This is a genomic window from Paenibacillus sp. FW104-T2, assembly GCF_058789975.1.
In genome coordinates, this window is sequence record NZ_JBYTCE010000014.1 from 57,672 (window position 1) to 115,342 (window position 57,671).

General features: G+C 47.7%; 49 protein-coding genes (2 of these 49 cut by a window edge). 10 read left to right on the plus strand and 39 right to left on the minus strand.

The window, feature by feature from the left end:
- A protein-coding gene (locus AC3WQ3_RS18140; RefSeq protein ID WP_492473030.1) for a GTP-binding protein crosses the window boundary here: on the minus strand, positions 1-3 show its beginning. The gene continues 1,197 nt to the left of window position 1, outside the view; only the first 3 of its 1,200 coding nucleotides appear in the window; the start codon lies at positions 1-3; its stop codon lies off the left edge, out of view.
- A gap of 247 nt (positions 4-250) precedes the next feature.
- Between AC3WQ3_RS18140 and AC3WQ3_RS18145 the strand changes: the two genes are divergently transcribed.
- Both AC3WQ3_RS18145 and AC3WQ3_RS18150 read left to right on the plus strand, forming a co-directional pair.
- Positions 251-1,282, plus strand: a complete 1,032-nt coding sequence (locus AC3WQ3_RS18145; RefSeq protein ID WP_492473031.1) for a permease — start codon at positions 251-253, stop codon at positions 1,280-1,282.
- Positions 1,283-1,324: 42 nt separating this feature from the next.
- The gene (locus tag AC3WQ3_RS18150) at positions 1,325-2,308 is read left to right on the plus strand and encodes a TIGR03943 family putative permease subunit (protein ID WP_492473032.1); all 984 of its coding nucleotides are present in this window, start codon (positions 1,325-1,327) and stop codon (positions 2,306-2,308) included.
- Between the two features lie 140 nt (positions 2,309-2,448).
- On the opposite strand, the gene AC3WQ3_RS18155 is transcribed toward AC3WQ3_RS18150, so the two are convergent.
- The 6 genes from AC3WQ3_RS18155 to deoR all read right to left on the minus strand — a co-directional run bounded on the left by AC3WQ3_RS18155 (position 2,449) and on the right by deoR (position 9,284).
- Positions 2,449-3,750, minus strand: a complete 1,302-nt coding sequence (locus tag AC3WQ3_RS18155; protein WP_492473033.1) for a pyrimidine-nucleoside phosphorylase — start codon at positions 3,748-3,750, stop codon at positions 2,449-2,451.
- A 309-nt stretch (positions 3,751-4,059) separates the two neighbouring features.
- Positions 4,060-4,767, minus strand: a complete 708-nt coding sequence (gene deoD / locus AC3WQ3_RS18160; RefSeq protein WP_153978548.1) for a purine-nucleoside phosphorylase — start codon at positions 4,765-4,767, stop codon at positions 4,060-4,062.
- Positions 4,768-4,898: 131 nt separating this feature from the next.
- Positions 4,899-6,077, minus strand: coding sequence for a phosphopentomutase (deoB, locus tag AC3WQ3_RS18165; RefSeq protein WP_336780168.1), 1,179 nt, complete (start codon positions 6,075-6,077; stop codon positions 4,899-4,901).
- Positions 6,078-6,106: 29 nt separating this feature from the next.
- Entirely contained in the window at positions 6,107-7,297 is a 1,191-nt protein-coding gene (locus tag AC3WQ3_RS18170; RefSeq protein WP_336780166.1) for a NupC/NupG family nucleoside CNT transporter, read from the minus strand.
- 184 nt (positions 7,298-7,481) lie between these two features.
- Positions 7,482-8,132 carry a deoxyribose-phosphate aldolase gene (gene deoC / locus AC3WQ3_RS18175; RefSeq protein WP_492473103.1) on the minus strand — a complete coding sequence of 217 codons (651 nt, stop codon included), beginning with the start codon at positions 8,130-8,132 and terminating at the stop codon, positions 7,482-7,484.
- Between the two features lie 213 nt (positions 8,133-8,345).
- Positions 8,346-9,284, minus strand: coding sequence for a DNA-binding transcriptional repressor DeoR (gene deoR, locus AC3WQ3_RS18180; protein WP_127540230.1), 939 nt, complete (start codon positions 9,282-9,284; stop codon positions 8,346-8,348).
- A 260-nt stretch (positions 9,285-9,544) separates the two neighbouring features.
- Between deoR and AC3WQ3_RS18185 the strand changes: the two genes are divergently transcribed.
- Positions 9,545-10,171 carry an FMN-dependent NADH-azoreductase gene (locus AC3WQ3_RS18185; protein ID WP_492473034.1) on the plus strand — a complete coding sequence of 209 codons (627 nt, stop codon included), beginning with the start codon at positions 9,545-9,547 and terminating at the stop codon, positions 10,169-10,171.
- Between the two features lie 91 nt (positions 10,172-10,262).
- Here AC3WQ3_RS18185 and AC3WQ3_RS18190 read toward each other — a convergent pair whose 3' ends face one another.
- The 4 genes from AC3WQ3_RS18190 to AC3WQ3_RS18205 all read right to left on the minus strand — a co-directional run bounded on the left by AC3WQ3_RS18190 (position 10,263) and on the right by AC3WQ3_RS18205 (position 14,816).
- Positions 10,263-10,613: a hypothetical protein gene (locus tag AC3WQ3_RS18190; RefSeq protein WP_492473035.1), complete on the minus strand. Its 351-nt coding sequence runs from the start codon at positions 10,611-10,613 to the stop codon at positions 10,263-10,265.
- A gap of 152 nt (positions 10,614-10,765) precedes the next feature.
- Positions 10,766-11,428: a class II aldolase/adducin family protein gene (locus AC3WQ3_RS18195; RefSeq protein ID WP_336780162.1), complete on the minus strand. Its 663-nt coding sequence runs from the start codon at positions 11,426-11,428 to the stop codon at positions 10,766-10,768.
- Positions 11,429-11,455: 27 nt separating this feature from the next.
- Positions 11,456-12,955, minus strand: coding sequence for a rhamnulokinase (locus AC3WQ3_RS18200; protein ID WP_492473036.1), 1,500 nt, complete (start codon positions 12,953-12,955; stop codon positions 11,456-11,458).
- Positions 12,956-13,025: 70 nt separating this feature from the next.
- The gene (locus AC3WQ3_RS18205; protein ID WP_492473037.1) at positions 13,026-14,816 is read right to left on the minus strand and encodes an L-fucose isomerase; all 1,791 of its coding nucleotides are present in this window, start codon (positions 14,814-14,816) and stop codon (positions 13,026-13,028) included.
- Positions 14,817-15,225: 409 nt separating this feature from the next.
- Here AC3WQ3_RS18205 and AC3WQ3_RS18210 point away from each other — a divergent pair, with 409 nt between their 5' ends.
- A complete protein-coding gene (locus tag AC3WQ3_RS18210) occupies positions 15,226-16,257 on the plus strand; it encodes a LacI family DNA-binding transcriptional regulator (RefSeq protein WP_492473038.1) in 1,032 nt (343 codons plus the stop codon).
- 107 nt (positions 16,258-16,364) lie between these two features.
- On the opposite strand, the gene AC3WQ3_RS18215 is transcribed toward AC3WQ3_RS18210, so the two are convergent.
- The 3 genes from AC3WQ3_RS18215 to AC3WQ3_RS18225 form a co-directional block, all read right to left on the minus strand.
- Complete coding sequence (locus tag AC3WQ3_RS18215; protein ID WP_286457400.1) at positions 16,365-17,258, minus strand: NAD-dependent epimerase/dehydratase family protein; 894 nt, start codon at positions 17,256-17,258, stop codon at positions 16,365-16,367.
- 130 nt (positions 17,259-17,388) lie between these two features.
- Positions 17,389-18,111 carry an SAM-dependent methyltransferase gene (locus AC3WQ3_RS18220; protein WP_492473039.1) on the minus strand — a complete coding sequence of 241 codons (723 nt, stop codon included), beginning with the start codon at positions 18,109-18,111 and terminating at the stop codon, positions 17,389-17,391.
- 30 nt (positions 18,112-18,141) lie between these two features.
- A complete protein-coding gene (locus tag AC3WQ3_RS18225; protein ID WP_492473041.1) occupies positions 18,142-19,122 on the minus strand; it encodes a Gfo/Idh/MocA family protein in 981 nt (326 codons plus the stop codon).
- Between the two features lie 180 nt (positions 19,123-19,302).
- Between AC3WQ3_RS18225 and AC3WQ3_RS18230 the strand changes: the two genes are divergently transcribed.
- Together AC3WQ3_RS18230 and AC3WQ3_RS18235 are read left to right on the plus strand one after the other, a co-directional pair.
- A complete protein-coding gene (locus AC3WQ3_RS18230; protein ID WP_492473042.1) occupies positions 19,303-19,887 on the plus strand; it encodes a bifunctional transcriptional activator/DNA repair enzyme AdaA in 585 nt (194 codons plus the stop codon).
- On the plus strand, positions 19,884-20,705 hold the full coding sequence (locus tag AC3WQ3_RS18235) for an SPL family radical SAM protein (protein WP_492473043.1): 822 nt from the start codon (positions 19,884-19,886) through the stop codon (positions 20,703-20,705). The genes AC3WQ3_RS18230 and AC3WQ3_RS18235 overlap by 4 nt, the downstream gene beginning before the upstream one ends.
- Positions 20,706-20,813: 108 nt before the next feature.
- Here AC3WQ3_RS18235 and AC3WQ3_RS18240 read toward each other — a convergent pair whose 3' ends face one another.
- The 23 genes from AC3WQ3_RS18240 to AC3WQ3_RS18350 form a co-directional block, all read right to left on the minus strand.
- Positions 20,814-21,920 carry a Gfo/Idh/MocA family protein gene (locus AC3WQ3_RS18240; RefSeq protein WP_492473044.1) on the minus strand — a complete coding sequence of 369 codons (1,107 nt, stop codon included), beginning with the start codon at positions 21,918-21,920 and terminating at the stop codon, positions 20,814-20,816.
- A gap of 99 nt (positions 21,921-22,019) precedes the next feature.
- Positions 22,020-22,745, minus strand: a complete 726-nt coding sequence (locus AC3WQ3_RS18245) for a ThuA domain-containing protein (protein WP_492473045.1) — start codon at positions 22,743-22,745, stop codon at positions 22,020-22,022.
- 119 nt (positions 22,746-22,864) lie between these two features.
- The gene (locus AC3WQ3_RS18250) at positions 22,865-24,037 is read right to left on the minus strand and encodes a Gfo/Idh/MocA family protein (protein ID WP_492473046.1); all 1,173 of its coding nucleotides are present in this window, start codon (positions 24,035-24,037) and stop codon (positions 22,865-22,867) included.
- 39 nt (positions 24,038-24,076) lie between these two features.
- Positions 24,077-25,123, minus strand: coding sequence for a LacI family DNA-binding transcriptional regulator (locus tag AC3WQ3_RS18255; RefSeq protein ID WP_492473047.1), 1,047 nt, complete (start codon positions 25,121-25,123; stop codon positions 24,077-24,079).
- 256 nt (positions 25,124-25,379) lie between these two features.
- Positions 25,380-26,456 (minus strand): class II fructose-bisphosphatase, encoded by a 1,077-nt coding sequence (glpX, locus tag AC3WQ3_RS18260; RefSeq protein ID WP_095287732.1) that lies wholly within the window; start codon positions 26,454-26,456, stop codon positions 25,380-25,382.
- A 671-nt stretch (positions 26,457-27,127) separates the two neighbouring features.
- Positions 27,128-27,628 (minus strand): (2Fe-2S)-binding protein, encoded by a 501-nt coding sequence (locus AC3WQ3_RS18265; protein WP_492473048.1) that lies wholly within the window; start codon positions 27,626-27,628, stop codon positions 27,128-27,130.
- Entirely contained in the window at positions 27,625-29,949 is a 2,325-nt protein-coding gene (gene pucD, locus AC3WQ3_RS18270; protein ID WP_492473104.1) for a xanthine dehydrogenase subunit D, read from the minus strand. Before pucD ends, AC3WQ3_RS18265 begins: the two co-directional genes overlap by 4 nt.
- Before the next feature lie 34 nt (positions 29,950-29,983).
- Complete coding sequence (locus AC3WQ3_RS18275; protein WP_492473049.1) at positions 29,984-30,895, minus strand: FAD binding domain-containing protein; 912 nt, start codon at positions 30,893-30,895, stop codon at positions 29,984-29,986.
- Positions 30,896-31,277: 382 nt separating this feature from the next.
- Positions 31,278-31,916, minus strand: a complete 639-nt coding sequence (locus tag AC3WQ3_RS18280) for a nucleotidyltransferase family protein (protein ID WP_492473050.1) — start codon at positions 31,914-31,916, stop codon at positions 31,278-31,280.
- Positions 31,882-32,964 (minus strand): XdhC family protein, encoded by a 1,083-nt coding sequence (locus tag AC3WQ3_RS18285; RefSeq protein WP_492473051.1) that lies wholly within the window; start codon positions 32,962-32,964, stop codon positions 31,882-31,884. The genes AC3WQ3_RS18280 and AC3WQ3_RS18285 overlap by 35 nt, the downstream gene beginning before the upstream one ends.
- A 74-nt stretch (positions 32,965-33,038) precedes the next feature.
- Positions 33,039-34,361, minus strand: coding sequence for a 5'-deoxyadenosine deaminase (locus AC3WQ3_RS18290; RefSeq protein ID WP_127540161.1), 1,323 nt, complete (start codon positions 34,359-34,361; stop codon positions 33,039-33,041).
- A gap of 85 nt (positions 34,362-34,446) precedes the next feature.
- Positions 34,447-36,042, minus strand: a complete 1,596-nt coding sequence (gene ggt, locus AC3WQ3_RS18295; RefSeq protein ID WP_492473052.1) for a gamma-glutamyltransferase — start codon at positions 36,040-36,042, stop codon at positions 34,447-34,449.
- Positions 36,036-37,277: a pyridoxal-phosphate-dependent aminotransferase family protein gene (locus tag AC3WQ3_RS18300; protein ID WP_492473053.1), complete on the minus strand. Its 1,242-nt coding sequence runs from the start codon at positions 37,275-37,277 to the stop codon at positions 36,036-36,038. Before AC3WQ3_RS18300 ends, ggt begins: the two co-directional genes overlap by 7 nt.
- A 6-nt stretch (positions 37,278-37,283) precedes the next feature.
- The gene (locus tag AC3WQ3_RS18305; protein WP_354484479.1) at positions 37,284-38,585 is read right to left on the minus strand and encodes a Zn-dependent hydrolase; all 1,302 of its coding nucleotides are present in this window, start codon (positions 38,583-38,585) and stop codon (positions 37,284-37,286) included.
- A complete protein-coding gene (gene allB / locus AC3WQ3_RS18310; RefSeq protein WP_492473054.1) occupies positions 38,572-39,987 on the minus strand; it encodes an allantoinase AllB in 1,416 nt (471 codons plus the stop codon). The genes AC3WQ3_RS18305 and allB overlap by 14 nt, the downstream gene beginning before the upstream one ends.
- 41 nt (positions 39,988-40,028) lie before the next feature.
- Positions 40,029-40,406: a hydroxyisourate hydrolase gene (gene uraH, locus AC3WQ3_RS18315; RefSeq protein ID WP_492473055.1), complete on the minus strand. Its 378-nt coding sequence runs from the start codon at positions 40,404-40,406 to the stop codon at positions 40,029-40,031.
- Positions 40,406-41,911 (minus strand): factor-independent urate hydroxylase, encoded by a 1,506-nt coding sequence (gene pucL, locus AC3WQ3_RS18320; RefSeq protein ID WP_336780141.1) that lies wholly within the window; start codon positions 41,909-41,911, stop codon positions 40,406-40,408. Before pucL ends, uraH begins: the two co-directional genes overlap by 1 nt.
- A gap of 302 nt (positions 41,912-42,213) precedes the next feature.
- Positions 42,214-43,824 (minus strand): PucR family transcriptional regulator, encoded by a 1,611-nt coding sequence (locus AC3WQ3_RS18325; RefSeq protein WP_336780140.1) that lies wholly within the window; start codon positions 43,822-43,824, stop codon positions 42,214-42,216.
- A 256-nt stretch (positions 43,825-44,080) separates the two neighbouring features.
- A complete protein-coding gene (locus tag AC3WQ3_RS18330; RefSeq protein WP_492473056.1) occupies positions 44,081-46,819 on the minus strand; it encodes a CHASE3 domain-containing protein in 2,739 nt (912 codons plus the stop codon).
- A 280-nt stretch (positions 46,820-47,099) separates the two neighbouring features.
- Complete coding sequence (fumC, locus tag AC3WQ3_RS18335; protein WP_095358020.1) at positions 47,100-48,488, minus strand: class II fumarate hydratase; 1,389 nt, start codon at positions 48,486-48,488, stop codon at positions 47,100-47,102.
- Between the two features lie 149 nt (positions 48,489-48,637).
- A complete protein-coding gene (locus tag AC3WQ3_RS18340; protein ID WP_492473057.1) occupies positions 48,638-49,639 on the minus strand; it encodes an aldose 1-epimerase in 1,002 nt (333 codons plus the stop codon).
- 164 nt (positions 49,640-49,803) lie between these two features.
- Entirely contained in the window at positions 49,804-50,613 is an 810-nt protein-coding gene (locus AC3WQ3_RS18345) for an MBL fold metallo-hydrolase (protein WP_492473058.1), read from the minus strand.
- 177 nt (positions 50,614-50,790) lie between these two features.
- The gene (locus tag AC3WQ3_RS18350) at positions 50,791-51,063 is read right to left on the minus strand and encodes a hypothetical protein (RefSeq protein ID WP_336780136.1); all 273 of its coding nucleotides are present in this window, start codon (positions 51,061-51,063) and stop codon (positions 50,791-50,793) included.
- A gap of 215 nt (positions 51,064-51,278) precedes the next feature.
- On the opposite strand from AC3WQ3_RS18350, the gene AC3WQ3_RS18355 reads away from it, so the two are divergent.
- The 4 genes from AC3WQ3_RS18355 to AC3WQ3_RS18370 all read left to right on the plus strand — a co-directional run bounded on the left by AC3WQ3_RS18355 (position 51,279) and on the right by AC3WQ3_RS18370 (position 55,568).
- Positions 51,279-52,514 carry an aminopeptidase gene (locus AC3WQ3_RS18355; protein ID WP_336780135.1) on the plus strand — a complete coding sequence of 412 codons (1,236 nt, stop codon included), beginning with the start codon at positions 51,279-51,281 and terminating at the stop codon, positions 52,512-52,514.
- An 83-nt stretch (positions 52,515-52,597) separates the two neighbouring features.
- Positions 52,598-53,830, plus strand: coding sequence for an aminopeptidase (locus AC3WQ3_RS18360; RefSeq protein WP_492473060.1), 1,233 nt, complete (start codon positions 52,598-52,600; stop codon positions 53,828-53,830).
- Positions 53,831-54,040: 210 nt separating this feature from the next.
- A complete protein-coding gene (locus AC3WQ3_RS18365) occupies positions 54,041-54,631 on the plus strand; it encodes an RNA polymerase sigma factor (protein ID WP_095287110.1) in 591 nt (196 codons plus the stop codon).
- A complete protein-coding gene (locus tag AC3WQ3_RS18370) occupies positions 54,609-55,568 on the plus strand; it encodes a hypothetical protein (protein WP_492473061.1) in 960 nt (319 codons plus the stop codon). The genes AC3WQ3_RS18365 and AC3WQ3_RS18370 overlap by 23 nt, the downstream gene beginning before the upstream one ends.
- 1 nt (position 55,569) lies before the next feature.
- On the opposite strand, the gene AC3WQ3_RS18375 is transcribed toward AC3WQ3_RS18370, so the two are convergent.
- Both AC3WQ3_RS18375 and AC3WQ3_RS18380 read right to left on the minus strand, forming a co-directional pair.
- Positions 55,570-56,061, minus strand: a complete 492-nt coding sequence (locus AC3WQ3_RS18375) for a hypothetical protein (RefSeq protein ID WP_492473062.1) — start codon at positions 56,059-56,061, stop codon at positions 55,570-55,572.
- 198 nt (positions 56,062-56,259) lie between these two features.
- Positions 56,260-57,671 carry the 3' portion of an Lsa family ABC-F type ribosomal protection protein gene (locus tag AC3WQ3_RS18380; RefSeq protein WP_336780131.1) on the minus strand. Its footprint extends 67 nt past the window's final position, so only the last 1,412 of its 1,479 coding nucleotides appear in the window; the start codon falls outside the window, past its right edge; the stop codon is at positions 56,260-56,262.

Consider the following 57,671-nt stretch of genomic DNA (forward strand, 5'->3'; position numbering starts at 1 on the left):
CATGTCTATTCCTCCACTCCAAGGTTCTTTAATAAAAAGGAAGAACCAATATGTTTTTTGGATTGATTGTTAATCGTAAATGTTACGATTAACAATCAACACTATACTTAACTTAACTTTCGCTTGTCAACTTCTCGATTCAATACCAATGAATAAATCGTAAAATTTATGATTAAAAGACCAAACTGCGTATGTTGCTTAAGGTACAAGCATATAGATTACTAAAAGTCCGGTTGTGGAGGTCTGTTGTATGAAGCTTGCAGCCAATATGAAGCTCCTGTCCATCCTGGTTCCCTGCGCCTTTCTTGTTCCCGTGCTCATCACGATGTCCTCTGATCTGAAACAGGCGTGGAACAGCGAAACTTTGCAAAATATAAAAACCGTATTCATCGGTATCTTCCTCGAAGCTGCCCCTTTTCTACTTATCGGTGTACTGCTCTCTTCACTCATGCAATGGTTCGTGTCGGAAGAAATGGTACGCAAGCTTACACCAAAGAACCCTGTTGGTGGAGTATTAGTGGCTGGTTTACTCGGCATCATATTTCCCATCTGTGAATGTGGCATGATACCGGTTGTTCGCCGTTTGATGCATAAAGGCATGCCAGCATACATTGCAGTTACATTTATTCTTAGCGGCCCAGTAGTCAATCCGATCGTGTTTACCGCAACATTACTCGCTTTTCCCTCACATCCCGAAATCACGATTGCCCGCATGGGACTGGCCTTTGCCGTCGCGGCTTCGATTGGCTTGTTGGTATATATATTTGTACGGCAGAATCCTCTGCGCAAAGCTAAGGTTGCCGTGACAGAGGTCAAGACTCACTCCGCATTCAAAATGGCACACCCACCTAAGCACAACGGCCACGACCATAACCATGAGAAAAACTGGCGCAGCTTCTTTATCCATGCCGGGGATGAATTTGTGGATATGAGCAAGTATTTGGTCATTGGTGCATTGATTACAGCCTGCATTCAGACGTTTATTAGTCGAAATGACTTGATTGCGCTGGGGAACGGACCGGTTGCCTCCTATGTGTTTATGATGGGATTTGCTTATGTATTGTCTCTTTGTTCGACTTCCGATGCATTTGTAGCCTCTGCATTCTCGCATACCTTCGCTCTTGGTCCACTCATATCATTTCTTGTTCTTGGTCCTATGCTCGATTTCAAAAGTACACTGATGCTGCTGTCCACTTTCCGCACAAGGTTTGTCATTGGGTTAAGCATAGCCATTATTGTTCTCGTCTTCACTGGATCTTGGCTGATTAACCTTCTGGTGTAGCGTATATGCTCATTTCATTGAAGATTGAAAAGAGGTGATTATATGATTCAGCCTGCATCCGTTCACGCCTATCGTCATACTCCAAGGAGGCACTCCATCCAGTGGCATTCATTAATCCGTGCGGTATGGATTGGTGGTCTTGCCGTATACATCATCCATTTGAAGGAGATTGATTCTTTACATTATTATCTAGCACCTACGATGCAGCGTTTGCTGTTATGCTGTCCCATACCACTCCTGTTCATCGCGGTCATTATGGCTTGGCATGGACTGTTCGGTCATGGCCAGGTCCATTGCGATTGTGAACATCCACCTCCGTCTGGAGTGCTTCGAAGCTTGGTGACGTACGGCTTAATCCTGTTTCCACTGCTGCTCGGCTTTTTGCTGCCGGATCAGGCACTTGGCAGTTCCATGGCCAGTCAGAAAGGCATGTCGCTGTCTTACGCTCCTCCCGAAATCCGGCGTAAAGAACCTGCACCTGAGGAAGCTGCCAGTCTGCATATTCAAGATTTTGCCCAGAACCAATCATCTGCTGCATCTGGGTCAGCGAGTAAAGTCCAATTCATACCTCCTGATGAATACAGCCGTGAATTTGCTGAGCTAGCGGAAAAATTGATTGCAGAACCAGTCATCAAGGTTTATCCTGAGATTTTTTCAGAAACGCTTGGCACCATTGACATGTTTCAACGACAATTTGCTGGGAAGCCGATCTCCCTTACGGGCTTTGTCTATCGGGATGAAAGTATGGATCATGAATCACACTTTGCACTTGGGCGGTTCCTCGTCATGTGCTGTCCAGCAGATGCAGCGCCATTTGGTGTAATGATCCACATTCCCGAAGCCGACAGTTTCCCTACCGACAGCTGGGTACAGATTGATGGCAGTATCGGTTCTGCTCAGGTGAATGGCAAAGATACCATTGAGATTCGAGCAGCGAAAATTACTGCTGTTTCCGAGCCATCCACGCCTTACATTTATACCAATGCAGATTCCGTAATGGCTTATGATAAACTCCAAGGGAAATGAAAGGTCTGGTTTAAACCTAAGTTAAGGCCCGGACCGAGTCTCAGATTCATTGAACGAGAAAAAACCCGAAGCCATGAATCCACGGCTTCGGGTTTTGCAATTCAAGTCCAAGATATATTGTACTTGGGGGCTCTGATTGATTATTCTGTAACAATATCATGAACGAGCACAGGGGCATCGGCGTGATCAGCGATGGTAATGTTCTCTTTGATCTTCGCGATCACGTCTGCCACATCCTCACGATTGGCATGGATCGTTACCAGCGATTCACCAGCTTTGACCTTGTCGCCAACTTTTTTGTTCAGCATCAAGCCTACAGCAAGATCAATCTCTGATTCTTTGGTAGCACGACCTGCACCAAGCAGCATCGCAGCAGTTCCGATCTCATCTGCAACGATTCCAGCGACGTAACCGTCCTGATCAGCTTCAACTTCGATCAGATATTTCGCCTGTGGCAAACGATCCGGATGGTCGACGACAGACGCATCGCCACCTTGGTTGGCCAGGAAATGCTTGAATTTCTCGAGTGCCTTTCCGTTCTGGATCACTTCTTTCAATTTCTCTTCCGCTTGCTCCAAGGAGTCTGCTTTGCCAGCAAGGAATACCATTTGACGGCCAAGTGCAAGACACAGTTCTTCCAGATCTTTCGGCCCTTTACCCTGCAGCGTCAGAATCGCTTCTTTCACTTCAAGCGCGTTACCGATCGCGAGGCCCAGTGGTTGAGACATGTCGGAGATGACAGCCATCGTTTTGCGCCCTACATTGTTACCGATGCTGACCATGGCATGTGCCAGTTCTTTTGCATCTTCCGTCGTTTTCATGAATGCACCCGCACCCGTTTTTACATCCAGTACGATGGCATCAGCACCTGCAGCAATTTTCTTGCTCATGATGGAGCTGGCGATGAGCGGAATGGAGTTAACTGTTGCAGTTACGTCACGAAGTGCATAGAGCTTTTTGTCAGCTGGGGTAAGGTTACCACTCTGACCGATAACCGCTACCTTATGTTCATTTACGAGCCTAATAAATTCTTCCTTTTCCAGCTCAACGTGGAAACCGGCAACGGACTCCAGTTTGTCTGTCGTTCCGCCGGTGTGACCCAGGCCGCGTCCGGACATTTTTGCTACAGGAACATCCAGAGCAGCAACGAGCGGTGCCAGTACCAATGTCGTTGTATCACCGACGCCTCCGGTGGAGTGCTTGTCTACTTTGATGCCTTCAATGGCGGATAGATCGATTGTTTCCCCTGAATTAACCATCGACATCGTTAGATCCGCACGTTCCTTGTCCGTCATATCCTTGAAGAAAACGGCCATCGCCCAAGCGCTGACTTGATAATCCGGAATTTCTCCTTGGGTATAACCTTGAACAACAAAATCAATTTCAGCTGTTGTCAGTTCTTTTCCGTCACGTTTTTTGGCAATAATATCTACCATTCTCATGATGATCTCTCCTTTGTTGTGGTGAGTGTTTACACGGTCACTCCGATGGCAGAACAACCTTCCGACCGCTGTTATCCCCGGATTTCTTGATTCCCTCCTTCAAAGGGGGAAATCCGGTGATAAAGGCGTACGCTTCGCTTCTTCAGGTTTATTCTGCCCTCTCCGTTATCGTGTAAATTTGTATGTTATTGTGGTGGTAAAAAACTCGGAGACAAAAGCGAACGCTTCGCTTCTTCAGAATTGATTCCGGTGCCTCCACTACGTGCTTCACCAAAAGTTTTAATTCAAATCAATGGATATTAGCGTAATTTACAGCGTGATTGCTGTTTCCAGTGCAACGACCATCATGTCATTGAATGTTTTTTGACGCTCCTCGGCAGAAGTTTCTTCACCTGTTAGCAAGTGGTCGCTTACTGTCAGAATGGTCAATGCATTGACGCCAAATTTCGCTGCGATCGTGTACAGTGCTGTCGTTTCCATTTCCACGCCCAATACGCCGTGCTGCATCAATTTTTCAGTAACAGAGCGGTCATCACGGTAGAAGGAATCGGAACTGAATACGTTACCTACATGGATTTTCATGCCTTTTGCTGTCGCGCGGTCATACGCTTCTTTCAGCAAGGAGAACGTTGCGATTGGGGAGAAATCATATCCGCCAAACACAAGCTTGTTCATGCTGGAGTCCGTACAGGACGCTTGAGCTAAAACGACGTCACGAACACGCACGTGCTCCTGCATACCTCCACATGTTCCCACGCGAATGAGGTTTTTGACGCCATATTCGCTAATCAACTCATTGGCATAGATGGCGAACGATGGAATTCCCATGCCTGAACCCTGCACCGAAATGCGTTTTCCTTGATATGTACCGGTAAAGCCCAGCATTCCGCGAACTTCGTTATAACAAACGACATCTTCCAAATACGTATCCGCAATATATTTAGCGCGCAATGGATCTCCTGGCAAAAGGATCGTTTCTGCGATATCTCCGGGTTTGGCTCCAATATGTGTACTCATGGTTAAATCTCCTCCAGTTTATCCATTAATATAGTGATACCAGGTCCCGGGCAGCCTAAGCTGCTCCGGTGAACCTGTCCAATTTTTTTTAAAATCAGCTACTGTACCTGATTTCGGTAAACAACGGTAACCTATTTCAAATCTTTCAGGAAGCTTGTACCATACTCCGGCAATTGAACACCGAAGTTATCGGCTACCGTAGCACCAAGATCTGCAAATGTACTGCGCAGTTCAAGCTGTTTACCTTCAGTGAAGCGTGGGGAATACACAAGCAGTGGCACATACTCACGTGTATGATCAGTACCACGATACGTTGGGTCGTTACCATGATCAGCTGTAATGATCAGCAGGTCATCGTTGGTCATTTTCCCAAAAATCTCTGGCAGACGCGCATCGTAATCCTCAAGTGCTTGAGCATACCCTTGTGGATCACGGCGATGACCGAACAATGCGTCGAAGTCCACCAGATTCAGGAAGCTAAGCCCGGTGAATTCTTCATCCATCGTCTCGGACAATTTGTCCATGCCATCCATGTTGGACACTGTACGGACAGACTTGGTCACCCCTTCACCATCATAGATGTCTGCGATTTTACCAAGGGCAATGACATCGAATCCCCCGTCCTTGAGCTCATTCATCACCGTACGGCCGAATGGTTTAAGCGCATAGTCGTGACGGTTCGCTGTACGTTTGAAGTTACCTACTTCCCCAACGAACGGACGAGCAATGATACGGCCCAGCATATATGGATCATCAAGCGTAATCTCCCGGCAGAATTCACAAATTTCATAGAGCTCTTTCAACGGTACGACATCTTCATGTGCTGCAATCTGCAGAACGGAATCCGCGGATGTATAGATGATGAGCGCTCCGGTTTTCACATGCTCTTCACCAAGCTCATCAATGATTTCCGTACCACTGGCCGGTTTGTTTCCGATGACTTTACGGCCTGTCTTCTCTTCGATGCGCTGAATCAGCTCATCCGGGAAGCCATTCTCGAATACACGGAACGGTGTATCAATATAGAGTCCCATGATCTCCCAATGGCCTGTCATCGTGTCTTTGCCTCGGGACGCTTCCTGCATTTTGGTATAATACGCTTTGGGTGCATCCGCTACAGGAATGCCCTCAATTTCTTTAATGTTGGACAGTCCAAGACTTGCCATATTCGGCATGTTCAGACCTCCGCGTTCACGTGCAATGTGACCAAACGTATCCACATCAAAGTCATCGAATTCTGCCGCATCCGGCGCTTCACCGATACCTACAGAATCCATAACGATCAGATGTACTCTTTTAAATGTTGACATAACTTACGCACTCCTTCCAATTATCCGGCTTACAAGAACAGTCCGGCGATGATCGCAGACAGCACGCTGACAAGCGATGCACCGTAAAGCAGCTTCAGACCGAAGCGGGCCACCACATTGCCCTGTTTCTCATGAAGTCCCTTGACCGCACCGGCAATGATACCGATGGAGGAGAAGTTGGCGAACGATACGAGGAAGACCGACACGATGCCTGTCGTACGGGCAGACAGTGCGGTTTGTTTGGTCAGATCCAGCATCGCGACGAATTCGTTCGACACCATTTTGGTTGCCATAATACTTCCCGCCTGAATCGCTTCTTTCCAGGGAACGCCCATAATAAACGCAAAGGGTGCAAACACATAACCAAGTAGTTCCTGGAACGAGATGCCGAGAACAGCACTAAATATGCCGTTAATGAGCGCAATCAGGGCAACGAAACCGATGAGCATTGCTGCAACAACGATCGCCACTTTGAAACCGTCCAGAATGTACTCACCCAGCATCTCGAAGAACGATTGTTTTTCCTCTTCCTGCACTTCCAATATATCTTCTTCCTCGGTTACCTTATACGGATTCACGATGGAAGCGATGATAAAACCGCCAAACAGGTTCAGCACAAGCGCTGTAACCACATATTTCGGATCAATCATGGACATATAGGCACCGACAATGGACATCGATACCGTGGACATGGCTGATGCACATAGTGTGTACAGCCGATGCTTCGGCAGCAAACCGATTTGTTTTTTTACGGAGATGAACACTTCAGATTGTCCCAGAATGGCGGAAGCAACCGCGTTATATGATTCCAGTTTGCCCATTCCGTTGATTTTGCTTAATACCAGACCAATATATTTTATAACAAAAGGTAAGATTCGGATATACTGCAATATACCAATCAGGGCAGAGATGACGACAATCGGCATCAACACCGTCAGGAAAAACGGGCCACTCCCGCCTTCTGCTCCCACGTTTACTAAACCGCCGAAGACAAAGGTAATTCCTTCGTTTGCATAGTCCAAAAGGTTTTTAAATATCGTGGAAAATCCACCAATCAGCCATGTTCCCACATCGGTGTTCAGCAAAGCATAAGCAAGTATAATTTGTAAAACAATCATGACGACCAGCGGCCGGTAGCGAATTTGCTTCTTGCCGTTACTTGCAATGTAAGCCAGCCCAAAAACAACAAGTAAACCAAGTATGGCAATCAGAAATTTCATTTGATCTCTCCTTTGAAGGTAGTAAGCCAGATGTTGAATTCAGCTCAAAGGGCATACAGTAAAATTAAGCTTTCAGAAAGTTTATGAAGCGCTTACAAACAATTCACTTTATAGAGGTTGAGAACCTGTTCCCCATGATCGGTGTACATACCGGTACATGGAGAACAGATCAACGACCTGGTTATTAGTAAGAGGACGTAGATTGTCCGCCTTGCATGATTTTCACGCCGGAGCTTGCACCAATACGAGTTGCTCCTGCTTCAATCATTTTTTGCATGTCTTCCAGGCTGCGTACCCCGCCCGATGCTTTTACACCCATATCTGGTCCAACTGTGCGACGCATCAGGGCGATGTCTTCTGGCGTTGCCCCACCTGTAGAGAAACCTGTGGATGTTTTGACAAAATCGGCGCCTGCTCTAACTGCTGCTTGGCATGCACGTACTTTGTCTTCGTCTGTAAGCAGACACGTTTCGATGATGACTTTTACCAATGCTTTACCCGCAGCTGCTTCAACAACTGCACGAATATCCTGCTCCACATAGTCATCTTTTCCATCTTTTAGAGCACTGATGTTGATAACCATGTCTACTTCTGTAGCACCTTTAGCGATTGCATCTGTCGTTTCGAACGCTTTGGTCTCGGAAGTGGAAGCTCCCAGAGGGAATCCGATTACTGTACAGATATCCACGCCACTGCCTTGAAGCTGCTCTGCAGCATAAGAAACCCATCCCGGATTCACGCATACGGAAGCAAATTGGTACTGTTTCGCTTCTTCCGTCAATTGGTTGATTTCGCTTTGCGTTGCATCCGCACGAAGCAAGGTATGATCGATCATTTTGGCTAATTGAGCTGTAGTCAATTGAATCTCTCCCTTATCTGAACTGTTTATTTATAGCCTTACACTAACATGAACATATGTAAAAATCAATATGAACCTTTGTTCACCCTCGTTCACCCACTATTATGAGCGAAACAATGCTTATAGCTTCTGCCCTAAAAAAGCAAAACATCCACCATTCTTCCGTGGCAGATGTTGTCATCCTCAGATTTAGAATCGAAGCAGAGCCTGCGCCGTGTACTGGTCTGTTACCAGTATGTTAGCATAGTGCCCTTTGAGCGCAGCGTGGATAGCTTCAATTTTGCGTTGACCACCGGCAACAAGGATCGATTTCTCTTTGTTCCGTAATTCGGCCAAATCAATCCCTACGGTTCTGCTGTTGATCTCTTCACTGATCAATTGACCCTCAGCATCAAAGAAACGTGAACAGATATCACCCGCACCCGAATTCATCAGCAATTGCTGTTCCTCTTCGTTGAAATAACCCAGCTTGAACAGGAGGGCGTCCTCCTTTACCGTACCCACAGTGAAGATGGCGATGTTGGCCTGCCTGCCGAGCTCTACGATGCGTCCGATGTGCCGGTCAGCTTCCACCATTTTCTTGACTTCAATATTGTCAAAAATAACAGGCAGGGGCAAGTACCGAGGAACGGTATGGAACGCTTCCGCGAACAAATGCACGATCTCCGCTGCATACGTGTTGACGTGGGAATGACTTACGCCTCCCTTTAACTGAACGACTTCAACACCTTTAACCTGTTTGGCCCGAAGCTGTTTGGCGACCGCGTACATCGTTGTTCCCCATGTCACGCCAATAATATCTGCATCCTGTACGGTGTCCTGCAGATAGTCTGCAGCTCTTTTGCTGATATGCCTCTGTATCTCTACATCACTCTTCAATGGTGCAAAACAGACGAGTGCGGTATCCAGATTATATTTGGCTTTAAGTTCTCCGGCAATGATATCAATGTCCTCCAGCGGGTCCATAATTTCAATACGGACATAACCTCGGTCCTTGGCATACTGGAGCAACCTGGATACGGTTGGACGAGACACCCCCAGCCTGACGGCGATATCCTGCTGGCTGTAATCCGACTGATAATACAATTTGGCTGCTTCAATGCTTAATCGTTGTTTCTCCAGATCCATTCCCATTTGCAATCATCTCACTCATCCATGGTATCGTTTGCAATTCTTGTTCCATACTGATTCATATTTTAATTCACTGCTAGTCCAGTTTATTATACATCATGAAGTACCAGGTCACTATTCCTTCTGAGCTAATGACATATGCGAAGATTTGTGAAATCCAAGCATAAAAAGAACTCTAGGGTGAATACTACAGCGGTCACTTTATCGTTTGAGGAATTATGAATTCACCAAAATACATGACTGAGAGGAAGTATTCTATGACAACCCTACTGTATATTACTGCCCATCCACATGATCATGAGACCTCCTTCAGTATGGCCACTGGTCAAGCTTTTATAGATGCATACCGGGAAAGCAATCCATCGGATGAGGTTGTCCATCTCGATCTGTATCGCTCCAACATCCCGCATATTGATGCCGATGTGTTCAGTGGTTGGGGTAAACTCCAATCCGGCAGTGAACTCACTGCGGAAGAGCAATCCAAGGTAAGCCGTCTGAATGAGCTATCGGATCAGTTTGCATCAGCTGACAAGTATGTTTTTGTAACTCCGATGTGGAACTTCTCATTTCCTCCAATCATGAAGGCATACATTGACTCCATATGTGTGGCTGGCAAAACGTTCCGCTATACAGAGCAAGGTCCGATCGGACTTTTGACGAATAAAAAGGCAATGCATATTCAGGCCCGTGGTGGCATTTATTCCGAAGGTCCTGCAGCTCAAACGGAATCCGGGCATCGATATCTAAGCATCATCATGTCATTCCTGGGCGTACCCAAGCTGGATGGGATCTTTATTGAAGGTCACAACCAATTCAGAGAACGGGCGGATCAGATAAAACAGGATGCAATTGAACAGGCTCGAACTGCAGCGAAGCAGTTTTAATCATGAATTAAAAAAAGTAAAGCCCGCTATGCTCCCCAATAAGAATAAGGGTCACATAGCGGGCTTTTATATAATAGAGAATGATATCTGATTATTGTTGACCGGCACTGGCACGGCTTATGGTTTCAAGTTTGCGGGTAATGGCATTACGGTCTACTTTTAACCCCCAGAGCATTTCAACGATTTGCTCTTTCTCTTCAGCGGAATCCGCATGTTTGAGCTGCATTAAGAGATCATGCATCTGTTCATTAATCCCTTCAAACTGGGTCCAGAGATCCTGGCGTACTTCTTGAGAATCCAAGTGACGATTAGCGTCCACTTCTTCTTTAAGTGCTTGCAAAATGGAGTCCTTCCACTCATCGTCACCTAACTGTGCCGCTATGTTCAGGAGATCCAGATAATCGTCAACAAGAAGTGAGTTCAATTCAGCATGTGTTTTCATCGTTTATTGCATCCCCTTTTCGTCTATTTACCAAGTATTATACTCGGTTTTTCAGGTTTTGCAATAGGTGTCGGAATAAGGTTCAGCTTTTTGCTGTTGATGTCGAATTATGACGATATAGTTCGAATACACTCTATATGGAACTCTTGGTATTACGACTTGAGCTGTTGCAACAACTGGATACGATACGCTTCACTCTCCAGAGATTGGATCTCCTTATATTGTTCAGCCGTAAGAACCCTTGGTTCTCCAGCTGCCTTGGCAATCATGTACACTTTCGCACTTTCCTCCACCACTTGAGTTCGATAATAGGCTTCTCGCAAATTTTTTCCTGTCGTGACCAGTCCATGATTGACAAGAATAAGGGCCGAATGGGAGTCCACCTTAGCAGCGACTGCATCGGCCAGCAGTTTGGTCGTGGGTAGAACGTAAGGAATGAAACCGACGTCCCCTACAAGTGCAGACTGGTCTGGAAAAAGGTGAGGCAGTTCATCGTACACGAGGCTCAGAGCGATCGTAAATGCAGGATGTGTATGAACAATCGCTTGAATATCGGGATTCATGCGATAGCTGTACAAATGCATTAATACTTCTGAGGAAGGACGAGTTGATCCCGCACGGGTCTCACCTGTCCCGATATCAACCGCAATCCATTCCTCCGGTTCAATATCCTCAAGTGCATAACCACTCGGAGAGAGCAGCATCGTCCCTTCCGAACGGGCACTCAGATTGCCTCCAGGCCCAACCACCAGACCCTGCGCTACCGATCTGCGGGCATATTTGGTCAGTTCTTCTCTTACCAGCTGTTCAGTCATGTGTTTCTCCACTCCCTCAACTTCTTTTTATTTCAATCCCTTCGTTAACCGCCCATTCAGTTTTTGATAGATTTCATAGGCTTCCTGCCATAGCGGGCTATTCTCTGGCTCATAGGTTTCCAGAGTGAAGGAAGCTGCGGCAATCTCCCGGACCTCAGACAAACTGCTTACCTCGCCATGGGCCAGGAATTGCACCATGCAATTCCCGGCGGCAGTTGCCTCCACTGGCCCTGCTACAACAGGAATACCGGTGGAATTCGCTGTAAACTGACACAGTAAACGATTCTGAACACCTCCGCCTACCATGTGAATAACGCTCGGCCGGCTCCCCGTGACAAGTTCAAGTTCATCCAGAGTCTGCCTGAATTCCAGAGCCAGGCTTTCCAAAATGCAGCGTACAATCGCTCCAATTGATTCTGGAGCAACTTGATTGGTGGCACTGCACTGCTGGCGTATTCGTTCAGGCATATCACCAGGCGTTAGATATATCGCATCCCCCGGCAGGATAAAGCTTTGTAGCGCTGGAGCCGATGCTGCGAGGTCAACCAGTTCCTGATGACTGAAAATATAATTTTTTCGTTCCCACTGCCTTTTGCACTCCTGCAGAAGCCATAGACCTGACCGATTCTTCAAAATTCTTGTCTTGCCACTGACCGTCCCTTCATTGGTGAATCCAAGTCCTCGGCTGCGTTCATCGAGTACTGGGGAGTCGCGTTCCATGCCCATTAATGACCATGTTCCACAGCTGATAAAGGCAAAATTCGGATCTGACGCAGGAATGGCTGCAAGTGCTGAAGCTGTATCATGAGAGCCCACCGATATGACTTGCATGGGTTCGATTCTTAACTCTGCGCACAGATCATCTGTTAATCGTCCCAGCACAGTTCCTGGCCGAACAATGGGTGGGAAAAGTGTTTCAGGCAAACCGAGGCGGCCAAACAAGGATTCATTCCAGCGGTCCTCTCCGGCATGCAAAAGTCCGCTTGTGCTGGCAATGGTATATTCACAGGCCTGCTGTCCCGAGAGATAAAAGTGAAACAGATCCGGCATGAATAACATCCGTATATCCGGACGTAATTCAGCATTTTCCCGTAAGCTTCCAACCAATTGAAACACCGTATTAATCTGCTGAGGCAGGACGCCGGACATGGTATACAGATCTTCTTCATTAACGATACGCAGCGTCTCTTTCATCCAATCGGCATTACGTGATTCCCGGTAATGACGTGGGTTCCCGCACAATCTTCCTGCTCCATCCACCAAGCCATAATCAACACCCCATGTGTCCACGGCAATGGAACGCACCGGGTGAGTTAATCCCTGAGTGCCCTTTACAATGCCATGTTTCAGTTCATGGAACAGTCTTAAGAAATCCCAGTACAATCCGTCCGCAAGCTGAACGGGATCATTACTGAATCGATGTACTTCCTGTAACGCAAGCATCTCACCGTCAAAACTTCCCCTGACCACCCGGCCGCTTCCGGCACCATAGTCAGCAGCAAGCACGTGGTTTTGCGTATTTCCCATCTCTCTTGCCTCCTCCTTTGGAAGAACGCCACACTCTGATTAGGCAGAATATGGCGTCTGACAGGATAGCCTAACGGTATAAAGGTCCAAACACGCTGCAAGCACGATAATCTGCACTTTCAGGTTCACTTGTTCCAAATAACCCCCATGCCCGTGGACGGAATATTTCGGACTCCGGAACATTATGCATACTCACCGGAATCCGCAAAATTGAAGCCAGGGTTAGGATGTCTGCCCCGATGTGCCCGTATGAGATTGAGCCGTGGTTGGCGCCCCACTGGTTCATGACTTCATAAACGGAGGTAAATGCGCCTGTTCCTGTTAAAATCGGAGCAAACCATGTTGATGGCCAAGTCGGATCCGTCCGCTGGTCCAGCGTATTATGCACTTCATCAGGCAGATCCACGGTGTAACCCTGCGCGAGCTGCAGTACAGGACCAAGCCCCTTAACCAGATTGAGACGTGTCATCGTGACGGGCATACCGCCTTTGGTCAGGAAGTCAGCGGAGTAACCACCGCCTCTGAAATATTCGACTGACGCAGGTCTCCACGATGTCGACTGCAGGCAGTTCTGAACTTCTTCATCTGTAATTTCCCAGAAAGGCTTCAGAGCAGGATTACCGTCTCTGGATTGCTGCCCAGTACCATCGAGTGCCGCGGAGCCCGAATTGATCAAGTGGAGAATTCCGTCTTTCGCTTTCCCCTCCAATTGATGTCCTGTTACCCGTGCTACCGAGTCCGGACTCCAATACGTCCGCACATCTGCAAAAATCTGGGCGGTATGAGTGAGCAGTGAGCCGAACAGCATGGACACACCATTCAGGCTGTCATTTTCTGTGGCGACCAGATAAGGGGAGCGTTTGCCATTCCAGTCAAAGGATGAATTCAGGATCGACTCCAGGAAGTCCCCATTAGGCGAATGATCCGTCCACTGCCGCTGCCCCTGGAAGCCGGATACAATCGCGTGATGACCCATCGATTCTTCTGTAAAACCGAGTTCTGCCAATCTCGGATTGCCGGCCATCAGATCACGTACGATCTGAGTCATTTTCACGACAGTTTCCCATTCATACTCTTTCCGCTTGCGGTCTGTTTGCAGATGGGTCGGGTTGTTATCCGGTCCTTCAATGCAATTTTCTTTCACCCAAGCCAGTGCCAACTTATACTCTTCCGGATCATAGATTTCTTCCTCAATCCGCCGGGTCAGCTCGCTCATGTCCACATATTCGTTCCTCATGCCGAGATATTCCTGGAAAAAGGAATCGTTCACAATGGATCCGGCAATCCCCATAGATACCGAGCCAATGGACAGGTACGCCCGCCCTTTCATCGTAGCAGCTGCAAGCCCCGCCCGGCTGAAGCGAAGCAATTTCTCCCGGACGTCATCTGGAATGGTCGTATCCCCCCCATCCTGAACATCCTCGCCATAGATCCCGAAGGCCGGAATCCCCTTCTGAGCATGTGCAGAGAGTACGGCTGCCAGATAGACTGCTCCAGGCCGTTCCGTACCGTTAAACCCCCAGATGGCGGTAGGTATGGATGGAGACATATCCATCGTTTCCGTACCATAACACCAGCATGGAGTAACCGTAATGGTAACTCCAACATTCGAACGATTGAACAGCTCTGCCGCCGCAGCTGCTTCGGCTACACCGCCAATACAGGATTCGGCAACGACGCATTCAACCGGAGAGCCGTCCGGATAACGAAGTTCTGCCGTAAGCAGCTCAGCTACCGATGTTGCCATCCGCATCGTTTGTTCCTCCAAGGATTCACGTACTCCCTTGCGTCTGCCGTCAATGGTGGGACGAATACCAATCTTGGGAAAAGCCTGTTTATAACGGTAATCCTGATGTGTCATACTAAAACGTCCTCCTTCAAGTGGTTTCTGGATAGGTACGAATTGATTTCACGTTGTCTTTCAGGATGCAGTTAGAGCGGTCAGAACTTGACGATGTAATCCCGATACCAGATACCCATTTGTGCCTGTCCTGGACAAGAGAGAAACTTATTAAATGAATGCGTTTACAAATTTAAATTGAACAAAAGTTCACTTTATGTATGGATCTCCATGATGCAGTCCTCTTTCTCTGCAGGAACAGATGTATAGAGCAAAAAAAGAATGCGTACTGTGAATGGTTTGCGGAAAAATAATGGTTCGTTTTGTATTTTGGGTTATCGGTAACCCTAACATAGCACGCACCCATATTGCTGTCAATCGGCATTATCCTATAGAATGGTAAGACTATGTTATGAGAGGTTAGATTCTATTGATTACTATTTATGATATTGCCAAGAAAGCCAATGTTTCTGCCATGACGGTCTCCAAAGTGATTAATCAAACAGGTCGCATCAGCACGGCCACCAGGGAACGCGTACAGCAGGTTATTGATGAACTCGGGTATATCCCCAATTCGAATGCACGCAGCCTTGTACTTCAGCGAACACAGATGTTATCTCTGCTGATTACCGATATCACCAATCCATTTTATACGACACTCGCACGCGGTGCGGAGGATGCAGCTAACGCTCGTGGATATCGTCTGTTGTTCGGGAATAGTGATGAAGATTACAACAAGGAGAAAAACTACATGGAGACGATCCTCTCCACGCGTGTAGACGGAGTCCTGTTTGCCCCTGCGGGCGACCGTTCCCTTGATCATCTGCAGCAGTTACATGAGAGAAACATCCCGTTTGTGATCTTGGATCGCACAGTACCAGGGATCACATCGGATGTCATCGCAGGGGACAGCCGGCAAGGTGCACTTCTATTGATCCGATATCTGACGGAACTGGGTCACCGCCGCATTGCGCTCGTTAACGGCTCTTCCGAGGTTTCTACGGCCAGATTACGTGAAGAGGGATATGCTGAGGGGTTACGTGAAGCAGGAGTTAAGGTTGATCCGAAGCTTGTCCTTCGGACAGGTTATCGTGATTTCAGTGATGAGGCTGGAATGGAACAGTTACTTACACAGCCAGATAAGCCAACGGCTATTTTTGCGGCCAATAATATGCTCGCGATAGGGGTCATTCGTCTGCTGCGTAAAAGAGGACTGCGTGTACCGGATGACATCTCGGTCGTCTGTTTTGATGATCTGGATCTGGCTTCCGCTTTTGATCCTTTCCTCACGGTAGCAGCACAGCCTGCCTATGATTTTGGAGCCAAAGGCATGCATATGCTAATCGACAGAATTGAAGGCACTGCACCAACGGATCCGCAAACGGTCATTCTTCCATCCGAACTACGTATCCGTGCTTCAGCTTCCGTACCATTAGGACAATCGAAACCATTGGAATCATGATAGAATCCGTATGACTGGACTTAAATTAATATAAAAAATACAGGACGCCAAGGAGTTACTCACTCCCGTGCGTCCTGTTTTACCATTCATGCTTATATACCATAAATTTAACCTTCGGACTGCAGCGCCAGTGCCACTTCACGTACGAGACCCGGAAACCAGTCCATCAGTGCTTCAAAGGTATATCCGGCCTGCTCTGCCTTGGTTGTGTCCATCGTCCACGATTCCGAGATACCGAAGGGGGACATATCCTCCTGAACGGTTTCGCGTAATACTTGGGACTGCATGCCTGTCACAGTCTCAATCAGGTCCATCATGGCAGATAGCGAAATGGATCCTTTCGAAGCGGCGTTTACAGGTCCGGTAATCGACGAATGCCCCAACCAGGCAAGAAATCTGGCTGCTTCCGTGGAATTGATAAAACCAATTTCAGCGTCCGGATTCGGCATGCCAATTGGCTTTCCTTTTTGCACATGTTCAATATGAAAATGCAGTCTTCTCGTATAATCGTCTATTCCAAGAACAATTGGAATTCTCATCGCCACGACAGGGAAACTCGCTTCCTGAAAAAACACAGCCTCCGCCAGCCGCTTGCCCTCTCCATACGAAAAGTCCTCATGATTCCCGTATTTCAATGGATACGTGTATGGGTCAAAATCCTCTTCCTTAAATCCCGGTTGGGGATCGCCATACACGGAGAGTGTTGATGTAAGCACATATCTTTGGGTACGTCCCGCAAAAGCCTCACACGCCGACTTCGCCGCATCCGGTGAGTAACAGATGTTATCATACACCACATCCCACTGGTCAATCTGTGCCACTTCAGCTAGAGATTGCGGATCCTCCCGATCCATCTTGATCCGGTTCACCTCTGGCCCGAAGTCCACGTTCGTTTTGCCGCGCGTCGCAACGGTAATTTGCGATTTTCCTTCCCACAGCAAATGATCGACCAGACGTTTACCGAAAAAGCGTGTCCCGCCAAGAATGAGTACCTTTTTCATCCGATAGACCTCCTACCCTCTTCTGGTGTTTCGTATATTATAACGAGGTTTGCAGTATTACACCAAATATACCCCGTAACGCAACAGTTAACCTGTGTTTCAAGGACGGAAAGACCTCTTATCACTTGACTCAGGATTCGGATTTTGTAATTTTGAGCATCGTATGCGCTCCTTGCTGAAATTCATACGTCGTGCTGACTTCTGTAACACTGAATCCAAGGTTCTTCAGAAAGGATATGATCTTGTCCATATGTTCATAGCGTTTCCCGGACAAGTCGACTGTAGGAAAAATTCGCAGCTCTTGTCTTGTTACGCGCAGCAATTCAAGAATGGTTCGCTCATGGAAGGTGAAGTCCAATCGATCTGCATACGTAAACAGAAAATGCGCAGATAACGTCATATCAAATTGGTCGTCATTGAAAGGCAGCACGGGAAGCTCTGCATAGACATACTGCATGGGAAAGCTCCTCATATCTGCCGTACAATCCCGAAGTGCACTCATTCTTGCTTGCTTCAGGCCATCTATCGAACCAAAATAGTCCCATCTGTATCTGTCACGCACCTGTTCCAATTGCTCGATGGTGTGTTCAACGTCCTGCTGCCCTTTCAGTTCCAATTGGTCGATTTCGTGTTCGTATGCAATATCTGCTGCCATGGAATCTACACCTTGCCTACGGGCATGGCTACTGAATGAACAAGCCCCGCCCGGACAGTCCAGAATGGATCTGCCATGGAGATCTTCTGCTATAAGGTTGAACATTGACATATATTCCTCATACGTTCGTCCAATAAAAATAATCTTCTCCAGTTCAAGACCTAAACTCTTGTTCTCTTGCTGTTCTTCTCTACTCATCTCGTCTCAGCTCACTTTCCTGTTGCTCAATTAATCGTTCGGGAAAACCAGGCCAATCTGCTTGCGGATCTGATCCATTACCTGCATGGTTTGATAGGAACGTTCATAGCTGTTCAGCTCGGATTCCTGTTTCCCCTGCTGAACGAGGTTAACGAATTCCTCCACCTCGTAATACATGGCTGGATAGGTCTGCTCAGCTGTCAACGGTTCAACCGTACCGTCATTGTATCGTATTTCCGCGTGTTCAGGAGAACCGATTTTATCAATGATCATGCTGCCGCGCTCTCCCATAATTTCACTTGGCACATGAGAGTTGGAGATCTTGGAGTAAGTCACCACGGCTTCCATCCCCTCATAGCCTAGAAGTACACTGCCCTGTCCGTCAACGCCTGAATCCAGCATGATGGCTTGTGCTTGAACCTGATTTGGTGCTCCAAACAAAGTGATCAGCGGGTACAGACAGTACACCCCAAGATCCATTAAAGCGCCGTTTGCAAGTTCAGGCTTGAATGCATTAAGCACAACCCCTTCTTTGTACTTGTCGTAACGGGAAGAATACTGACAGTACCCCGCGATATATTTGCGTACAGGTCCAATTTTGTGCAGATGAGCCTGGACCATTTTGAACGTGGGAGCCAGCGTTGACTTCATCGCTTCCATTAGCAAAACGTTATTATCGCGAGCTGTGTTAATCACATGAGAAACCTCTGCAGCATTGGCTGCAAGTGGCTTCTCGCATAATACATGCTTGCCGTTTCTCAGGAACAGCGCCGTCTGATCAGCATGATATGTATTGGGTGTAGCAATGTAGACCGCATCAATCGTGTCACTCGCTGCCATCTCCTCCAGGTCAGTGAATCGATGCTTGGCGTTATATTGATCTGCAAAGGCATTCGCCTTGTCCTCTGTCCGTGAGTAGACAGCTGTCAATTCAAATCCCTTCACATGTGCTGCAGCTTCAAGAAGCCGTTCTGTAATCCAGTTAGTACCTACAACTCCGAAACGAACCATTATTACCTACCTCTTTCGTAAATGAATTTCACATGTACATCATCCTGCTCATTGTAGCATATTTCATTCCCTTGAACGGAAAGGATCGTCGTCTGCTTGCCATTGAAATCTTGCTTTTTCATGCGAGAATTGGTTGAACATCTTTCGTACAAGGGTATAATGTGTCGTGAGGTGATCCCTATGAAGCTTCGGGATAAACAAGAGCTCCCTTCTTTTTCATTAGATGAAACGCAATGGACAGCCATTATCAGCAATGATGCCTCCTATGACGGAGAATTTTATTACGGTGTCAGGACGACAGGTATTTTTTGCCGGCCTTCATGCAAATCCAAAGATCCGAAATACGAAAACGTACTGGGTTTCCATCACCCTGAAGATGCACTGGCACAAGGATTCAGACCATGCAAACGCTGCAAACCTACAGGACAGCGTGTTCCTGATCAGGAATGGGTTTCCGTTGTAACGAATTACATTAACCATCATTATTCAGAATCGCTTACGCTGGATATTCTTGCTCAGATTAGCCATGGTAGCCCGTATCATCTGCATCGTGTGTTCAAGCGAATTACGGGCATAACTCCAGTGCAATATATTCAGGACACTCGGATGACCGAAGCGAAAAAATTGCTTGCGAGCACTACACACTCGGTTTCAGATATTGGTCGCCAAGTAGGCATAACTAATCCGGCCTATTTCAGTGCCGTGTTTCGCAAACTTACAGGGCAGACACCAGCTCATTACCGGGAACAGGAGCAGCAGCAATGAATAAGACCCAATATTTATATAAAACATCAAAGACCCTGTTGAACAAAGGGACCGGTTTCCTTAACGGATATACTCACACGCTAAATCCCTATACAGGTTGTTCTTTTGGATGCTCTTACTGTTACGTCAGGCAAATGCCCGTTTCTTTGTTCCGCAAGCAGGATTGGGGAAGCTGGGTTGATGTGAAGCAGGAAGCTGCCAGCGTACTTGCCAAAGAGTTGAAACGTGCTCGTTCCAAAGGGAAAGTCACAATCTTTATGTCCTCCAGTACCGATCCATACCAGCCTGTCGAATATAAGGAGCAAATTACACGTTCACTGCTCGAAGTGATGATACAGCATCCTCCGGATTTCATTCTGGTTCAAACCCGCAGTCCTCTCGTCACACGGGATATGGACCTTCTGCAGCAATTGGGTGACCGGGTGCGTGTCAGCATGACGATTGAGACGGATCGGGATGATATTCGCAAGCATTTTAGTCCGGCTGCACCACCCATTCCCGGTAGATTACATGCATTGGAAAAACTAAGGGATGCAGGTATAGCTACCCAGGTTGCGATTGCCCCTGTGCTTCCGAGCAGCGATAACTTCCCTACCCTCCTTCGGCCTCTGGTTCAACGTGTATGTATCGATGATTACTTCATGGGCGATGGCAGTCAAGGGAAACGCACGCGCAGATTGGGCATGGAGTCGTACTATCAGGAGTTAGGCGTGGAGGACTGGTATCAACCTGAGGCCTATCAGATCGTGGAGGAACGGATGAGAGAGCATTTTGCGGAACATGAAATCTGGATCAGTCAGGCAGGATTTGAGCCTTAAATGTGGTTTATACGATCAATTTATAAGATCAAAACAAACGAAGAGCCCTGCTTCCTTAAGCGGAAGACAGGGCTGCTTGTATTTGTATTAGCATGCTGCATATAAAAATTATTGATCAAGGCTATATAGTGCCAAACCTTCTGGCAGAGCAGAAGGACGCTGACAGGTGCTTCTCATTTTATAAAAAGTCTGCTCATCGGAAGAGTCATGGAATGCCCACATTGCTTCAAGCACATGGTAGGCAAGCTCTCCGCTCGCTCGGTGAGCGCGGCCGCTGTTAGCAGCATACGCCATATCAGCTACACCAATTCCGCGTGTATTTTCCTGATAGCCCGGAAGAAGAGGAACCTCCGTCCACTCGTGTTCACCCAGCAAACGGTAACGTACAGGGCCGCCAAATGTGTTAGGATCGGGTACCTGCAGCGTGCCGTGCGTGCCATAGATCTCAATCGGTGGCAGTGCGCTTCCCCCGAAAACATCAAAGCTCGTAATCAGCGTGCCAATGGCACCCTGCTCGAACTGCAATAGTCCTGCCACATGCGTTGGAATATCAACGGGGATGGTCTGCCCTCTCTTTTTCTCACTTGTGATGGTACGCTCTTCCATCGCTTTGCCTGTCATACCAGCAATGGAGCTGATCGGACCCAGCAGCTGCACTAATGCTGTCAGATAGTATGGCCCCATATCGAACATCGGTCCGCCGCCCGAAGCGTAGTAGAATTCCGGATCAGGATGCCAGTGTTCATGCCCTCGGCTCATCATGAAAGCCGTAGCAGCTACAGGTTTGCCAATAACGCCATCTTCAACCAGTTTGAGTGAGGTCTGAATGCCTGATCCGAAGAAAGTTTCAGGTGCGCAGCCTACCAGCAATCCTTTGCGCTTGGCTGTTTCCAGAACAGCCTGCCCTTCCTCGCGTGTAACGGCGAGCGGTTTTTCGACGTAGACATGTTTTCCCGCTTCAAGAGAGCGTAAACATACATCTGCGTGGACAGCAGGAATCGTTAAATTGATGATCAGTTCAATCTCCGGATTAGCCAACATCTCATCAACCGTGTATACATTCGGAACGTTATAGGCTGCTGCCTGCTCTTCAGCCCTCTTGCGGTCAATATCCGCTACGGCAACCAGTTCTAGGATTTCGAAGCGGTGACAGTTTTCCATATAAATACTGCTGATTTTACCACAGCCAATAATGCCTACTTTCATTGTTTTCATGCGGGTGGACTCCCTTCAAACGGATCGGAATTGTAGAATGCTGGTCAAGATGTGTTCATGTACGTATGTCACTTGGTTTATCACAAAAAGTAAAGGAAATTAAGTCTGATTATCGGCCATGCCTGTGTACACTTCAGCTTTTTTGCCTGTAGTATTATTGGCAACTGCTTTGCCTGCTGCAGCCCATTTGAAGCCACTGCGCATCATTTCGGTGACTTGCTGCATCTCTACAATATCCGCATGATGACCAAGCGAGTTGTAGTACACACGGCCAGCACCCCAACGCTTCGTCCATACAACCGGCATATCCACTGGCCCATTCGCTGAATGGGGACCTTCCACGACCGGGAAACGAGTTGTTGCCAGTACTTCAACCGCAGGGTCAACGTGCAGGTAGTATTGCTCGCTTTTCACCTGAAAATCTTCAATGTGGTCCAGCAGCGGACTTGAACCGCGTTTGATGTTTACCGTATACTCCACGCCATCATTGCCCGGGTGTGCAACCCATTGACCGCCAGTCATAAACTGCCAATCGACATTGTTCCGGAACGCATCACACATCCCGCCATGAATACCTGCGAGCCCAACGCCGCTCTGAACGGCAGCCGATACATTGTTGACCAGTTCCTGTTCAATCTGTCCCATCGTCCACAGAGGGACGATCAGATCGAGTCCCAGCAGTTTGTCGGCATCTGCATAGGCTGCCAATGTGTTCGAGACCTCGACCTCAAACTGTTCTTCCTTCAAAATGCGCTCAAAAATCGCTGCTACCTGCTCCGGTTCATGGCCATCCCAGCCGCCCCATACAATAAGTGCCTTACTCATCGCTTTATCACTCGCTTTCGGATAGTTTTTATAGATCCTGCCTGTGTATCGCTATCACGCTGATCATTTGACTTCTCTCATTTCAAATTCTCCAGCATGTATAAACAGCTAAACTTTGCTTACATCTCATCAAGGGAAACCCAGCGCCGTTCTGTTACAGAGCGTTCCACGGCTTCGAGCACAGCCTGACAGGCAACACCATCATGGAAACTTGGTGAAGGCTGACGGCCTTCCGAAATGGCTGTAACCAGCTCCAGCATCTCGTGTGTAAAGGTATGCTCAAATCCGATGGTATGTCCTGCTGGCCACCAGGCCTCGGCATACTTATGCGCCGGATCTGTAGCCAGAACACGCCGGAATCCCTGAACGTCCTCTTCATCTTTCGTAAAATACACTTCCAGTTCATTCATTCGTTCAAAATCAAACCGGACACTGCCCAGGCTGCCGTTGATCTCGAATGAATTAGTGCTGCGGTGACCTGCCGCAAAGCGTGTAGCCTCGAAGCTGCCAAGTGCGCCGCCAGCAAACCTGGCCAGGAACAATGTCGCATCATCCACTGTCACTTCGCCCTTCGGTGCGTCCGCATTCGAGCTGCCTTTGGCACTGAGTCCAGTCATTTCGGAAGCAAGCGGACGTTCCTTAATGAACGTTTCACTCATTCCGATGACTTCTTGGAACTCCCCAACAAGGAAGCGTGCGAGATCAATTAAGTGTGCACCCAGATCGCCGTGCGATCCTGAGCCAGCCACTTCCTTTTGCAGGCGCCAGACAAGCGGGAATGATGGATCCATGATCCAGTCCTGCAGGAAAAATGCGCGGAAGTGATAGATCTTACCCAGGCGTCCGCTCTGAACCAATTCCTTGGCAAGCTGCACAGCCGGGGAGAAGCGATAGTTGAATCCAACCATGTGGGCAACACCAGCATCTTCTGCTGCTTGAAGCATCTCTCTCGAATCGGCAAGCGACAAGGCCAGCGGTTTCTCACAGAACAAGTGTTTACCCTGACGGGCTGCTTCCAGTGCAATCTCCTTATGTGCATCACTCGGAGCGTTAATATCAATCAGATCAATATCATCGCGCTGTACCAATTCACGCCAGTCGGTTACCCTTTCGGACCAGCCGAACTGGTTCGCTGCTTCCTGGACACCTTTTTCATTCCGGCCGCAGATGACTGCCATTTCAGGCTGTAGCGGTGCTGACGGGAAAAACATGGGCAAACTGCGATAAGCATTGCTATGAGCCTTCCCCATAAACTTGTATCCTACCATTCCGACACGTAGACGTTGTGACATGTTCTTTTCCTCCTTTGGAATCTAAAATCATGCTCTAAGCTACTTACGAATCGATGAAGCCCTGACGATTAACTCTGCAGGTAATAACTCTCTGTGCCACTCCGATGAAAAATCTGAATCCTTAGTTGAAGCGCTTCCATCCAGAGAACCATGTATGAGTTTTGATGCGGCCAGTTCACCCATTTCATAAAAAGGTACCCTGACGCTGGTTAGCGGAGGCACGGCCATCTCTGCAGCATCGGAGTCGTCATACCCGACAAAAGCCGGGAAATCCTCCACCCTAATCCCGCGCTCACGCAAACCGTGCATAACACCAATAGCCATACGGTCGTTGGCAGCAAATACGGCGTCGATCTCGTCAAGCCTTGCCGCAATCGTGGCTGCAGCCTCCACACCGCTTCTTCTGCTGTAATTCCCTTCAAGCAGCAGGCTGGGATCCAGCTCCATTCCGGCTTCCTGCAAACCAACGCGAACACCTTGCAGCCGCTCCTGACTGTTGGAATAACTGTCCGGACCATTGAGAAAAGCAATATTTCGGTAACCCTGATCGGTAAGGTGACGAATGGCGAGCCGACTGCCTTCTACATGATCAGCATCCACTTCCAGAAAGGCCTCTCCTGCAAAATGTTGATTCATAACGCAAAAAGGATGACCTTCCTCTTGCAGCTTCTGCATCGCTGCCAGTTCCCCAAGGTCGTCTCTGGCCCCAAGAATAATGCAGGCGTCCACTTTTTGACGTCGGAACAGGTCGACATAATTCATGACTTCACCTGGTGATCTGAACATGACCAGCAGATCCATACCGCTGTCTCTGGCCTTATTACCAATACCACTTAGCATTTCCGAGAAAAAATAAGCAGAAAACAAATGCGCCTTCGGAACATAAGGCAAAACAACCCCGAGGTTGCCGCTTTTGCTTCTGGCGAAGCTGCGTGCAAGGGCACTCGGCACATACCCCAGCTTCTGGGAAGCTTCCAACACTTTGCGCCTTGTCTCCTCTTTGATCGGACCAACCCCGTTCAGAACCCGAGAGACCGTAGCTTCGGAGACTCCTGCCAAGTCAGCGACCTCTTTGCGGGATGCCACGAATTTCACCCCCTTACGTCCTTTAAATACGATACTATTTGTAGAAGATTATTTTATGTACGCGCGTACATTTTCTCATGTGTTGTAACCGTTGTCAATGCTTTTAACATAAAACAGGAAGAGGATCTCTATTAGCAGATTCCCTTCCTGTTTGATTAATCTACGAGCACAAATCTTGTCCTAAGAATTATGGATGATTCTAATAGATAACCTATGGTTTGGCAGCGACTTTTAGACCTTTAAAGCGCCGTTTTGTTTAAGTCAACACACTCTGATTCACCGATGATTGGCTAAATTCTGCCTGTTCTACTATTTTAGCCGGGCTTTGGATACGGTCTGAGGGTTCCGGCGTAGCTTGCAGTTTCCGTACCTTGTGAAGCACTTCCTTGTTGGGCAGGAAATGCACGGAGCGAATGTAACGGATCGTTTTGGTTTTGGCACGCATGACAATGGAATCTGTCTCGGCACGGTCATCTGCAAGATAACGCACACCGCCCAATATCTCTCCTGGCGTTACACCGGTTGCAGCGAAAATGACATCTTCGGTACCGATCATGTCCTGCATCGTTAAGACTTTGTAAGGATTATCAATGCCCATCTGCAGGCATCGCTGGAACTCGTCTGCATTGGCAGGCATTAAGCGGCCTTGTATTTCGCCTCCCAGGCAAGAGAGTGCTGCTGCAGCCAGCACGCCTTCAGGAGCTCCGCCAGAACCAACGTATAAGTCAATGCCTGCCTCAGGGAATGCAGGCGCCATTGCACCCGCTACATCGCCGTCACTGAGGAACTTGATCCGTACGCCAACCTTGCGCAGCGTTTTAATCGTGCTCTCATGCCGTGTACGGTCCAGGATCATGACAGTCAGATCCGAAATGTTTTTGTTCAGTGCAGCAGCTGCTTTCTCTAGCGTAACCTCAACCGGGTCTTCGATGCTGACCTTGCCGACCAGTGCCGGACCTACAGCCAGTTTCTCCATATACATATCCGGTGCATGGAGCAGGTTTCCTTTTCCCGCCACTGCAATAACCGATAAAGCGTTGTTCAGTCCCTTGGCCACAATTTCTGTACCTTCAAGAGGATCTACAGCAACGTCTACTTCAGGTCCTTCAGCGTTACCCACTTCCTCGCCGATGTACAACATGGGTGCTTCGTCCATTTCTCCTTCACCGATTACCACCGTGCCGCGAATGGACACGGAATCGAACATGGCGCGCATGGCCAAAGTAGCCGCTTCATCTGCACTATTCTTGTCACCTCGTCCCATCCAGGGGGCTGAAGCTAACGCAGCCAATTCTGTTACTCGGACAATTTCCAACGCCAGTTCGCGTTCCATTTTTCCCACTTCCTTTCCAGTTTTCAACAGCATACATGGAAAGTACTCCCAAATCCATCGCAAATCCATATGAAAATGATCTAAAATCAGCTGAAAATCATTTTTTTTTGGAATTAAACCCTTTACTATAAAGGAGCTAATTCTTATCATTTTCCATCGTTATTGAGTTGTTTTTTTGAAAGATAACCTGCAAGGGATTCCAACTTTGATTTCGTGCAGCATGCCTTTTAGCTATTAAAACACGAGAATGATGAATATAAAAAGGAACATTTGTTTACGCATTCTAAACTTCTTTAAACAACATACAATCGATAAATTCGAGATGTTTGTTTATAGTGGTCTTACTTTTCCATCAAGATTCGAAAACGATTATAATTCTACCCTCTCCAGTGAATAAAGAAGCGGAAAATCCATGAGGAGTAGGCTATATTTATTTCATAATTTTGAGTTGAATTTTAAATATGTTGGTAGATGTTGGTTCAACTATTGTTTCTTCAATATAGATGAGGCTTATGGAGGTTATCGAAAATAATAAGTTTACATAATATTTATTACGTTTATTCATAAAATAAAGACCGGACGAAATGGAGTTGAGAACTCCCTTCACGCCCGGTTTTTTATTCGTTTGATATTAAAATATTATGAGCTGATCACTCACCTGGACCTTATGGCTAAATTGCCTTCGTTTCCTCACAACTCTCACTTGCCTTACATACTGCTCTTATAATTCCTCCATATCCGGTGCAGCGGCACAGATTGCCGCATAATCCCGTTTCGATCTGTTCCTGTGTAGGCTGGGGATGATGATCAAGCAGTGCCTTGGTGGCAATGACCATCCCTGGTGTACAATAACCGCATTGAAACCCGCCCTCTTCTACAAAGGCCTGCTGTATTGGATGCAGACTCCCTTCCTGCTCACCATGTAGCCCTTCAATGGTCGTAATTTCACTTCCTTCACATTGATAAGCCATAATCAGGCAGGAGTTGACTGGCTCTCCATCCATAAGCACCATGCATGCACCGCAGCGACCAACTTCACAGGACACTTTGGTTCCGGTCAGGTTCAGATGATTTCGAAGCACATCCACCAGCCGGGTCGTTTGAGCAATGTTAAGTACCTTCTCTTCCCCATTCACTACTGCTGACCAGATGTTACCAAGCGGCTTGCTCATGAGGGACTCACCCCTTCCTGTAAAGGTACATGTAGGGATTGAACCAGTTGTTCACGCGGAACGGGTAATCGGTTCACCCACACCCCGGTAGCCTGATGAATTGCTGCAGTGATTGCCGGAGCGAGTGCCACAGAACCAATCTCGCCAATCCCTCTCGGTCCAAAAGGATCCCCTTCGGGAAGGTCTTCAATAGCCTCAACCTCGAGATTGGTATGGATATCCCGAATCGTTGGAATCAAATACGTATCCAGATTGGTAGTAAGATATCGACTATCCTGCATGACAGCATCCTCCGTTAACGTAAACCCGAGTGCCATCACACTTCCACCTTCGATCTGTCCAATGAAGCCCATCGGATTAATGACGGGTCCCGCGGCTACCACATGACGTGTATCGAGCAATTTGGCTTCTCCGGTTAACGTGTTCACTTCTACCTCTGCGGCAACCGCCGCATACGTATATAGATAGTGTCCGCCCACGACATGGTCAGGCGTGGTTGGATAATCGAAATGAGTATCAAATACCCATTCCTCCGCTGTGCCCTGGCCCGCTAAATCTGAGTAGGCAGTAACAAAGCCCAATGATTTCGTCTCTACATCAGTACTAGGCAGTTGGCCTTTACGCCATACACCGCCAGGTCCTGTCACCAGTTCATCAGTCGGAATACCCGACAAGGCCGAAGCTGCCGATAGGACTCTGGAACGGAAAGGGGTCTGCAATCTCTGCAAAGCCATCCAGGCCATCGTTGTGGAACGTGAAGCGGTGCTCGAGCCACTGTGAGGAACCCGATCCGTATCGCCAATGATGATATTTAAATCCGAAGTACTGCATTGAAACAGATCGCAGAGCATGATCTCCAATGTAGCGATCAATCCCTGACCAAATTCTTCGTAACTGAAAGCCACTTCTATTTTCCCTTCGGAATTAAGGGATAGGCGGCCTCCTGCCGGGTCCGGGATCCCGTAACCCAATCCGGCACCATGCATGGCAATTGCAGCTCCTACGCCGCGCTTGATCCATGGAGGCAGAGAAGGATCTGCCTGGGGATGCTGATGTCTTTGCCATAATTCAGAACGATCCATGGCTTCCCATACTTGCGACAGTCCGTCTGTAGTCAGAATTCTCTGATTTAACGGACCAGGGTCAGCCTTTTCCCTCATGTTCCGTCTGCGAAACTCCCATGGGTCCATATTCATGATCTCAGCGAGTCGATCCATTTGGCCTTCCACAGCAAAGATAGCCTGATTCCCACCAAATCCGCGAAATTCACCTGATAACCCATTGTTGGTATACACGGACAAGCCTTCTACATCCACATTGGGGATGGAGTAAGGTCCTAAACAATGCTCCGTGCAGAAGTTCAGCACAGGCGCTCCAAGTGTGGCGTACGCTCCTGTATCTGCCGTAATGCGAACTCGGTGAGCTTGAATGATGCCTTCGCGGCTGATTCCCGTCTGCATTTCAATTTTCATCGGGTGCCGCTTCAGACCTGAACGAACGGATTCTTTGCGGGAATTGTGCATTTTCACGGGACGTCCGCTGGTCAATGCTAGAAGTGCGCCATAAGGCTGCACGTTTAGTTCGTCTTTTCCTCCAAAAGAACCGCCAATGGGAGACGATACAACACGGATATCTTCCTCGGGACAACCGATAATCCGTGCCAGCTGCATCCGGTCCTTGTACCCGTGCTGCGTGGCTGCGTAGACATTAAGCCTTCCCTCGTCATCCGGGACAAACAGGCCGCCCTCTGTCTCCATATAAGCGTGCATTTGACGAGGTGTATAATACGTTTCCGTGACAATATGTTCACATGCCGCAAAAGCCTGCTCCACATTCCCGCGTTTAATTTCGGTGCGATGCAGTACATTGCCCGGTCCATGTGGATGCAGCTCCGGTGCGTCAGGAGCGAGAGCTGCATCCGTGCTGTCCAGCGGGGGAAGCTCCTCATACTCCACTTGGATTGCACTGAGTGCCAGCGCTGCCCGTTCCGGGGAATCCGCAGCTACTGCCGCAAGGGCATCCCCGACATAACGTACAACATCCTCGCAAAATACAGGCTGGTCAGGCGTTGCAATTCCAAAACGATTCAGGCCGGGTACGTCTTTGGAGGTAAGGACAGCATACACTCCCTCCATGGCCTCTGCTTCTGTAGTATCTATAGATAGAATGCGAGCATAAGGATAGGTGCTGCGCAGAACTCTTCCATGAAGCATTCCGGGTAGCGTCATATCCGTCAGATACTGGAGTTGTCCTGTTACCTTCGGAATTCCGTCCGGTCTCAAGTGCCACCGTTTTCCGCTATGTTTCCGATTCAGCAGCATGGTCTCTCTCCCCTTTTTTTGATCAAGATTTGAATCAACGGTATAGTGCTTCCCACAATCCAGCCCCCAGCAAGTTACCAGCAGTCTGCTTGCGGTACTCTTCAGTTGCAAAGACATCGCCATAGGTCACAAATTCCTCAGAGGCAGTCCTTCCTAGCGGCTCTGCTTGCATAAGCGAAGCTTCTTCGCGAAGCAGCAGCTGTTCCGACGCAGGTAACCGCATGGCCACACCTGACCCTCCGCCAGCAGCGATCGCAACCTTTTTCCAACGACCATCTGTATCAATCGCTCCTCGAAAAGCAATGGTTACCAGAGATGCGCTAAACGTCTCTCGCCTGCCCAGCTTGCGGTAAAATGCAATTTCTCTCGCGTCAGGCTCTTGGTTCTTCGGATCAGAGACAGGCAGCTTATCCAGCGGGATCTGGATCGAGATTAATACGTCACTTGGATTTCGACTGCCGTTACGCCCCCCTTTTAACCAGGAGTCTAGTGTACGGATTTCCAACCCTGAGTCCGTCATCCACTGCAGTTCTGCGTTGTATGCGAGCAATGCGGGTAACGTATCTCCGACTCCAGATACAATGTTGCCGCCAATTGTCGCTACATTGCGAATGGATGGCGCAGCTATCGATTTCACAGCCTCTTGTAATAACGATAGATGATGAAGTAATTCCTCCGTAATACATCTATTCAATCGGGTCAGGGCTCCGATCACAATTCGATCTTCATCTATATATACGTCACTTGTTCCTGGAATACGGGCCAGACTGATCATATGCTCCGGTGAAGGTACAAGACCGCCTTCCCACTGGGTCCGCAGCAATGTTGCACCTGCGGCGTAGCAGAAGCTTCCGTTCAACCTGTTCCTCAACATCCGGAGTTCTTCCAGATCTTCCGGCTGCCATACCGATGGCATCGCTCCTGACCCATATGCTGGTATTACCATCGTTCCATCCCCTCTCTCCTTATAAGCACAATATAGGACTCTGGATCCAATCCGTATAGGCGCTGACTCTGAAGATAATTCATCCTACAGGATTCAGATAATTCTTCAAATCATATGAGACTATAGGATTAGCGTCAATTAGCTTTACATCAATTTGGATAAATGTATAAATACGTTCCACGTTTTGTGCTTCATGCATGATAGGAGTAACCATACCTAACACTGCTCCTCGCTTGGAATGATATAAACGACACAAAAAGGCCAACCAAACGAACTGGATGACCTGTTTATGTTAAGAGAGCAGAGATAAGTAGATAACCTACGACTACGTTGTATTCAATTGAGGGGGCATGTTGTTGGGTCGAAGTTACTTCATTTGAGCTTATTTATTTACATAATCCATGATGCGTTTCAGTTCAGCCTCCGTATCAGCGTCCCAGAAACAAAAGTCAGGCAAGTTCACCTCAGTTCCAGAGAAGGTGTCATTGCGCATAATCTTCCGCGCACCCTCATCTCCGACAAGAGCAAGGAGGTGTTCAAACATATGAAAGCGAAAGGCAACAGGAGGCTTCCGCCCTTGGCCGTCCGCAGCAGCTGCATAATCAGACTGTTTGTTCACTGCAAGTGCTGCCGAAACCTGGTTAATATCCTGCGCCCTTATTAAAGGCTGGTCCGCCAAAAGAATCATTACACCTTCTGCCCCGTATTCCTTGGCTTCCTTGAGGCCACATTGAAGAGATGCGGCCATACCAGAAGAATATTCTGTACTGAGAGCAATTCGGAGCTTAGTCTCGCTCCTATAGTTAGCTAAATTCACTGATGCGTGGAGTACATTCTCGGGGAGCCATTCCAAGGAATTCTCCGGTTTCACCACACAGATGACCTGTTCCAGTTCAGAATCGAGTGCCGCTTGAAGCGACCAGGCCGCCAAAGCTCTCCCATCCGGCATAGTCACTGCTAATTTATCTCGGCCAAGACGGGTACTCTTACCTGCGGCGAGCAGAATGCCCGTCAATCGCATGTTTACTCCCCCTTTGAGCAGAGCAGTTTTCAGTTCCAGCAGCGTGCTTGCAGGCAATCAGTTCAGCAGCAATGCTAATGGCGATTTCTTCTGGTCCATCTGCCCCGATACTGAGACCTACGGGAGAATGGAGATTCGGTAGCGGTGGTAAATCATTTAATAGTCGTGCTGTCCGTGTTTTGGAACCCATAATACCGAGATAAGCATACTCACTTCCCGACAGCAGCTCCAAGAATTCACGTTCACGCGGGAACTGATGACTCATTAGTATGAGGAAATCCCCACGTCGTATATTCAGCACAGGCATGATTTCAGCGGGAAAACCTGGAACGAGATCTGCATCCGGAAACCGGTCGGACGTACACAGGCCCTCTCTCCAATCCGCAATAATGACATGAAATCCAGATACTCTCGCAAGCCTGGCAACAGGTATGGCATCATTTCCCGCCCCGATTATAATAAGTCGCGGATTAGGCGTATATATGGTCGTTATTCTTAAAGGCAGGTTCCAGTAATCTGCCTCAGTTGATTTTAAGTCCTTATCGATTTCTGTCCTGTATGAATCGAAAGACATACGAGTTATGTCTATGGAAGGAACAAGTTTCCTATCGATTGAATCAACTCGATGCCATTCATACTGAACAAGGGAATAATTATGTTGAAAGTAACGGGTAAACTCCACCGCTGAACCGGATTTGAAACAAGCTTGCATCTCAGTTAATGCACTTCTCAGTTCGCCGCAGACAGGTTCCAGCAGGACGACGACCAATCCTCCGCAGCCAATCGTTTCTCCCCAAGAGAGATCATCTTCAGGGCGCATGTCGTATTCGGCAAATGCCAGGTGTCCCGTGTCCAGCACATGTTTAACACGTGCTTGCAGGTCACTCTCGAGACATCCCGGGCTTATGCTGCCATACATTCTGCCATCTTCGGTCAAGAGCATAGAGACTCCCTGCTTACGGTAAGCATGACCTTCCACCTTGACCGCTGTTGCAAGTACACAGCGGGCCTCACCTGCTGCAATTGCACACAGATCATGCATTTCCATATTCGTCTCCACCTTTCCGAAAAGTCTTCTGCGAGCAGCAGTTATACAACATTTCCCTCTGAAAATAAACTAACTCAAATTCTCTTCATCAAACGTGCAATGCTCTTATCCGATTCGCGAAGCACGATGCCACGGTCAATGGTCTGGATCTTGCGGTTTTTGAGCACAATGCTTCCATCAATAATAACCGTGTCCACACAGCTCCGAGTTGCGGAGTACACCACGCGGGAATAAACATCTGTCTCATACGAAGGATACGTATGGAAATCATCCAGATCCAACAACACCATGTCTGCCTTTTTGCCCACTTCCAGACTTCCAATTTCCTTCGAGAGGCCAAGCACTTCGGCACCACCCATCGTTGCCATTCGCAGAACCGTACGTGCATCCATGATTGTAGGCCCATGAGGAACCTTTTGAATTAATGCTGTCAGACGCATTTCCTGAAACATATCCAGGTTGTTATTGCATGGTGCGCCGTCCGCACCGATTCCCACCGCGATCTGGCGGTTAAGCAGGTCAGGAATTTCCGCTATACCCGATGACAATTTCATATTCGAGCCGGGGCAGTGGGTAACTTTTACCCCTCGCTTACGAATGATTTCCTTCTCCTCTTCACTAAGCCAGACACAATGTGCAAGGACGAGACGTGGGGTTGCCAGACCGATATGATCCAGATAGACAATGTTACGCATTCCGCGTTCATGTTCAACAAGTTCAATCTCGCCACGATTCTCCGATGCATGCGTATGCACCTTCACATGATACTTGTTCGATAGATCACGTACTTCAACGAGCAGCTCCTCTGTACAGGAAACAACGAATCGCGGACAAAACGCATATTGAATGCGCCCGCCCCCGAAACCATTCCATTTCTCAAGCAAATCAACACTTTGCTGCAGCGAGGTTGCCGTATTTTCACGCAGCGGTTCAGGCACTTCGTCGCCATGGTCCATCATGACCTTGCCAGATATCACCCGAATGCCGCTCTGTGCCATCGCCTGAAAAGCCGAATCCGTGTGATGCACAGTCTCCATATCCAAAATGGTCGTGGTTCCACTCGAAATCAGTTCGCCCAGCCCAAGCATCGCCGAATAATAGACGGATTCCTCATCATGTGCTGCCTCCAGTGGCCAGATTCGCTGACGAAGCCAATCCATGAGCTCCAGGTCGTCCGCACGCCCGCGGAAGAGCGTCTGGCATAAATGAATATGTGTCTGAATAAAGCCTGGCAGCAGAACTTTGCCACGGGCATCAATAACCTGATCAGCCTGGACGTCGATATGCTCGGCAATCTCTTTGATTTTGTTATCCTCAATCAGCAGATCGCCTGTAAATATATCTTCTTCCGCATTCATCGTGACAAGCTGTGCACCCTTCAGCAGGATCGTTCCCATGATAATCTCCCCTATCGTATCTATGTCTTTTTTTACGCTGTTTTCATGAGAAATGTAAACCAATCCAAGCAGCAACCAAGCGTGGTTACCATCCGATGGCCATGCCATCTCCTCTGGGATCGGCAGCTCCGCTAATCATGCCATCCTCACGGATGACAATCCCTTGCGACTGGCCCATAATGTCATCCCACGGTGCTCTGATCTCCACGTTATGTCCCCAGCGAGTCAGCGTCTCGCATACGTCATCATGATAGCGATTCTCCACCCGCATCGTGTCGCCTTCTTCACCCCACGTCCGTCCGTAGACCCAGCGTGGCAGACCGATTGCTTCCTGAATGGTCAGACCATAGTCGAGAACGCCCGTAAGTACGGATAACTGCGTCTGAGGCTGCCCTTCTCCACCTTGTGTACCCAGAAGCATATAAGGCTTCCCATTGCGGGTGACAAGACCAGGCATGAGCGTATGAAAAGAGCGTTTATTCGGTTCAAGCACATTCGCATCTGTCGAATCGAGAGAGAAAAAGGACCCTCTATTTTGCATAATTACGCCAGTATCTCCCGGAACGTAGGCTGCGCCAAAATCAAAGTATAGACTTTGAATAAACGAGACGGCGTTGCCTTCCTGATCGACCACAGCAGCGTAGGCAGTATCCTGCCCGATCGTTTTGGACAAGAAGGGCTGTGCTACTGGAGGTGCAGATTGGATCTCATTCCATAACTCATCCCCGTAAGTCTTCGATAACAATTGATTCAAGGGGATTTCGCGAAAGTCAGGGTCAGTGAGGTACCGGTCACGATCACGAAATGCCTTTTTCACCACTTCGGCCATCAGATGGTAGAACTCAGGCGAAGTCCGACCTACGGAAGAAAGATCTATGTGTTCGAGCATATTTAACATCATCAATATGGAGAAGCCCTGCGAGTTGGGCGGCATTTGATGCACTTGATAACCCCGGTATTCCGTGCTGACAGGCTTTACCCATTCTCCCTTGTGTGCTGCAAAGTCCTGAGGTGCCAGCATGCCGCCATCTTCTCGAATCGCTGAAGTCAGACGATCTGCAAGCTCTCCTGTATAAAAAGAATCCCGTCCTCCCGCCTGAATCAGGCGAATGGAAGCAGCGAGTTCGGTCTGGACGAGCAGCTCACCTTCCTGAAGCAGTGTGCCGTAAGGGGCAAATACCGCTCGCAGCGGCGAATGCCCCATAATGAAATCTTCATCCCGTTCCAGCCACAGTCGCAGATTGCGCGATACCGGACATCCCTTTTCCGCATACTGCACGGCTGGTTCAAGCAGCTGCTCCCATGGTAATCGCCCGTGGCGGGACCACACTTCCCACCATGCATCCACCATTCCCGGAACCGTTATCGCACTGAGCACACCGCGCTGGGGAATGGCATTCATGCCCATTGCTTTGAACGTATCGGCATGAATACCTGCTGCCGAGCGGCCGCTTCCGTTATAAGCGGTAATCTCTCCGCTTGCTCCATCGTGAATGAGGAAAAAAGCATCTCCTCCAAGTCCAGTCATGTGCGGATAAACAACGCCAAGGGCTGCGCTCACCGCAACAGCCGCATCATAAGCATTACCACCCTTCTGGAGAATTGAGCTTCCAACCGCACTCGCCAGATAATGTGGTGAGGTGACCATCACCTCTCTGGACACGGGCATCTGATTTAACATAAGGCTTCCTCCTTTCCAGCGTACACGTCGAGTGCTGCCTGTACTGCCTCACCCGCAGGTAGCCCGTGGCGATGACGGAGCAGAACCGCCTCCAGTGCACCAAGCACATGCAGTACGTTTTTGCGCTGACAGCTGAAGCCCATCGTTCCAATTCGCCAGATTTTCCCCTTAAGAGGACCAAATGAACTCGCAATTTCGATGCCGAAATCATGTAAAAGCATGCTTCGTACCGATTCGCCATCGATCCCTTCCGGAATATGGATACACGTAACTACCGGAAGTTTGCTGGACATGTCTCCATAAATTTGAAGCTCCATACCCTGAATTCCGGCGACGAGCGCACTTTCGTTAATCCGATGCCGCTCGAAACGGGCTTCCAGTCCTTCCTGAAGCAAAATTCGCAAACCTTCATGTAAACCGTAGAGCATCGATGTAGCTTCTGTATGATGATTCAACCGGGCAGAACTCCAATAATCCTGCAGCTGACTCAGGTCAAAATAGTTGCTTGCAATGGTTCGTCCCTCTGCCCTCGCGCTTGTCGCGTCACGGAGTCCGCGTTCGACCGTTTTGCGACTCATCAATTTTTTCTCTACGCGGCTGTTATATGTCAATGGGGCCATGCCGGAAGGAACCGATAAACACTTCTGCGTTCCGCCCATTACCGCATCCAGATACCAGGTATCCGTCTTAACGGGTGTACCACCTATGGTGGCAACCGCATCAACGACGAGAAGAAGATCCAATTCACGGCATACTTTGCCGATCTCGGCGAGGGGCTGCATCTGGCCGGTGGATGTCTCTCCATGAACCATGGCCACAATATCCGGCTTATGAGTGTGAATGGCCTTGATCACTTCTTCCGGATCAAAGACCGATCCCCAAGTCGTTTCAATACATACAACTTCCGCACCGCAGCGCTCCGATATTTCTACAAGCAAATGTCCAAACCGTCCGTATATAGGGACCAATACCTTATCCCCCGGCTGGATCAAACTAACCAACACGGCTTCAATGCCGGAACGTGAGGTGCCATCTACCGGATAACACCACTCATTGTTCGTCATGTATAATTCACGCAGCATGACCATCGTTTCATTCATCAGGGACGTAAACTCCGGATCAAACTGTCCGAGGATCGGGAAGGACAAAGCCCTTAGAACTCGGGGGTCGACTTCTACTGGTCCCGGGGTCATGATGGTTCGCAAGGACGGAGATAATTCTCTATAGCTGGACATGGTCAATCAACTCCCGTAACCGTATTTATAAAGTAGCTGAACAAGAACCCGAAATCCTCGCATCAGGTCCTCCTCAGCTGTGAATTCAAGGGGACTGTGACTGATCCCGCCCTGACTTGGTACAAAGATCATCGCTGTCGGGCAGGCTGGTTGAAAAATCTGTGAATCATGGCCAGCTCCGCTGGGCATATGCATATAGGACAGGTGCTCCTGTTTGCAAATATTCTGAATATCCGCTGTGATCTGTTCGTTCATTGGAATCGGGGCAACCGACAAGTGTTCTTCCCAGTTCAATTCAAGCTGCAGTTTCGATGCAATCTGAAGAAATGCCTGAAGCATGTCATGCCAGCACCGATCAATACTCTCCTGCCGGATATGTCGGATATCAAGCGAGAATTCGGCATGTGCCGCGACCACGTTACCTACACCAGGCACAGCAGTGATCCGGCCAACAGTTGCCACAAGGGGTTCACCTGCTGCCATAGCAATCGTCCTAACCGCCGTAATCATCTCGGCTGCACCTGCCAGTGCATCCTTCCGCCATGACATAGGCGTTGTACCCGCATGATTCGCTTCGCCACTAATCGAAATACTCAATCGCTTCTGACCAACGATATCGGATACAATTCCAATCGAATGACCAAGTCGTTCAAGCACCTGTCCTTGTTCGATATGAAGTTCAATAAAGGCACCATACTTTTGAGCAGCCGGTCTGTAGCCACTGTCTGACCCGAATCCGGCTTCGCGAATCGCTTGTGAAAAAGCTATTCCATCCTTATCCGTCAAATGTTGAATGTCTTCAAGAGAGGTGATCCCCGTAATGCTTCGTGATCCCCAATAGGCAAAGGGAAATCGGCTTCCTTCCTCTTCGCATAGCGAAACCACTTGCAGCGTGCGCTTCGGCGCGCCGAAATGTCGTCGTAAGTACTCCAGAGCGAGTACTCCTGCTGCTACACCGTAGGCACCGTCATACCTTCCACCATAAACGACAGAATCAATGTGTGAGCCGGTCACAATGGGGAGCTGCTCAGCTCCTGCTGCAGAATCTGCAGCTCGTAACGTGCCATATAGATTGCCGGACTGATCGAATTCGGGAAGCAGTCCCATTTGCTCCATCCGTGCAGCCAGGGCATGCTGTGCCTCGCACCAGGCTTTGTCATACAACAGGCGAGTTACGCCGCCTTTGGCATCAGCTCCGAACGTGGACAGCCAATCCAGCATGCCTTGAAGCTTCACTTCTTCCAGCTGCGGCAAAGGAAGAATCGGCTCTTCCGTCTCGGAACCCATGAACGTTTCAAACTCTGTCATGATACTCCTCCGTTCCGCGCGTGCCATTTTTCCCATACGAGCCAGCAGCAATAAACTGACCTGCAGGATTAGATGATAGCCCTCCCTTTTCGCTATATACTTTAATCCCTCGGCAGTACACTTCAGCTACTGAGCATGCGAATGTACGTCCGATATACGGACTCTGTTTATGGGTATATAGCAAATCGTCCACGTTTAATGTGGTACTGGTATTCCAATCAATAAGCACGAGGTCCGCGTCTTTACCGATCGCAATTTCACCTTTGCCCTCAAGCCCAAGCCTTCTGGCCGGCTGCAAAGCAAGGACCCTTCCGAGTAAAGGCAAGCTTAGACTGCGGCGAAGATGACCTTCATCCAGCATGATCAGCAGCGTGCTCTGCGCACCGGAAATACCGCCCCATATTTCAAAAAAATTGTCCGACTGTTTCATGGATGGCGGGCACGGTGAATGATCGGATGCGATGACGTCAATAAGCCCGGATGCCAGCGCATCCCATAATTGCTCTTGTTCGGCGCTGCTGCGGAGAGGTGGAGCACACTTCGCGACAGCGCCCAACCGAACTACATCCTGTTCTGTGAGCGTCAGATAATGCGGACAAGTTTCAGAAGTGACGTCCTGACCGCGACCCTTGGCTTCCGCAATTCGTTCTAACGCTTCTCTCGTACTGATGTGCACGAAATGCAGCGGACAGCCGGTTTGTTCTCCATATTGAAGCGCCCTGGTGACGGCTAAGACCTCTGCTTCTGCAGGACGGGATTTTACATAATCCATTGGCCCTGTCTTTCCTTCGGCAATGCTTCTCGCGCCAAGCTGTGCAACCATTTCTTCATCTTCGGCATGAAGGGCAAGTACACGATTGAGTCTCGCTATCTCGTGCATTCCGTCCAAAAGCGTTTGCTCATCGGCTCTCGCAAAGATGTCCTCTCCTTCTCCGCCCGGCTCCGACATAAATGCCTTGAATCCGGCTGCGCCGGACTCAGCTAAGTTCATTAGCTGCTGCTGATTACCCGGAACTAACCCTCCCCAGAATGCATAATCGACATAGGAGCGATCCTGTGCGGCTTGCTTTTTCATATCCCAAGCTTCCGGACTTGTCGTTGGCGGGACTCCATTAAGCGGCATATCAACATAAGTGGTAATTCCTCCTGCAGCAAGCGCAGCCGATCCCGAACGGAATCCTTCCCAACTGGCCAGCCCCGGTTCATTAAAATGAACATGGATATCCACTACGCCAGGCATAACGGTGTAACCGGCTGCTTCGACTACCTCAGTTCCTTCCTCAACCTTCAGGCTAGAGGATAAAGCTGTGATTTTCCCATCTTGGATACCAATGTCCATCTGCTCAACACGATCTTTTAACACGACCCGGGCTCCCCGGATGATCGAATCAAAATTTGCCATTTGGATGCCCTCCCTGTGTCAGAACCTGTGTTCAAAATTGTTCAGCTTCCGCGGTATGTACTGTAGCCTCCTGGAGCGATTAGTAAAGGAATATGATAATGACTTTCCGTATCGGATACGGCAAAACGGATGGGTACAACCGTCCACAATGCTTGCACCGATTGTTCAGGTGAACGAGCTGCATAGTACTTTTCGACATCAAAATGAAGCTCATACATGCCTTGCTCCAGACGGCCCCCGGCCAGTAAGGGTGCATCCAAACGGCCATCGCCATTGGTCACCGATTCGGTAATTTTTATCCTGGACTCCGATTCTCCATTCGTTTGGACCAGATGCAGTGTGATCCGAACTCCCTCGGCTGGTACTCCTTGGGATGTATCCAGTACGTGTGTTGTTATGCGTCCTCCAGCCTCTGCCATTACAATCTACCTTCTCTCTTCGACTCAGTGTCCTCTGCTTCAAGATCTTCCCTGGTCATTGAAAAACCTTGAAACCCGTAAGGTGACCTTGGCTCGGTATACACCTTGCCTTCTCCTTCAGCCACTTCTTCCAGCACGGTATCCCATGTCCGATTGTTGGATTCAAACGATACTTCACTCAATTGCCCGAAACGCTTCAATACACGGAGTCCGATCTGGTATAACAAATGTTGAATGGATGCAGAACGGCATTCGTGGAACACGGCAGCAGCGATATCACTTACTTGTTCAGCGGCCACGTAACGTCCGCGCGTATCGTCCATTCCATCTCTTGGGTCGTGGTACCGCCAATTGATATCCAGAAAAATGAACAAGGGACGATCTCTTGTCTCAGGCAGTGAGGTATATTCATCCTTAATAAATCCCGCAAATTCACTACCCTTGACCTTGATCAGTCGCAGATCAGCCAGACCACTGAAATGGTTGCTCCATTCAATTTGATTACCGTTTCGTTCTGCCTCTATTGCAGCCGTACCCCGATCATTTTGCGAATACCGGAATACCATCGTGCTTGATCGATAACTTCCATCGGCTCCAATGGGTACATCTTCAAAAGGGATCTGATCCGCGGTCATCTGAACTTTCATCATTTGAGGGTATGTCTCAAGAAAGAGCTGACTCACATACGCAAGAAATCCTTCAACCGTAGCACCGGTATAACTCGCAGCGTGTTTGAGAATAAAATTCTTCATGGAATCCGTGGCCACGATGCTGGAATTATCCCCTTCCGTAAACGAAGGCAGGAATGCATCCCCTTGCACAGCTACCTTAATGTTCATGCCGAAGAGAACATTGCTTCTTCCGGTAAAAGGGGATTCCGGTATTGATCCGATCCCGGTTAGAGGTTTGGCATAGGAGCGATACAACCACACGTCACCTTTGCCGTAATACATGGTTCGTTTCGGCACCACAGCAGCCTTTGGTTCAATTTCATGTTCATGCCCAATTTGAACCAGCCACTTCTCCAGACGAATAGTTGCAATTTTGAACACTTCATTTAAAGCCGTTTGAAATTCTTCATCCCTATTTCGCGAACGACGCTGACGCATCGATTCGAGAATGGACTGAGCGGTATGACCTTTTACTGCCAATATGAATGGAAAGCCGAATCGGCTTGTATATTCCTTGTTTAATTGATTCAATTCGTCATACATTTCAGGGGAGAGAGAATCCAGTCCAGCACCAGCTTGTTCCTTCACGGAATTGCTGCTCATGCTGATTCTTGCGCCGAGATCGGGATGGTTGCGCAGCAGCTGCAGGATGACGTCATCATCAGACGTTTCAACAACATGTTTCATGATATTCATCATGTGTTCTAATGAGTTAAAGGGTCGCAAAGTCCAGGAACGTTCAGCCACCCATGGTGATTCCTCAAATAAGCCACCAAAGGTATGCACGAACTGTGTGACAGACCAGCTGTTAACGAGTTTCATAAAATCGCTCATGTCAGAACCTCCGGTCTTCTGTGAATTGTTGTTCTTCATTTTAAGGTCCAGGGTAGGATGCAGCAATAATATGTACGCAATTTTGTAATATAACATAACATCATATTCACGAACTGTTATCTGTGCACAGGGATTAAGGGTCTTCATGTCAGATAATCTAAAAACCGTACGCCAGATAAGGGGCGTACGGTTTGCAATTTAAATTATGATGATAGTTATGAAGCACAAAAGTCGGCAGCTCTGGATTTGTTCGAGTTGTGCATTTCTACCTGCGATCTGTTCACTCTCTGTCTAATGCATCCTTATGGTCTTTCGGTTCTTTTATCCCGGCCAAATTTACGGAACGTAAATACCAGTTTTAACTTTAACAAGTCATTCGTTTTTTTAAAGTCCATCTGCAGCAGACTTCCGATTTTCTCCATGCGGTACGTAATGGTGTTGCGGTGAACAAACAGCTGCTTCGCAGCTTCGTTGATCAGTCCATCGTTCTCAATGAAAGATTCGAGTGTGTTCATTAATATGTGATTAGGGTCCCCATCTCTAGCCAGCAGAGGTTCCAACACTTTATTACAGTAATTCTCCATGATGTTATCCGGGACATGTTGGAACACATAGGCAAACTCCAACATCTCGAACTGGAGTGCGCGATCCTTCATTCCGAAGCGGCGTGCCAGCTGCCGGGTATCCAGGCATTCCTGATAAGCTTCACGTAATGATTTGGGCTCATGTTTCATTTTGCTAATCCAGAATCTCGGCACAGATGCTCCTTTTGCCTCCTGAGCAGATAATACATCCGCGAAGCGACTAAGTAGAAAACTCGAAAGTTCCTCCCCATAGTCGCGCCCTGTCGGGCATGTATATATTGACAGAATGCCATCTTCCATCTGAAAATGCTGCGACGCCGTAAATTGCATCAATGGATTATATTGCAGTTCACGATGAATTTGCTTCAGCAGCTTCCCCTCGGCGAAAACCGAAGGTTCCAGCGTAATGAGCACGCATTGATAAGTACCCTGGAACAGATGAACGCCTTTGTTCTCACTGAGTCTGGTCAGCTCCTCCACCGTCATTTTGTTATCGAGGTATTGGGTCAATAATGTACGCATCTCATCCTGTACGGTCGGATTAATGTGTTCACGATAGGTCATATCCATATAAAATGCCAGAACGTCCGCAGCCTGCTGAAATAATTCTTCCTCTGCCCGCAGGGAGAGGGCTGAATCTGTAAACACGAGCAGAAACCCGTACTCTTCATCATTTTGTTTGATGGGAACCCGATGACAACTGCCCTGATTCCATTTCACGCGATGCATAACGGATTTCCATGGCCACCCCTGTACCAGTGCATCTCCGGCAAGCGTCTCACTCCCATAGAGTACATGTCCCCTGGAGCCTATAACTGCAAGCGGGTAGTTTAATACGGTCGCAAGCTCGGCAAACACATTTCGATGCTGCTGCTGCTGTTGTAATGCAAAATGCATCAGCTTCTTCTGTTTCTGTACAACCTCATGCAGCAGCCGGTGACTTCGCTCGTGTTCCGCCTTGAACAGAGCATTCATTTGGTCCGAAAACGTGAACTGGAATGGCAATTCCAGCAGCGGCAAACGTAATCGGTCCGCCTCTTCTATGATCCCTTGGGGAATGGACTGCCAGAAACGTCCGAGTTTAATGCCGAGTCCTGCACATCCGCGGTCATTTAGTCTGCGCATTAATCGAAGGGCATCTGTTTCATTGTCTTTCATGATAAAAGCGGTTGTGAATAACAACTCTCCGGATTTAATCCAATCCGCGATATCTGGGGCGTCCATGACGTTAACGGATTTCATCATCCGTGAAGTCCCCTCCCCGCCGGCAACGAGTCTGGCCTCAGACAACGGATATACTTGCAAAGCCTCTTTAACCGTAAGCTGCATAGACACAACCTCCCATATATATAACTTATTGAGTTATATTTTTCTCTTATAATGGAAATGAAAAGCTCTTCCCCAGGGTTCACAACCCATTCACTTCATCGGAATCAAACTATTTGTTAAGTATTATAACATCAAATTTGATTTCAGAGCTTACATGACAAAAATAAAACCAATGACATCATTGCAGCGTGAGCTTGGCAATTTATCATTGGTTTTATAACGTGTATGAAATGATTGATTTGCGGTAAATAAGTTCTTAAATCTCTAGCGTTTCCGGACTAAGCCACAATTTCATTCGGGATATTACCTCTTTGATATTCAGTGGCTTGCTAATATAGTCCGAGGCACCTGCTGCAATACATTTATCACGATCTTCTTTCATGGCTTTAGCCGTTAATGCAATGATTGGCAGCTGGGTAAGCTTCAATCGCTCCCGAATCTGACGAGTCGTATCGTAACCGTCCAGTTCCGGCATCATGATATCCATCAAAATAATATCGGGATTGGCTTCCCCGCGTTCCAGCATCTCCAGACATTCATACCCGTTCTGCGCGGTAATGATATGCATGCCATACTGTTCAAGTGCATTCGCAAGAGCATATACGTTACGAATATCGTCATCTACGACAAAAACTTGGCGCCCCCTTAATAACGATTCTTCCAGAGGTGTCAGTAGAATCTCATCCTTTGATGTATTAGATAGAGATCCCACGATGGGAATCGTTGTAGCTGCTTCGTTCAAGAATAGTCGTGAGTTATTCCTTGTCTCAGGCTCCTCTGGTCTCAATGGCAAGAAAAGAGTAAATACACTGCCCTGTCCTTCACGACTGGTCGCCGATATGGAACCCCCGAGCAAAGTCGCAAGAGATTGGGAAATGGACAAGCCGAGTCCGGTTCCACCGTATTTCCTTGCAGTCGCGCCATCCGCTTGTTTGAATGCATCAAAGATCTGCAGCAGCTTATCGTCTGCAATGCCGATCCCCGTATCACTGACCGAAAATGCAATAACATCCGTCTCTGAGCCACCTGCTTCCGGGCTTACCAGATTCATTCGGGAGATCGTCAGAGCAACTTCGCCTTCGTCTGTAAACTTAAATGCGTTAGAGAGCAGGTTTCTTAGAATCTGATGCAAGCGCATCTCATCCGTGACGATCGTTTCCGGTAAATGGCTTTGCATCTGAATCCGGAAGTCGATTCCTTTCTGCTCAGCGGTTTTTAAGAAATACTGATTTATCGTCTCCGGCAGGACGCCGAGATAAACTTCGCCAAGATCAATGTCCATCTCCCCTGCCTCCACTTTGGACAAATCCAAAATGTCATTGATCAGATTAAGCAAATCTTTGCCTGAAGTATGAATTACCGATGCGTATTTTTGTTCTTCGCTGCTCAAGTTCTCATGTTTGTTTTCAGCCAAAATCTCGGACAGGATGAGCATACTATTCAGGGGAGTACGTAATTCATGTGACATATTAGCCAAAAATTCAGATTTATATCCCGAACTTGTTCGCAGCTGGTCTGCTACACTCGCAAGCTCGCTCGCTGACGTTTCTGCTGCATGTTTTTGCAATTCCAGACGCTCGTTCAGCATATGCAGCTCTTCGGTTTGCATCTGCAGTTCTTCTGTTTGTGACAGCATTTCCTCGGTTTGCAGCTGAAGCTTCTCCGATTGAGCTTGGAGCTCCTCGTTCAGTACCTGGGATTCATCATATAACTGCTGCAGTTCCATGCGTGTCGCTGTGGAGTGTAGAGATACACTGAATATTTCAACTAATTCATGAAGCTGTTCGAGTTCGTTCTCCTGCAATGGCTTTAATGAAGCCAACTCTATGACCGCGATCGTTCGTCCTTCGAAGATCACAGGCACGACTGTAAGAGATGTTGCAGAAGCATGGCCTAGTCCCGAAGAGATTCGAATATAGTTCTGTGGCAAGTCATTCATACGCAGTATCCGTTTCTCCACCGCACTTTGTCCCACGAGACCTTCACCCGGTGCAAGTGAAACTTTGCCGATGGAGTGCTCTTTGTCTCCATCTGCTGCATAAGCAGCTACGCGCAAGAGCCGATTATCCTTCCAGTAGTACAGTACACTGTAGGGAACCTCCAGCAGAATGGCAAGCTCGTTCAGGAAAAGACGTGACAACCCCTCCAGATTAGTCGGGTTCTGCAGGAGTGTAGCGATATTCGTAAGCTGATCCTTCACGCGATTCTGCTCCTGCACTTTATCGAGCAGCTTGTTAGTCTCACGTCCAAGGTCACCCACTTCATCCTCCGTTCGCACATGAATCCGTTCTGCCAAGTTGCCGCCTTGGGAAATATCACGAATAGTTTGTCTTACGTCACGCAGCGTTTTGACAATATTACCAGAGACCATGATCGCTGCTCCGATTGAAAATGCTGCAATAGCAGCCCACAGGGTATACATGATCGTAAGCAGGGTGGAACTGCGTTCGGCAAGACTGGTTACTCGTGCTTCCGTCAAAGCAATTTCTGTATTGCGAAAGCCTGCAAGTTGTGAACGAAGCAAATCGATTTCGTTTTTACCCGGATCGGATTGGAAAAACGTAATCACTTGCTCCTGATCACCCTGATTTTTCAATGCAATGGAAGGTTCTGCTGCAACCTCAATCCAGCGTAGAATATGCGTTTTGATCGTTTGCAATCTCTGCTGTTGGGATGGGTTATCACTAATGAGTCCGTATAACTGGTCATAGTTTGAATTCCACTCCGAGAGTGCTTGATTGTAGGGCTCCAGGTAGCTGTCTTTTCCTGTTAGCATGAATCCTCGCTGTCCAGTCTCCATATCGAGTACATCCTTCTCAATGGCATTGGTCAGGTTATGTACTTCGAGGTCATGATGGCTTATAAAATCGTTTTCTTTTTGCAATTCGTTAATTTGAGCCGATAGAACCAGCAAGGCAGCTCCAAATAACAATACAACTACTAGATAGCCCAACAAAATTTTGGAGCGTATCGTAAACCTTCTCTTCTTCGACAACGCGGAAACCTCCAATGAAATCAATCAATTCACGCACAACAATTTAGATCTGCATATGTAGTTTATATGGATACATGAAGTCTGACAAGCATTATATCCAATCTAGGCTTATATCGCTATTGACATAGTACAAGGTTATCATTCTGGGGTTAAACGCATTTCGGTCATGTGGGTGGATTCAGACATAGTCAAGAAGATTTGGATATATCCCTAACAAGAAAAAACGACCTGCATATGCGGGTCGTTTCTTCCTCTAGTGTTTTTGCACTATAAAAAAAACTTAAGCCTTCGGAGCAATCATTTTCGCTGGGTCCACATACTGATCGAACTGCTCTTCGGTAAGCAACCCGGTCTGCAGAGCAGCCTCTTTCAGAGACAAGCCTTCTTTATGAGCCAGCTTCGCAATCTTGGCTGCATTCTCGTATCCAATATGCGGATTAAGAGCAGTCACCAACATAAGCGAGTTGTTCAGATTATGTTCGATTTGACCCAGATTAGGTTCAATACCCACTGCACATTTATCGTTAAAAGCAATAATGGAGTCCGCAAGCAGTTGTACGGATTGCAGGAAGTTATAAATAATGACCGGTTTGAACACATTCAACTCAAAGTTACCCTGACTTGCCGCGAATCCGATCGCAGCATCGTTCCCCATTACTTGCGTTACAACCATTGTCAGTGCTTCGCTCTGGGTTGGATTCACTTTGCCCGGCATGATGGAGCTGCCCGGTTCATTCTCCGGAATGCGGATCTCTCCAAGTCCACTGCGTGGACCACTTGCAAGCCAGCGCACGTCATTGGCAATTTTCATCAGATCAGCTGCAAGCGCTTTAACAGCGCCGTGGGCGTAAACGACTTCATCATGACTTGTAAGTGCGTGGAATTTGTTTGGTGCCGATACAAAATCCTTACCTGTATGTTTGCCGATCTCCTTGGCGGTATAATCGCCAAAGTCAGGATGAGCATTGATGCCTGTACCCACGGCGGTACCACCAATGGCCAGTTCTTTCATATATTGAACACTATCACGAATCATGCGCTCACTCTTGTCCAGCATCGCTTCCCAGCCGCTGATCTCCTGTCCGAGTGTGATAGGAGTAGCATCCTGCAGATGGGTACGTCCGATCTTGATAATATCCTTGAAAGCTTCGGATTTGTCTGCAAAGGTAGATTTGAGTACAGCAATGGCTGGCAAGAGCTGGTCTTCAACAGCTAGTACACCTGCAACATGCAGAGCTGTCGGGAACGTATCGTTGGAGCTCTGGGACATGTTCACATCGTCATTCGGATGCAAACGCTCTTCCTTGCCCTTCTGTTCAAGAAGCTGGTTACCCAGATTGGCGATGACTTCGTTCACATTCATATTGGACTGCGTGCCGCTTCCTGTCTGCCATACAACAAGCGGGAAATGATCGTCAATCCGACCGGCAATGATCTCGTCCGCTGCATAGGCAATCGCATCCGATTTGGCGGCAGACAGCTTGCCGAGCTTATGGTTGCTCGCTGCAGCACTCTTTTTCAAAATGGCAAGTGCACGAATAACTTCCATCGGCATATGCTCGCGACCAATCGGGAAGTTTTCCTTACTGCGCTGTGTCTGAGCCCCCCATAGTCTGTCCGCTGGTACCTTCATCTCTCCGAGCGTATCTCTTTCAATGCGGTATTCCACTTGATTTTCCTCCTCCAAAAAGATGAATTCTATTTCTCGAAAATTTAATCATCTCGTCATATTATACATGATTGTCGTTCGGATTTTCACCTTTTCGACAAAATTGTAAGCGTACGTCAAAACACGCAATCGTTTATTGACTCATGAAATTATGAATAGATCGGATACAAACGACTGGCTTGTTCGAAGATCTCACCAGGTTCAAGTCCGACTAATCCGATTTCTTCCGCAGGTAGTCCTTGTACATTCGGTGCATTAACCAGGTTCATCTGAGGTTCAGGACAGAAGAATCCACCTTCCGTGTTGTTGTTCCAGATCATCCAGTGTTTGTATGAAGCTCCAACATCATAAACAAATTTGTCCCCTGTACGTTGGTTCGTGAGCTCCATATAATTTCGACCATTCTGGGGTTCCGCTGTATAGTGATTATCCATGGATTCGAAGAATGGGCTAACCCCTTCTGTCTTCAACTTCTCCTCATTCGGTGAAAGCGGTTGAAATTGCCCGGTAGGCAAAGAACGTTCATTCAGCTCACGGCGCTGACCGATGGTGATTTTGGCGGTATAGTCCGACACATCACTGTCGGGTGCAAAGGCGACATTAATGGCTGTATGGAACGCAAACAAATTGGGCATGCGCTCTTTTCCGTTATTACGAACCTTCAGCTGCTGCTGGAGCCCTGTGCTGTCAAGAGAGTAACGAAGCGTTACCGTGAACGTGAACGGCAAATATTGATGGTAAAGGTGTCCTTCTTTTATCTCTTGGCTCAGCAGGATATAACTCTCCAGTTCAGTCGTACCATATCCTTCTACCTTCCAATTTGCCTCGTGTAAAAATCCGTGCAAATGATTGCCCGTAGCAGGTTCATTTACAGGTAATTGATAGATTTCGCCATTCCAAGGAAAGCGGCCATCTTCATAGCGATTCGGTGGAGAAAGAACCGGAATGCCGTACACGGCCGGAGCAGCCTTGAATGCATCCATATTATTCAAATCAGGTTCACGAAGATAGCGATGACCGCGTTCTGTATCACGAAACGCAACCAGGTTCGCACCCACGCTTGGAATTACGGCCGCCTCAAATTGATTGAATCGAAGCCATACCGCCGGAATTCCGCCAAATTGCTCCTCATACGCTGAATTCTGTGTCATTGTTATATGTACCTCCTGCATACTAGGGTTATATTATACGGCTCGAATATATCATGACTGGGCACAAAATACCAATCTGTGATATAGAACATTTTCATCATCAGGCGACAAAAAAGACAGCTGCACTGTTCGCGGCTGTCCTCCAAATGTTCATTTCATATCGTTTAATCGACATATTTGCCGTGCTCCGGCACAGCATCCTGTTCAAAATCCAGATCAAGCTGCTCAAGCGAATCACGCAAGAAATCACCTGTCAGCGAATGTCCATGCCCCGTGACCACGACGCGTGGCTCCAAGTTCCTGAGCACATGAACGGATCGATGAGCCTCGTCCCAGTCCGTCGTAAAGTATGCAGGTGGACCATGCATCTGTTCATCCTGGAGCAGTACACTCCATAGCGATTCCTGTTTTACCGAAATAATGGCGTCTCCCGCAATCAGGAAACGGTCCTCCTCGCGAAAGAGCGACACATGACCAGGTGTATGTCCTGGAGTATGGATCCAACGCCATCCTGGCATACCAGGTACCGAATGATCCTCCGGCAGGCTGAAGATGCGATCATCCAGGTTAATTGCTTCGTTCGGATAGGCAAATGACAATCTTGCCATCAGTCCCCCACCTACGGAAGGGTCGGCTGGTGGATAATCTTTAAGGCCCGTTAAATAAGGTAATTCCATTGAATGGGCAAAGACGGGAACACCCCAGAACTGTTCAAGCTCTATTACAGTACCTACATGGTCGAAATGACCATGTGTCAATATGATGGCGGACGGTGGTCCCTGAAACCGTTCTGCTGCGATCCGCACAATATGATCCGTAAATCCCGCCATCCCGGTATCCACTAGAATCCAGTTCCTGCTTCCCGGTTCACCGATGAATACTACATTAACAAATAATGTACGCAGACTGAGGATATCATGCGTGACTTCTTCAAGCCCCGTCATTCCTGCTGTGATCAGATTGTCAGATGTCATCCACGGTTACCTCCCATTCAGGCGATTGTCCCTCTGTTTGCCATCCATAGACTGCCCCTTTTTGGGAGATCTATTCCCTTTCATCTAATTAAAAATAGACGATGCATACCCGTTCGGGCACACACCGTCTAGTATAGTCTGTTCATTCACATAATAGAACAACTTCCTATGTTCTGATTATGCAGGAAAAGCATCCAAAGCCGCGTCGAGCAGCTTGTCGTATACATCGTCGTCTTTTTCGAGCAGCTCGTCCATCCGCAGAAGCTCTTCTTCATCACCGGATTGCTCCGTGAAATGGAGGCTATAATCCCAATCTTTGCCGTTCTTGCTCATGAACGTTACCTCATAAATGGACTTTTCCCCTTCTGCACGAAAAACGGTTGTTCCTATATAGGATTTCTCGTCTTCCCGACGCATCTCAGCACGAATAATTTCGATATTCACCAACATACACTCCTTTAATCTCTCATCTGTAACAGGTCTACAACAATTATGGTAAACCTAGTTTGGTAATTATTATTGGTTAATTGTACAATATATATCGTAGCAACGTATACCTTATTCAAATGAAGGTCCTCGGGGGTATCCTTACATACATGATTTGAGGGCTTCATGTTCCAGTGAACGAGCTACGGAAACCTTATATTACAGGAGGAGAATATAGCATGAATAATAATTTTGAACTTCATTTACAGCAGTACGCGGAACTAGCTGTTAAAGTGGGAGTAAACGTCCATCCTGGACAAACACTCGTTGTAAATGCACCAATCACTGCAGCACACTTTGTACGCAAGATCGTGAAGGCTGCCTATGAAACAGGTGCCAAGCTGGTCAAAGTAAACTGGAGTGATGAAACCGTAACACGTCTTCAGTATGATCTCGCACCGGATGAGGCATTCTCTATCGAACCAAAATGGTTTGCGGGTGAAATGACAGAACTCGTAGAAGAAGGGGCTGCCATCCTGCATGTCATCGCGGAAAACCCCGATCTCTTGAACGGTGTGGCTCAAGAACGTATTGTTACCAGTCAAAAAGTGCGCGGAAAAGCACTGGAGAAATATCGCGCCTATCAGATGGCTGATAAATTCAGCTGGTCAATCGTTGCGGTACCTTCCCCGGAATGGGCTGCCAAAGTTTTCCCTGATCTGCCTGCGGAGCAGCAAGTGGATAGGCTATGGGATGTTATTTTCAAAACTGTTCGTATTGGCGAGCAGGATGCTGTTTCCGAATGGAAAACACATCTGCAAAACCTCGATTCCCGTGCCGATCTGCTCAATACGAAAAAATATAAGAAACTTCACTATACTGCCCCTGGAACAGATCTGACCATTGAGCTTCCAGAAGGACACATCTGGGTATCCGGTGGCAGTGTGAATGAACAGGGTCATGTCTTCATCGCCAACATGCCAACAGAGGAAGTATTTACGGCTCCGCTGAAAACGGGTGTCAATGGCACCGTTCGCAGCACCAAGCCACTCAGCTATGGTGGTAATCTGATCGATGGTTTCTCTCTGACATTCGAGAATGGCCGTATTGTTGATTTTACTGCCGAGCAAGGACATGATGCCCTGCAAAACCTCATCGAAATGGATGAAGGTGCGCACTATCTGGGTGAGGTCGCTCTTGTTCCCCATAAATCACCGATTTCCGATACGAACATTCTGTTCTATAACACCTTGTTCGATGAAAATGCATCCAACCACTTGGCCATCGGTAATGCCTATGCATTCTGCCTGGAAGGCGGCAAAACGATGTCGAAGCAAGAACTCATCGATAATGGTCTGAACTCGAGCCTTACCCATGTGGATTTCATGGTTGGATCAGCTGACATGAACATTCACGGTGTCACTTCTGAAGGAAAAGAAGAACCGATCTTCCTGCAAGGTAACTGGGCATTCTAATTTTTATGCTACATGAAGAGAGGAGAATACTCCTCTCTTTTCCTGCGTAAGCAGGTGAAATTATAGATACGGAGGTCACTACCATGTTAAGTTTTGAACAAAAATTGGATCGTTATGCCGAGCTGGCAGTTAAGGTGGGGGCCAACGTACAACCCGGTCAAATTCTGGTCATCAGCGCCATGATCGATACCGCTGAATTTGTACGCCTGCTCGTTCGTAAAGCATACGAAGCCGGGGCCAAACAAGTCATCGTAAAATATGGAGATGAAACCGTCAACCGCCTAAGATTTGAGATGGCTCCATTGGAGTCATTCCAGGAGCCGCCCAAGTGGCATGCTGCGGAACTTGAAGAGCTTGCAGCGAACAATGCTGCCTTTCTGACCGTACTCTCTTCAAGCCCAGATCTGCTCAAAGGAATTGATCCTGAACGAATTTCGACCCATCAGCGTACATATGGACAAGCCATGGCCAAATACCGACAGTATCAGCAGGCTGACAAAATGAGCTGGACAGGTGTTGCCTGCCCTTCACCGGACTGGGCTGCAAAAGTGTTTCCCGACCTGCCTGCTGCTGAGCAGATGAATCAGCTTTGGGAAGCCATCTTTGCCGCTGTCAGAGCAGATTTGGATCATCCAGTTGAAGCTTGGGAACAGCATATCGATCGATTGGAACATAAAGCAGTTGCCTTAAACAGCAAAAAGTATAAAGCACTCCATTTTGTCTCCCCTGGAACGGATCTGACGGTTGAACTACCTGAAGGTCATATCTGGGCACAAGCAGGTAGTGTAAATGAACAAGGGACTCGCTTCGTAGCTAATATTCCGACAGAGGAAGTATTCACTGCTCCTAGCAAACACGGCGTCAACGGTACAGTGTCCAGCACCAAACCGCTGAGTTATGGCGGAAGTATTATCGATCGCTTCTCTCTCACATTTGAAAATGGCCGAATCGTTGATTTTCATGCGGAAGAAGGTCATGATACGCTGGAAAGATTAATCAACATGGATGAAGGATCTCACTATCTAGGTGAGGTTGCACTTGTACCCTTCCATTCTCCGATCTCCGAGAGCGGCATTCTATATTACACGACGCTTTATGATGAGAACGCCTCATGCCACCTCGCGATCGGCAGTTCCTATGCCTTCAATATGGAAGGCGGGAAAACCATGTCCTCCGAAGAACTTGCTTCTCGTGGTATGAATTCCAGCATCACGCATGTAGACTTCATGATGGGATCTCCGGAAACCAACATTTATGGCATTACTGCAAGCGGAGAACGGGAAGCGGTCTTCCTGAATGGAGATTGGGCATTTTAAGCTTCTTTTCCAATGAATAATCACGCTGTATCGATATCTTAAGGCTGTCTTGCAGACCAGAATGACTGGTTTTGCAGGCAGCCTCTTTGGGTTTCGACGTTCACCTTTCTAAGGTTGTCTTAGCAACCTCCCATTGTATCGTTTCCATATAATGTTGTAAAATGAAATGATACCAATGTTTGTGGATTGTTCACCAGAAAGGAGAACATCATGGCCAATCGGCTCCAATTACTCTTGGCCTCAGATTTCCATAATTTGAGCCCTTCACTTCAGGAAGAAGTGTATTACGAATACTATAATATGGTTCATGGACTCATCGTTTATATCATCAAGGAGCGTGCTGCAGCAGAAGACATTATTCAGGAAGCATTCATTAAAATTATTAAAAACAAACCCTCTTTCGAGAACGAAGTCAAACTGAAAGCCTGGCTTAAGGTCGTCACCCGGAATACCGCCATTAATTATCTTAGAAAAAATAAAAATAACCGTAACCAACTGGATACGGATAGTGTTTTTATAGATATGGAGACGATCAATCAGACAGCAGCTTCCGTAGAGAGTACCGTGGAGACGCAAATGATGCAGGAATCTATTGAGTTCTATCTGGAGCAACTTAAACCCGAATACCGGGTATTAATAGAGCTGCGCTGGAAAGAAGGTCTGTCCTATAGGGAGATGGCGGAGCTGCTGGACACTTCGGAAGAAATTGTGAAACAACGTTTGTTCAGGGCCCGAGGTAGTATCAAGAAGCAATTACATAAGGAATGGGGTGGGACCATTGAGCAAAGGCAAGTCAGATAGATATAATGAGCACTATCATACAGAGCAAGAAGAAGAATATTTTGATGCCGCCTTTGATCTGGCCTTTGATGAGGCTTTCAATCAGGCTCTCTCTGCTCCCCCTACCCCTGACTCCCAGCAGATGCACCAATCCTGGCTCCGTGTTCAAAAGGAAATCGCCCGGATTGCTGTCAGAAAGAAAAGAATGCGTACCTTGAAATTGTCCGTTGTGGTAGCTGCCTCCCTAACGATCGGTGGCGTCATTTTCAGTCTGCCATCCGGAACGCAGGCCGTTTCCCCTTTTGTTCAGTCAATCAAGGATTGGGGCAATGGTATGAAATCCATCATTATTGAAGATCGCACCGCACAGCTTGGTGCAGATCCTTCTACTGCCAAAACACTCCCACCGCCTGAACCCGGACTTAACGAAGCTCCTACAATTGCTACTGGCGAGGAGGCCGAGGAGCTGCCAAAACAACCCGTGGAGAAAGACATTTTATTTGATGATATCGTCGTAACGGAAGAAATAGCCCGCTCGGGATTCAATGGTGACTTTTTGTTGTCAAGAGCTATACCCGAGCGTTTTAAAGAGATAAAATTTGAACTTACCGTGAATCCTGAAATTCCGGTCGATTCAGATGAGTATTATAAATCCGATCGTATGAGAGTACGCTACACGGGCGATATTGTGAATGGTGAAGAACAAATTATTCAATTTGATTATTATCACGTTAAGCCAGGGCAGGTCATCCAAGGGACCATGCTTCGTGAAACCAGTGTAGTCAAATTAGCCGACGGCAGTGATGCATTTGTATCCATCGGCCCGCCATATAATACTTTTCAGTGGATGATGGGTTCAGTCAACATGAGCTTGTTCGGAACGGTCACGAAGGAAGAAATGATTGCCATTGCCAATGACCTGCAGGAACAAAAATTCCCTGGCAGCACGAGACAATGAATCAAAATAATACATTATTTGAAATATGGATTGTATTTTCAGAATTCGTTCCGTCATTCGCCGTATGTGTGCTAACGACCCGGTAGTAATAACCTGTGATGACCGTCCAGCTCGACTGTGCTGACAGGGATTGTGTTTGTGTTTTGCTTTTGGTCCCAGACCGATACGTCACCCAATTTGAGCCCGTCCAGCGTTCCAGCCGGTAATCCACCTGAAGTGATTTCATTTCCTTGTAGGTGGTTGTTGATGTAGTGACGTTCGCTGTCAGCCCTCCTCCCGGAGAAACGTTCCCTGCTGCCTGATATATATACTTGAGAGCTGCCAGTGAGTGAACAGTTTGCTCCTCCGGCGGTGGTGGTGCGGTGAGTGCACCAGATACAATGTCAGGACTAGCTGCGGCAGTGCTGCCAACAGGAATAGATAGAATTGCAGGCACCGATAATGCAGCAGCAAGGGTAATTTTCATAATGGATGACAGACTCATTTTCAACATATGTATTCCTCCTCCAACGTCATATTTGATTTTGTGTAAGGTATAAACGGACGGAGGAGGTTATAGGTTTCAAAAATATAAAAAGACGCTCCGACCTTCATGTCGGTAGCGTCTTTTCTTACTGTTGAATCTGTGGCGTGAGTGAAACCTAAATATTTTCCATTTCGTATAGGCTTTAAAGAGTTACACCCACGCTATTCATAACTCAATGATACTCGTGGCAATATTCGAGCAAAATTCGCTGTCATGTTCCACAAAAAGAAGTGTTGGCGAGTGCTCAAGCAGCAAGTCTTCAATTTGCATACGTGAAATGACATCAACAAAATTAAGTGGTTCATCCCAAACGTGCAAATGTGCTTCCTCACTGAGGCTTTTGGCAATCAATACTTTCTTTTTTTGTCCAGCACTAAACGTGGAGATATCCTTATCCAGCTGCAGTCTGGAGAAATCCAGTTTCCGTAATATTGATTTGAAGAGACTCTCATCAATGCCCTGTGTCATCGCATACTCGGATAAACTTCCCGTGAGACCCGAGGTATCTTGTGATACATACGATATTTTGACCTGAGGATCCTTGCGAAGATGACCTGTGTAGGCAATATCATCGCCGCAAATTAACTTTAGAATGCTTGACTTACCGGAACCATTCTTACCGTAAAGAGCGATGCGGTCCCCTTTTTCAACCGTTAAATTAATATCCTTACAAACGATATTGGAGCCATATGCAATCGACACATTTTCCAATTGGACGATTTCATTTTTGTGAAACTCCAATTGATGAATCTGCAGCCGCTCTGCACTTTCGATATTTTTGAGAAGTTTGGACTTTTCTTGAATGGCAGATTGCTGCCGTTGTTCGATGTTTTTGGACCGCTTCATCATTTTGGCAGCCTTGTGCCCAATGTAGCCTTTATCCACTTTCGAGCCGGAGTTTCTAGTCCCGTTTTTGGACTTTTCGACTTCATGTGACCAACCGCCAGTTCGTTTGGCGGAGTCGGATAAGCGTTTAATGTCTTTCTGTAACTTTTCGTTGCTTGCAAGCTCATATTGATCCTGTCTCTTCTTATTCTCCCACCAGGCGGAAAAATTGCCTTTCTGAATCTCGATGTTCGTTTTATTGATCGAAAGGATATGGTCTACACTGTGATCCAGGAAGGATCTATCGTGTGATACGAGAATAAAACCACTTTTTCTGCTTAGATAACTGCTGACGAGCTTTCTGGCGTGCATGTCGAGATGATTGGTGGGCTCATCAATAAGCAAGAATTGATTTTCCTTCATGAACAAGGCAGCCAGCATGACTTTCGTTTGTTCTCCATTGGATAGGGAATTGAATGGTCGGTACAAAACATCTTCGGAAACCTTCAGAAGGTTAAGCTCCCGTACCAGTTCCCAATGCTGATAGTCTGGATAAACATCACTTATCACATCAAGTGTTATCGAGTCTTTATTCTCAACTGGGAAAGGAAAGTACTCGAAATCAACCTGAGCAGAGATGGTACCACTATATTCATATTTGCCAAGCAAGAGGTTAAGGAAAGTTGTTTTCCCTCTCCCGTTTCTTCCGGTAAAGCCTAATTTCCAGTCGGAGTCCAATTGAAAACTCACAT

Bases quoted from the DNA above. Each gene is read 5' to 3' on its own strand.
- AC3WQ3_RS18145 (WP_492473031.1), top strand. From the start codon at position 251: ATGAAGCTTGCAGCCAATATGAAGCTCCTGTCCATCCTGGTTCCCTGC.
- AC3WQ3_RS18150 (WP_492473032.1), top strand. From the start codon at position 1,325: ATGATTCAGCCTGCATCCGTTCACGCCTATCGTCATACTCCAAGGAGG.
- AC3WQ3_RS18155 (WP_492473033.1), bottom strand. From the start codon at position 3,750: ATGAGAATGGTAGATATTATTGCCAAAAAACGTGACGGAAAAGAACTG.
- deoD (WP_153978548.1), bottom strand. From the start codon at position 4,767: ATGAGTACACATATTGGAGCCAAACCCGGAGATATCGCAGAAACGATC.
- deoB (WP_336780168.1), bottom strand. From the start codon at position 6,077: ATGTCAACATTTAAAAGAGTACATCTGATCGTTATGGATTCTGTAGGT.
- AC3WQ3_RS18170 (WP_336780166.1), bottom strand. From the start codon at position 7,297: ATGAAATTTCTGATTGCCATACTTGGTTTACTTGTTGTTTTTGGGCTG.
- deoC (WP_492473103.1), bottom strand. From the start codon at position 8,132: ATGATCGATCATACCTTGCTTCGTGCGGATGCAACGCAAAGCGAAATC.
- deoR (WP_127540230.1), bottom strand. From the start codon at position 9,284: ATGGATCTGGAGAAACAACGATTAAGCATTGAAGCAGCCAAATTGTAT.
- AC3WQ3_RS18185 (WP_492473034.1), top strand. From the start codon at position 9,545: ATGACAACCCTACTGTATATTACTGCCCATCCACATGATCATGAGACC.
- AC3WQ3_RS18190 (WP_492473035.1), bottom strand. From the start codon at position 10,613: ATGAAAACACATGCTGAATTGAACTCACTTCTTGTTGACGATTATCTG.
- AC3WQ3_RS18195 (WP_336780162.1), bottom strand. From the start codon at position 11,428: ATGACTGAACAGCTGGTAAGAGAAGAACTGACCAAATATGCCCGCAGA.
- AC3WQ3_RS18200 (WP_492473036.1), bottom strand. From the start codon at position 12,955: ATGGGAAATACGCAAAACCACGTGCTTGCTGCTGACTATGGTGCCGGA.
- AC3WQ3_RS18205 (WP_492473037.1), bottom strand. From the start codon at position 14,816: ATGACACATCAGGATTACCGTTATAAACAGGCTTTTCCCAAGATTGGT.
- AC3WQ3_RS18215 (WP_286457400.1), bottom strand. From the start codon at position 17,258: ATGAAAAAGGTACTCATTCTTGGCGGGACACGCTTTTTCGGTAAACGT.
- AC3WQ3_RS18220 (WP_492473039.1), bottom strand. From the start codon at position 18,111: ATGAGTAGAGAAGAACAGCAAGAGAACAAGAGTTTAGGTCTTGAACTG.
- AC3WQ3_RS18225 (WP_492473041.1), bottom strand. From the start codon at position 19,122: ATGGTTCGTTTCGGAGTTGTAGGTACTAACTGGATTACAGAACGGCTT.
- AC3WQ3_RS18230 (WP_492473042.1), top strand. From the start codon at position 19,303: ATGAAGCTTCGGGATAAACAAGAGCTCCCTTCTTTTTCATTAGATGAA.
- AC3WQ3_RS18235 (WP_492473043.1), top strand. From the start codon at position 19,884: ATGAATAAGACCCAATATTTATATAAAACATCAAAGACCCTGTTGAAC.
- AC3WQ3_RS18240 (WP_492473044.1), bottom strand. From the start codon at position 21,920: ATGAAAACAATGAAAGTAGGCATTATTGGCTGTGGTAAAATCAGCAGT.
- AC3WQ3_RS18245 (WP_492473045.1), bottom strand. From the start codon at position 22,745: ATGAGTAAGGCACTTATTGTATGGGGCGGCTGGGATGGCCATGAACCG.
- AC3WQ3_RS18250 (WP_492473046.1), bottom strand. From the start codon at position 24,037: ATGTCACAACGTCTACGTGTCGGAATGGTAGGATACAAGTTTATGGGG.
- glpX (WP_095287732.1), bottom strand. From the start codon at position 26,456: ATGGAACGCGAACTGGCGTTGGAAATTGTCCGAGTAACAGAATTGGCT.
- AC3WQ3_RS18265 (WP_492473048.1), bottom strand. From the start codon at position 27,628: ATGAGCAAGCCGCTTGGTAACATCTGGTCAGCAGTAGTGAATGGGGAA.
- pucD (WP_492473104.1), bottom strand. From the start codon at position 29,949: ATGCTGCTGAATCGGAAACATAGCGGAAAACGGTGGCACTTGAGACCG.
- AC3WQ3_RS18275 (WP_492473049.1), bottom strand. From the start codon at position 30,895: ATGGTAATACCAGCATATGGGTCAGGAGCGATGCCATCGGTATGGCAG.
- AC3WQ3_RS18280 (WP_492473050.1), bottom strand. From the start codon at position 31,916: ATGCGATTGACGGGCATTCTGCTCGCCGCAGGTAAGAGTACCCGTCTT.
- AC3WQ3_RS18285 (WP_492473051.1), bottom strand. From the start codon at position 32,964: ATGGAAATGCATGATCTGTGTGCAATTGCAGCAGGTGAGGCCCGCTGT.
- AC3WQ3_RS18290 (WP_127540161.1), bottom strand. From the start codon at position 34,361: ATGGGAACGATCCTGCTGAAGGGTGCACAGCTTGTCACGATGAATGCG.
- ggt (WP_492473052.1), bottom strand. From the start codon at position 36,042: ATGTTAAATCAGATGCCCGTGTCCAGAGAGGTGATGGTCACCTCACCA.
- AC3WQ3_RS18300 (WP_492473053.1), bottom strand. From the start codon at position 37,277: ATGTCCAGCTATAGAGAATTATCTCCGTCCTTGCGAACCATCATGACC.
- AC3WQ3_RS18305 (WP_354484479.1), bottom strand. From the start codon at position 38,585: ATGACAGAGTTTGAAACGTTCATGGGTTCCGAGACGGAAGAGCCGATT.
- allB (WP_492473054.1), bottom strand. From the start codon at position 39,987: ATGGCAAATTTTGATTCGATCATCCGGGGAGCCCGGGTCGTGTTAAAA.
- uraH (WP_492473055.1), bottom strand. From the start codon at position 40,406: ATGGCAGAGGCTGGAGGACGCATAACAACACACGTACTGGATACATCC.
- pucL (WP_336780141.1), bottom strand. From the start codon at position 41,911: ATGAGCGATTTTATGAAACTCGTTAACAGCTGGTCTGTCACACAGTTC.
- AC3WQ3_RS18325 (WP_336780140.1), bottom strand. From the start codon at position 43,824: ATGCAGCTTACGGTTAAAGAGGCTTTGCAAGTATATCCGTTGTCTGAG.
- AC3WQ3_RS18340 (WP_492473057.1), bottom strand. From the start codon at position 49,639: ATGACACAGAATTCAGCGTATGAGGAGCAATTTGGCGGAATTCCGGCG.
- AC3WQ3_RS18345 (WP_492473058.1), bottom strand. From the start codon at position 50,613: ATGACATCTGACAATCTGATCACAGCAGGAATGACGGGGCTTGAAGAA.
- AC3WQ3_RS18350 (WP_336780136.1), bottom strand. From the start codon at position 51,063: ATGTTGGTGAATATCGAAATTATTCGTGCTGAGATGCGTCGGGAAGAC.
- AC3WQ3_RS18355 (WP_336780135.1), top strand. From the start codon at position 51,279: ATGAATAATAATTTTGAACTTCATTTACAGCAGTACGCGGAACTAGCT.
- AC3WQ3_RS18360 (WP_492473060.1), top strand. From the start codon at position 52,598: ATGTTAAGTTTTGAACAAAAATTGGATCGTTATGCCGAGCTGGCAGTT.
- AC3WQ3_RS18365 (WP_095287110.1), top strand. From the start codon at position 54,041: ATGGCCAATCGGCTCCAATTACTCTTGGCCTCAGATTTCCATAATTTG.
- AC3WQ3_RS18375 (WP_492473062.1), bottom strand. From the start codon at position 56,061: ATGTTGAAAATGAGTCTGTCATCCATTATGAAAATTACCCTTGCTGCT.